Origin of the sequence: Lacrimispora sp. (genome assembly GCF_046972725.1) — a bacterium.
In the GTDB taxonomy this organism is placed as follows: domain Bacteria; phylum Bacillota; class Clostridia; order Lachnospirales; family Lachnospiraceae; genus Lacrimispora.
The window spans coordinates 1-57,671 of the sequence record NZ_JBKVXF010000003.1 but is presented as its reverse complement, the minus strand read 5'-3'; the positions used below and the strand labels follow the sequence as shown (position 1 = coordinate 57,671).

59 protein-coding genes and 1 riboswitch are annotated in these 57,671 nt (G+C 44.6%); of the genes, 7 read left to right on the top strand and 52 right to left on the bottom strand.

Annotated elements, in window-relative coordinates:
• Positions 1-104 precede the first annotated feature (104 nt).
• Entirely contained in the window at positions 105-839 is a 735-nt protein-coding gene (locus ACLTWA_RS12710) for an AAA family ATPase (protein WP_412328215.1), read from the top strand.
• A gap of 176 nt (positions 840-1,015) precedes the next feature.
• On the opposite strand, the gene ACLTWA_RS12705 is transcribed toward ACLTWA_RS12710, so the two are convergent.
• The 4 genes from ACLTWA_RS12705 to ACLTWA_RS12690 all read right to left on the bottom strand — a co-directional run bounded on the left by ACLTWA_RS12705 (position 1,016) and on the right by ACLTWA_RS12690 (position 5,179).
• Positions 1,016-2,656 (bottom strand): hypothetical protein, encoded by a 1,641-nt coding sequence (locus ACLTWA_RS12705; protein ID WP_412328213.1) that lies wholly within the window; start codon positions 2,654-2,656, stop codon positions 1,016-1,018.
• Between the two features lie 11 nt (positions 2,657-2,667).
• Complete coding sequence (locus ACLTWA_RS12700; protein ID WP_412328211.1) at positions 2,668-3,621, bottom strand: ROK family protein; 954 nt, start codon at positions 3,619-3,621, stop codon at positions 2,668-2,670.
• Entirely contained in the window at positions 3,618-4,355 is a 738-nt protein-coding gene (locus ACLTWA_RS12695; protein ID WP_412328209.1) for a phosphatase, read from the bottom strand. The genes ACLTWA_RS12700 and ACLTWA_RS12695 overlap by 4 nt, the downstream gene beginning before the upstream one ends.
• Before the next feature lie 131 nt (positions 4,356-4,486).
• Positions 4,487-5,179 carry an MgtC/SapB family protein gene (locus tag ACLTWA_RS12690; RefSeq protein WP_412328207.1) on the bottom strand — a complete coding sequence of 231 codons (693 nt, stop codon included), beginning with the start codon at positions 5,177-5,179 and terminating at the stop codon, positions 4,487-4,489.
• Between the two features lie 290 nt (positions 5,180-5,469).
• Between ACLTWA_RS12690 and ACLTWA_RS12685 the strand changes: the two genes are divergently transcribed.
• The 3 genes from ACLTWA_RS12685 to ACLTWA_RS12675 are packed head-to-tail and all read left to right on the top strand — an operon-like array spanning position 5,470 to position 6,980.
• Positions 5,470-5,619, top strand: coding sequence for a hypothetical protein (locus ACLTWA_RS12685; RefSeq protein WP_412328205.1), 150 nt, complete (start codon positions 5,470-5,472; stop codon positions 5,617-5,619).
• The gene (locus ACLTWA_RS12680) at positions 5,616-6,113 is read left to right on the top strand and encodes a hypothetical protein (RefSeq protein ID WP_412328204.1); all 498 of its coding nucleotides are present in this window, start codon (positions 5,616-5,618) and stop codon (positions 6,111-6,113) included. The genes ACLTWA_RS12685 and ACLTWA_RS12680 overlap by 4 nt, the downstream gene beginning before the upstream one ends.
• Complete coding sequence (locus ACLTWA_RS12675) at positions 6,114-6,980, top strand: glycosyltransferase family 4 protein (protein WP_412328202.1); 867 nt, start codon at positions 6,114-6,116, stop codon at positions 6,978-6,980. It abuts the gene before it with no gap.
• A 355-nt stretch (positions 6,981-7,335) separates the two neighbouring features.
• Here the strand turns inward: ACLTWA_RS12675 and ACLTWA_RS12670 are convergent, their stop codons facing one another.
• Together ACLTWA_RS12670 and ACLTWA_RS12665 are read right to left on the bottom strand one after the other, a co-directional pair.
• A complete protein-coding gene (locus ACLTWA_RS12670) occupies positions 7,336-8,655 on the bottom strand; it encodes a glycoside hydrolase family 28 protein (protein ID WP_412328201.1) in 1,320 nt (439 codons plus the stop codon).
• Between the two features lie 155 nt (positions 8,656-8,810).
• A complete protein-coding gene (locus tag ACLTWA_RS12665) occupies positions 8,811-8,957 on the bottom strand; it encodes a hypothetical protein (protein ID WP_412328199.1) in 147 nt (48 codons plus the stop codon).
• A gap of 90 nt (positions 8,958-9,047) precedes the next feature.
• Here ACLTWA_RS12665 and ACLTWA_RS12660 point away from each other — a divergent pair, with 90 nt between their 5' ends.
• The gene (locus ACLTWA_RS12660) at positions 9,048-9,809 is read left to right on the top strand and encodes a DeoR/GlpR family DNA-binding transcription regulator (RefSeq protein ID WP_412328197.1); all 762 of its coding nucleotides are present in this window, start codon (positions 9,048-9,050) and stop codon (positions 9,807-9,809) included.
• Positions 9,810-10,096: 287 nt separating this feature from the next.
• Here the strand turns inward: ACLTWA_RS12660 and ACLTWA_RS12655 are convergent, their stop codons facing one another.
• The 4 genes from ACLTWA_RS12655 to ACLTWA_RS12640 form a co-directional block, all read right to left on the bottom strand.
• Complete coding sequence (locus tag ACLTWA_RS12655; protein ID WP_412328195.1) at positions 10,097-11,494, bottom strand: PTS transporter subunit EIIC; 1,398 nt, start codon at positions 11,492-11,494, stop codon at positions 10,097-10,099.
• A 502-nt stretch (positions 11,495-11,996) separates the two neighbouring features.
• Positions 11,997-12,845: a sugar phosphate isomerase/epimerase family protein gene (locus tag ACLTWA_RS12650; protein ID WP_412328193.1), complete on the bottom strand. Its 849-nt coding sequence runs from the start codon at positions 12,843-12,845 to the stop codon at positions 11,997-11,999.
• A gap of 22 nt (positions 12,846-12,867) precedes the next feature.
• Positions 12,868-14,022 carry a Gfo/Idh/MocA family protein gene (locus tag ACLTWA_RS12645; RefSeq protein WP_412328192.1) on the bottom strand — a complete coding sequence of 385 codons (1,155 nt, stop codon included), beginning with the start codon at positions 14,020-14,022 and terminating at the stop codon, positions 12,868-12,870.
• A 2-nt stretch (positions 14,023-14,024) separates the two neighbouring features.
• Positions 14,025-15,044 (bottom strand): Gfo/Idh/MocA family protein, encoded by a 1,020-nt coding sequence (locus ACLTWA_RS12640; protein WP_412328191.1) that lies wholly within the window; start codon positions 15,042-15,044, stop codon positions 14,025-14,027.
• Positions 15,045-15,167: 123 nt separating this feature from the next.
• On the opposite strand from ACLTWA_RS12640, the gene ACLTWA_RS12635 reads away from it, so the two are divergent.
• The gene (locus ACLTWA_RS12635; protein WP_412328189.1) at positions 15,168-16,013 is read left to right on the top strand and encodes a helix-turn-helix domain-containing protein; all 846 of its coding nucleotides are present in this window, start codon (positions 15,168-15,170) and stop codon (positions 16,011-16,013) included.
• 4 nt (positions 16,014-16,017) lie between these two features.
• On the opposite strand, the gene ACLTWA_RS12630 is transcribed toward ACLTWA_RS12635, so the two are convergent.
• From ACLTWA_RS12630 to ACLTWA_RS12460, 35 genes are all read right to left on the bottom strand, one after another.
• Entirely contained in the window at positions 16,018-16,776 is a 759-nt protein-coding gene (locus tag ACLTWA_RS12630) for a DUF6062 family protein (protein ID WP_412328187.1), read from the bottom strand.
• Positions 16,777-16,842: 66 nt separating this feature from the next.
• Positions 16,843-17,532, bottom strand: a complete 690-nt coding sequence (locus ACLTWA_RS12625) for a response regulator transcription factor (RefSeq protein WP_412328186.1) — start codon at positions 17,530-17,532, stop codon at positions 16,843-16,845.
• On the bottom strand, positions 17,529-18,986 hold the full coding sequence (locus ACLTWA_RS12620; RefSeq protein WP_412328533.1) for a sensor histidine kinase: 1,458 nt from the start codon (positions 18,984-18,986) through the stop codon (positions 17,529-17,531). Before ACLTWA_RS12620 ends, ACLTWA_RS12625 begins: the two co-directional genes overlap by 4 nt.
• Positions 18,987-19,201: 215 nt before the next feature.
• Entirely contained in the window at positions 19,202-20,389 is a 1,188-nt protein-coding gene (gene metK, locus ACLTWA_RS12615; protein ID WP_412328184.1) for a methionine adenosyltransferase, read from the bottom strand.
• A gap of 87 nt (positions 20,390-20,476) precedes the next feature.
• Positions 20,477-20,603, bottom strand: a riboswitch (SAM riboswitch).
• Positions 20,604-20,706: 103 nt separating this feature from the next.
• Positions 20,707-21,639, bottom strand: coding sequence for a sugar phosphate nucleotidyltransferase (locus ACLTWA_RS12610; protein ID WP_412328183.1), 933 nt, complete (start codon positions 21,637-21,639; stop codon positions 20,707-20,709).
• A 146-nt stretch (positions 21,640-21,785) separates the two neighbouring features.
• A complete protein-coding gene (locus ACLTWA_RS12605; RefSeq protein ID WP_412328182.1) occupies positions 21,786-23,078 on the bottom strand; it encodes a UDP-N-acetylglucosamine 1-carboxyvinyltransferase in 1,293 nt (430 codons plus the stop codon).
• Positions 23,079-23,186: 108 nt separating this feature from the next.
• Positions 23,187-25,664, bottom strand: coding sequence for a hypothetical protein (locus ACLTWA_RS12600; protein WP_412328180.1), 2,478 nt, complete (start codon positions 25,662-25,664; stop codon positions 23,187-23,189).
• Positions 25,665-25,847: 183 nt separating this feature from the next.
• Positions 25,848-26,588: a hypothetical protein gene (locus tag ACLTWA_RS12595; RefSeq protein WP_412328178.1), complete on the bottom strand. Its 741-nt coding sequence runs from the start codon at positions 26,586-26,588 to the stop codon at positions 25,848-25,850.
• Between the two features lie 149 nt (positions 26,589-26,737).
• Positions 26,738-27,670, bottom strand: a complete 933-nt coding sequence (locus ACLTWA_RS12590; protein WP_412328177.1) for a nucleotidyltransferase family protein — start codon at positions 27,668-27,670, stop codon at positions 26,738-26,740.
• Positions 27,671-27,773: 103 nt separating this feature from the next.
• The gene (locus ACLTWA_RS12585) at positions 27,774-28,163 is read right to left on the bottom strand and encodes an ATP synthase subunit I (protein ID WP_412328176.1); all 390 of its coding nucleotides are present in this window, start codon (positions 28,161-28,163) and stop codon (positions 27,774-27,776) included.
• Between the two features lie 243 nt (positions 28,164-28,406).
• Entirely contained in the window at positions 28,407-28,691 is a 285-nt protein-coding gene (gene eutM / locus ACLTWA_RS12580) for an ethanolamine utilization microcompartment protein EutM (RefSeq protein ID WP_412328175.1), read from the bottom strand.
• Between the two features lie 42 nt (positions 28,692-28,733).
• The gene (locus ACLTWA_RS12575; RefSeq protein ID WP_412328174.1) at positions 28,734-29,369 is read right to left on the bottom strand and encodes a phosphate propanoyltransferase; all 636 of its coding nucleotides are present in this window, start codon (positions 29,367-29,369) and stop codon (positions 28,734-28,736) included.
• Positions 29,370-29,394: 25 nt separating this feature from the next.
• Positions 29,395-30,942, bottom strand: coding sequence for an acetaldehyde dehydrogenase (acetylating) (locus tag ACLTWA_RS12570; protein ID WP_412328173.1), 1,548 nt, complete (start codon positions 30,940-30,942; stop codon positions 29,395-29,397).
• 26 nt (positions 30,943-30,968) lie between these two features.
• Entirely contained in the window at positions 30,969-31,550 is a 582-nt protein-coding gene (locus tag ACLTWA_RS12565) for a BMC domain-containing protein (protein WP_412328171.1), read from the bottom strand.
• A gap of 11 nt (positions 31,551-31,561) precedes the next feature.
• Positions 31,562-32,191, bottom strand: coding sequence for a cupin domain-containing protein (locus tag ACLTWA_RS12560; protein WP_412328169.1), 630 nt, complete (start codon positions 32,189-32,191; stop codon positions 31,562-31,564).
• A 15-nt stretch (positions 32,192-32,206) separates the two neighbouring features.
• The gene (locus tag ACLTWA_RS12555) at positions 32,207-32,470 is read right to left on the bottom strand and encodes a EutN/CcmL family microcompartment protein (RefSeq protein ID WP_412328167.1); all 264 of its coding nucleotides are present in this window, start codon (positions 32,468-32,470) and stop codon (positions 32,207-32,209) included.
• Positions 32,464-32,769 (bottom strand): BMC domain-containing protein, encoded by a 306-nt coding sequence (locus ACLTWA_RS12550; protein WP_412328166.1) that lies wholly within the window; start codon positions 32,767-32,769, stop codon positions 32,464-32,466. The genes ACLTWA_RS12555 and ACLTWA_RS12550 overlap by 7 nt, the downstream gene beginning before the upstream one ends.
• A 15-nt stretch (positions 32,770-32,784) precedes the next feature.
• Positions 32,785-33,630 (bottom strand): ethanolamine utilization protein EutJ, encoded by an 846-nt coding sequence (eutJ, locus tag ACLTWA_RS12545; protein ID WP_412328164.1) that lies wholly within the window; start codon positions 33,628-33,630, stop codon positions 32,785-32,787.
• Positions 33,615-34,226 (bottom strand): hypothetical protein, encoded by a 612-nt coding sequence (locus tag ACLTWA_RS12540; protein WP_412328162.1) that lies wholly within the window; start codon positions 34,224-34,226, stop codon positions 33,615-33,617. The genes eutJ and ACLTWA_RS12540 overlap by 16 nt, the downstream gene beginning before the upstream one ends.
• Complete coding sequence (locus ACLTWA_RS12535; protein ID WP_412328160.1) at positions 34,223-35,362, bottom strand: iron-containing alcohol dehydrogenase; 1,140 nt, start codon at positions 35,360-35,362, stop codon at positions 34,223-34,225. The genes ACLTWA_RS12540 and ACLTWA_RS12535 overlap by 4 nt, the downstream gene beginning before the upstream one ends.
• Before the next feature lie 71 nt (positions 35,363-35,433).
• Complete coding sequence (locus ACLTWA_RS12530) at positions 35,434-35,871, bottom strand: EutP/PduV family microcompartment system protein (protein WP_412328159.1); 438 nt, start codon at positions 35,869-35,871, stop codon at positions 35,434-35,436.
• Positions 35,868-36,200 carry a BMC domain-containing protein gene (locus tag ACLTWA_RS12525; RefSeq protein ID WP_412328532.1) on the bottom strand — a complete coding sequence of 111 codons (333 nt, stop codon included), beginning with the start codon at positions 36,198-36,200 and terminating at the stop codon, positions 35,868-35,870. Before ACLTWA_RS12525 ends, ACLTWA_RS12530 begins: the two co-directional genes overlap by 4 nt.
• Before the next feature lie 63 nt (positions 36,201-36,263).
• Positions 36,264-37,217: a choline TMA-lyase-activating enzyme gene (cutD, locus tag ACLTWA_RS12520; protein ID WP_412328158.1), complete on the bottom strand. Its 954-nt coding sequence runs from the start codon at positions 37,215-37,217 to the stop codon at positions 36,264-36,266.
• A gap of 23 nt (positions 37,218-37,240) precedes the next feature.
• Positions 37,241-39,787, bottom strand: coding sequence for a choline trimethylamine-lyase (cutC, locus tag ACLTWA_RS12515; protein ID WP_412328156.1), 2,547 nt, complete (start codon positions 39,785-39,787; stop codon positions 37,241-37,243).
• Positions 39,788-39,808: 21 nt separating this feature from the next.
• The gene (locus ACLTWA_RS12510) at positions 39,809-41,302 is read right to left on the bottom strand and encodes an aldehyde dehydrogenase family protein (RefSeq protein WP_412328155.1); all 1,494 of its coding nucleotides are present in this window, start codon (positions 41,300-41,302) and stop codon (positions 39,809-39,811) included.
• Between the two features lie 31 nt (positions 41,303-41,333).
• Entirely contained in the window at positions 41,334-41,642 is a 309-nt protein-coding gene (locus ACLTWA_RS12505; protein ID WP_412328154.1) for a BMC domain-containing protein, read from the bottom strand.
• 17 nt (positions 41,643-41,659) lie between these two features.
• Positions 41,660-41,956: a BMC domain-containing protein gene (locus ACLTWA_RS12500; protein WP_412328153.1), complete on the bottom strand. Its 297-nt coding sequence runs from the start codon at positions 41,954-41,956 to the stop codon at positions 41,660-41,662.
• Between the two features lie 21 nt (positions 41,957-41,977).
• Complete coding sequence (locus ACLTWA_RS12495; RefSeq protein WP_412328151.1) at positions 41,978-42,262, bottom strand: hypothetical protein; 285 nt, start codon at positions 42,260-42,262, stop codon at positions 41,978-41,980.
• Between the two features lie 4 nt (positions 42,263-42,266).
• Entirely contained in the window at positions 42,267-43,265 is a 999-nt protein-coding gene (locus ACLTWA_RS12490) for a DMT family transporter (RefSeq protein WP_412328150.1), read from the bottom strand.
• Positions 43,265-43,555 carry an ethanolamine utilization microcompartment protein EutM gene (eutM, locus tag ACLTWA_RS12485; RefSeq protein WP_412328149.1) on the bottom strand — a complete coding sequence of 97 codons (291 nt, stop codon included), beginning with the start codon at positions 43,553-43,555 and terminating at the stop codon, positions 43,265-43,267. Before eutM (ACLTWA_RS12485) ends, ACLTWA_RS12490 begins: the two co-directional genes overlap by 1 nt.
• Positions 43,556-43,558: 3 nt before the next feature.
• Positions 43,559-44,539, bottom strand: a complete 981-nt coding sequence (locus tag ACLTWA_RS12480) for a DMT family transporter (RefSeq protein ID WP_412328148.1) — start codon at positions 44,537-44,539, stop codon at positions 43,559-43,561.
• Positions 44,540-44,884: 345 nt separating this feature from the next.
• Complete coding sequence (locus ACLTWA_RS12475; RefSeq protein ID WP_412328147.1) at positions 44,885-45,715, bottom strand: MerR family transcriptional regulator; 831 nt, start codon at positions 45,713-45,715, stop codon at positions 44,885-44,887.
• Between the two features lie 216 nt (positions 45,716-45,931).
• A complete protein-coding gene (gene trxA, locus ACLTWA_RS12470; protein ID WP_412328146.1) occupies positions 45,932-46,252 on the bottom strand; it encodes a thioredoxin in 321 nt (106 codons plus the stop codon).
• A gap of 194 nt (positions 46,253-46,446) precedes the next feature.
• Positions 46,447-47,637: a hypothetical protein gene (locus tag ACLTWA_RS12465; RefSeq protein ID WP_412328145.1), complete on the bottom strand. Its 1,191-nt coding sequence runs from the start codon at positions 47,635-47,637 to the stop codon at positions 46,447-46,449.
• Positions 47,594-49,789: a YhgE/Pip family protein gene (locus ACLTWA_RS12460; protein WP_412328144.1), complete on the bottom strand. Its 2,196-nt coding sequence runs from the start codon at positions 49,787-49,789 to the stop codon at positions 47,594-47,596. Before ACLTWA_RS12460 ends, ACLTWA_RS12465 begins: the two co-directional genes overlap by 44 nt.
• A gap of 156 nt (positions 49,790-49,945) precedes the next feature.
• Here ACLTWA_RS12460 and ACLTWA_RS12455 point away from each other — a divergent pair, with 156 nt between their 5' ends.
• Positions 49,946-50,155, top strand: coding sequence for a hypothetical protein (locus ACLTWA_RS12455; protein WP_412328143.1), 210 nt, complete (start codon positions 49,946-49,948; stop codon positions 50,153-50,155).
• A gap of 99 nt (positions 50,156-50,254) precedes the next feature.
• On the opposite strand, the gene ACLTWA_RS12450 is transcribed toward ACLTWA_RS12455, so the two are convergent.
• From ACLTWA_RS12450 to ACLTWA_RS12420, 7 genes are all read right to left on the bottom strand, one after another.
• The gene (locus tag ACLTWA_RS12450) at positions 50,255-50,914 is read right to left on the bottom strand and encodes a cupin domain-containing protein (RefSeq protein WP_412328142.1); all 660 of its coding nucleotides are present in this window, start codon (positions 50,912-50,914) and stop codon (positions 50,255-50,257) included.
• A gap of 11 nt (positions 50,915-50,925) precedes the next feature.
• The gene (locus ACLTWA_RS12445; protein WP_412328141.1) at positions 50,926-51,768 is read right to left on the bottom strand and encodes a Rossmann-like domain-containing protein; all 843 of its coding nucleotides are present in this window, start codon (positions 51,766-51,768) and stop codon (positions 50,926-50,928) included.
• Complete coding sequence (locus ACLTWA_RS12440; protein ID WP_412328140.1) at positions 51,765-52,574, bottom strand: ABC transporter ATP-binding protein; 810 nt, start codon at positions 52,572-52,574, stop codon at positions 51,765-51,767. Before ACLTWA_RS12440 ends, ACLTWA_RS12445 begins: the two co-directional genes overlap by 4 nt.
• Entirely contained in the window at positions 52,571-53,596 is a 1,026-nt protein-coding gene (locus ACLTWA_RS12435; protein WP_412328139.1) for a FecCD family ABC transporter permease, read from the bottom strand. Before ACLTWA_RS12435 ends, ACLTWA_RS12440 begins: the two co-directional genes overlap by 4 nt.
• Complete coding sequence (locus ACLTWA_RS12430; RefSeq protein WP_412328138.1) at positions 53,593-54,792, bottom strand: ABC transporter substrate-binding protein; 1,200 nt, start codon at positions 54,790-54,792, stop codon at positions 53,593-53,595. The genes ACLTWA_RS12435 and ACLTWA_RS12430 overlap by 4 nt, the downstream gene beginning before the upstream one ends.
• Before the next feature lie 95 nt (positions 54,793-54,887).
• The gene (locus tag ACLTWA_RS12425; protein ID WP_412328137.1) at positions 54,888-55,550 is read right to left on the bottom strand and encodes a Crp/Fnr family transcriptional regulator; all 663 of its coding nucleotides are present in this window, start codon (positions 55,548-55,550) and stop codon (positions 54,888-54,890) included.
• A gap of 592 nt (positions 55,551-56,142) precedes the next feature.
• A complete protein-coding gene (locus ACLTWA_RS12420; RefSeq protein WP_412328136.1) occupies positions 56,143-57,117 on the bottom strand; it encodes a serine hydrolase domain-containing protein in 975 nt (324 codons plus the stop codon).
• Between the last annotated feature and the right edge of the window lie 554 nt (positions 57,118-57,671).

Sequence of the window (57,671 nt, the reverse complement as noted above, 5' to 3'; positions counted from 1 at the left end):
ATAATAAAAGCTATTAATTGTTTTTCGGACATAAGTTTTTTGTATCACAGTATTTCCCATAAGTGAAAACCCATAAAAACCTCAAGCCCATACAGGTGAACATAATGATATATATTAAATCCGTTTATTTTAATAAAAGAATGCCCCATGACCCATCAATGTATGAATTTAATATACCTGCAATAAAATATTTAATGGAACAAAATGAATTATCATTTCCCAGTGATGTTACCTTTTTTGTGGGTGAGAACGGAGTGGGCAAATCTACTCTTCTGGAAAGTTTAGCCATTGCATATGGCTTTAATCCGGAAGGTGGGACAAAAAATTTTAAGTTTTCTACTAAAGATACTCATTCTCAGCTGTCAGAGCATTTGATATTATCAAAAAGCCACGTTAAGGCAAGGGACGGATTTTTCTACCGTGCTGAGAGTTTTTATAATGTTTCAACCAATATTGATGAACTTGATGATGATTTTCCATTATTGTGCAACTATGGAGGTGTTTCCTTGCACAAACAATCACATGGAGAAGGTTTTCTCTCTTTAATAGAGAACCGGTTTGGTGGAAATGGACTTTATATTTTAGACGAACCAGAAGCTGCACTGTCACCTTCCAGGCAGATGAGTTTGATTTGCATGATTAAGCAATTGATTGAGGAAAACTCACAGTTTATAATCGCAACACATTCTCCAATTTTAATGGCATTCCCCAACGCTGTAATCTACCAATTTGATGAGAATGGTATTAAACCTGTGAAACTGGAAGAAACAGATCATTTCATTGTTACAAAGGCATTTACAGATAACCATAAAAAAATGATCCATAACTTACTTGAATAAAGAACGCTTATTAAACACATTGAGAAGGAGCGTATGTTTTTTGAGATTATCGAATCACCAATCCAAAAAACATACGCCCCTTCTGCCCTATCCTGATGGTAAATCTGTTAGCTTTAACCTTAATTTATAATAGGAAAGATTAATTGCATAACGTTTTGAAATGCGCCAAATTATTTTCATGCCTTACGGATGGAAAAAGTCCTGTCATAAGGCGTATAGTCATTAAAATAAATGGTATATCCGGTATCATTTACCTCTTCCCCGGAATAATGTCCCCCAAATTCATGGGTTCCATAACCCGGACCGATCAACAGCTTCTGGTTTCCATGGGTCAAGGTGACAAATCCGCTGCGAAGAACCATTTCTTCCCCTTTTCCTGCCTTTAAGCGGAAATGTTCATTTTCCAAGATGCTTCCTGCAGGTACGCAGATCTCCACCCGAAGCGGTACATGATCGAGTCCTTCTGCTTTCACGTTCACTTCCATTCCGTCTGCAAGCTCTTTTAATGTAACGGTCATGCGGATTTCACTGCTGTTTAGGATCTCCCGCTTTTTATGATCCATCTTCCACCAGTCTGACGTGTCCTGCTTCTCCTTAAATGGAAGATAATACCAGCCCTTTGCCACGGAAGTAAGCACACAGACACCGTCTTTTTCCTCAATGGTCTGGGGAATAAAGTTGCGGATATCGCCGTAGCTCTCCCCGATTTTTAAATATATCAGGGTTTCCTGGAACTTAAGAAATAAAAATGCACTTTTCCCCTTTAATATGCTGTAGCCGTATTCCGGCGTCTTTGCCCGGATCACCCCTGCTTCCTTAAAATATTTATGATAGGTATCCAGAAATCCATAGCCCTTAAATTCATACTCCGTCATAAAATCATGGAGCATGAGAATATGCAGACACTCCGGTGCCATGTCTCCCCGTTCCATATTGTCCTTAATGATCTTGTGGGCTGCCCGGTCAAAGACCGGCTCTCCGGTTTTGGCCGCCATATAGAGGTACTGGTAAAAATACTTGTCCGGGTGTTCCGCTTTCCCCTGATCCTGTCTTGTGGAATTCTGGGTAAAAATCGTATCATCGGGGTCAAAGTAATAAAGCATCATTTTCAAATTCCGTTCCACATAGCCCAGATAAGCTTCATCGCCGGACTCTTCATACATGGAGATCATGGCATTGTTGACGACTGCATTGTAATTACCGGTGGAACGTTCGGCATATTCCCCTTCCGCATTGCCGTCGATGCCCTCTGCCAGATACTGCTGCGCCCGCTTGGTAAGCGTTTTTGCAAGCTCCGGCCGCTCCTCCCTTACCAGATTGGCTCCCTGCATAAGAGCGGCCGTGATGCCCCACCGGTGGTTGGGAGTATGAAAACCGCCGGTATAAAGTTCCTCCAGGGCTTTTTCAAGGACCGAACGATAACCTTTCTTTAGCTTCTCAAGTTCCCCTTCCTCTGTATATTTTAAAAATAACCGGTAGGTCGCAATCAAACGTTTAAAGCAGAAGGAAGTATCCGGTGCGGATTTAAAATTGCAGGTGGGATAATCAAAACTTCCGTCTTCCCTCTGGCAGTTCATAATAAAAACAAGAGCCGCTTCCATGACTTTTTTAAGAGCCTCACTTTTATAATACCGGCTGTTTTCATTCAAATAGACAGAAGCCGCATCTGCCATAGCATAGACAGTCGGCTTAACATCTAAAACCGGCTGTTTCATTCCCCCGTAAAAGGCATCTTTTTCATCTCTTACCTGTATGTTCAAAAAATGATCTACTCTTTTTTCTGCAGAGCGTATCATATGTTCCATATACCGCTTCATATCTATCCTCCTTACTCTTTTAAAAGCGCCGCGCCGATCAGGCCGGCATCATTATCCAGTTCAGCCACAGCAAGTCTTGTCCTGACCCGGGAAGTCCTGGCATAATCTTCCCGGTCCACGATTTCCTTAAGGGGCTTTAAAAGCAGATCTCCGGCTTTGCTGATCCCTCCTCCGATGCAGATCAGTTCCGGCTGAAAGATATTGATCAAATTCACCAGCCCGGCGGAAAGATACTCAATATACCGGTCCAGAACTCTTTTTGCCGTCTTATCCTGCTTTCTGACTCCATCAAACAGAGTCTTGCCCTCTACAAGCCCCGGATCCCCCCCGCAGAGCTCCCAAAGCAGGGAATCCGGGTTCTCCTTCATCGCTTCCTTTGTCTGGGCAATGAGAGCCGTTGCAGAGGCATACGCCTCAAAGCATCCCTTTCTCCCGCAGTTGCATTCCAAGCCGTTCCGGTCTATGACAAAATGTCCGAATTCTCCTGCGGCGTAATTGACTCCCTGAAAAATCTTGCCGTCAAGAATGATTCCTCCTCCGATACCGGTTCCCAGAGTGACCGCAAGCATGGATTTACTTCCCTTCCCGCTGCCGGCCAGATATTCTCCCCAGGCGGCGGCATTGGCATCGTTGTCAAACCGGATGGGTTTTCCGGGAAGTTCCTCTTCCAGCATGGGAACAATGGGTTCCTTATAAAATCCCAGGTTGTTGGCATACTCCACCATTCCCGTATCCCGGTTGGCTGTTCCCGGAACTCCGATTCCCACCGCTTCAATGTCTTTCCAGTCAATCCCATAAAGAGCTGCTGCCTTCCTTGCAAGACCTGCCATATCCCTTACGATTTCACAGGCGCTCCTGCCGCTTTTCGTAGGAATGGACAGATGGTTTTTTAAAGAGGCATCCTCTCCTACCAGCCCAGCGGCAATGTTTGTCCCTCCAAGATCAATTCCAATATAATACTTCATAAACCCTTCTCCCTTTCTGATTTTCTCTTTTGCATCCACCGTTCCAGTCTTTCCCCGTCCGCATTTATAATCAGTTCCCGGGGGAAGTTTATGCTTTGAAGCATGGCAAGGGCCTGATTGAAAATTCCTACCAGCCTGCAGAAATGTGCGTCAGAATTTACGATCACAGGGACCTCATATGCCATACACAGCTTAGCGATTCTCTTGCAGTTATCCACTGATGACTTACGCACATGAAAGGTGGCTTCATTGATTTCCACCAGTTTTCCATGCCTTTTAAATTCCGGTATGACACGTTCATAATCATAGGAATATCCTGCTGTGCCGCTGTGGCCGATGATATCCACCAGAGGGCTGGCCGCAGCAGCCAGATAGGCGTTGGTGTGGTCGGCCCGGGTCCCCGGAGATATCACATCTTCATGAAAAGAGGCTATGGTATAATCCAGCCGGTTTTTTATCGTATCCTCACTTAAATCCAGGCTGCCATGAAAGTCTGTAATATTAAGCTCTGCGCCCCGGTAAACCCGGATTCCCTCCACCATCTCCGGTATCACCCTTAAATTCCGGAAATGGTCCTCCGGGGCACCATCCTCAAGCGCGGGCCCGTGATTGCTGATTCCCACATAGGAAAGCCCTGCTGCCTTAGCCCCCATAATATTTTCATAAACCGTACTGTAACCATGTCTGCTCACATCCGTATGGGTATGTAAATCTGCTGTCAGACTCATCTTCATATTGATCCCGCTTTTCTAATGTTTTATTATGACTGCATCGTTGCTTAATCCTATTATATAATCCTGCCGGAAAGGCTTCAACCGGTTCTTACGCTTTCCGGCAAAAATTCATCTGGTTTTCTTGTGCTTTTCTATCCGTTGATGGAATCCACCCGCTTATCATTGGACCATTTGATGATCAGTTCATTCTTTTCATATCCCGGCGGATAGAGAAGGTCCAGCTCCATCTTTGTGCCGTCCTTGGATTTTCCGATCTTTACATTTAAAACTTTGATCTTTTCTGCGTTAAAGGTATCGAATAACTCGGTTATGACAGCATCATAATGGGACGTGGTGATTTTTAAGACGCCCCGGTAAGGCTCCTTTGCCAAAAACGGTACATCATGAAGAATGATCTGGGTGAAAATCAACAGAAGGCTTGCACCTCCCCCTACATAGTAAGAACCGGCACCGATTGCCATGCCCACTCCCGCAGTGGCCCAGATTCCTGCGGCAGTCGTCAGTCCGCTGACGGAATTATTGCGAATGAAAATAACTCCTGCCCCCAGAAAACCGATTCCGGATACGATCTGGGAGGCTATTCTTGACGGGTCAAAATCAGGGATATCACGAAAACCGTATTTTGATACCACCATCATAAGGGCGGCTCCCATAGCCACAATGGCATGGGTTCTCATTCCGGCCCCCTTGTAGCGGCTCTTTCTTTCATAGCCGATCAGATATCCGAAGACTCCTGCAACAACAATCCGAATAAATAAGCCGGTCTGGTAAGCGAGATCGTACCTCTGTGCAAACCCAGCCAGCGCTATTTGAACATGATTCATTTTAAACTCCTTTTCTAAACGATCTGATACCTTATTTATATGCTACTAATTTAACATGTTTGGTCAGAAACGTCAGCCCGGAATTTGCGATTATTCTTTTATTTTCTATGCACTTTTTGTAATCTTTTCTTGCGCATAGACTTTTTTAATTGTATGATAACTTTGTATTAACAAAAAAATGATCTATATATCTAAATCCACAACATTAAATACAAAATTATCACCAAATTCATTGTATCAAATAATATTTATTTATAATGAAGTTATTATATAACAAAGGAGATATGATTATGAACACAGGCAGCTTTGCACGCCACTATGCAACAGATACCGGCTTCAAAGACAGTGGAAAAAACGACAATAACAGCACAAAATTTAAGGTCCTGGAAAGAACAAAAAGGTCATTATCAAAAAGCTACAGCTTAGGAGACGGAAAGTGAAAGAGTCTGTGACTGAATTTATCTGCAATTTTTTTAAGGAAACTGACATGTATATAGAGGAACTCGATGCGTTGTCAAAACAAAATGCCATTGAACTCTATGAAATGTATGGAATTATATCCAGGCACGCAACATTAAATATTGCCGAAATTGATCCTGAATTACGGGTTATACTTTGTGCCAGACAAGATATGATTTTAGAACGAATAATTGATATGGATTTTGCAACGCCGCAAATTGATATAAAAGGGATCTACACCCCCGCTGTACAAGGTTACAGAAGATGGGGAAATGTTGAACTACTAAAGGATAAATGTTTGGCTGGCTATATGCTTGCAAAAGAACTTAAAACGCATCCTGTAATGATGTTTGGTACATCTCCTGAGAATTATCCATACGCGGATCTCTTACCTGAACTTGAAATATTGTATTCAAATGTTGAACCGGGTAACCCCAATATTTATTTTGAGCACCTAAGTAAGAATTATCATTAGATGGATATAATGATTCTACATGGTATGTATAACGAAACAGTTACTTACCTTGATGCTTATCGTAAATTTCGTCCGGAAGGAAAAGTGTTCTGCGGTCTTGATATGAATAGTTACTGGATGAGTAATATTAATTGGAATTCTCCAGGAGTCAGAATTTTTTCCCAACAGTGTAATGTCATAGCCACCTCCTGCCTTGAGCTGCGAGATGCACTTAATCGTAATCCCAATGTCCACTTCTCTTGCCGATGGATTCCAAATGGGTTCTTAAACTCAACGAATATAACAATTACTGCTGATGCAAAGAAAAAGAAAAATATTATACTTACAGTTGGAAGAATTGGCAGCGCACAAAAGAATAATCAAGAATTACTTTTAGCTTTTGCTAAAGTACATAAAATTTTAAAAGAGTGGGAGTTACATCTTGTTGGAACTATAGACACTGAGTTCAAGCCATTTATTGATCAGTATTTTAAAGCCTTTCCAGACTTAAAGGGGAAAGTGATTTTTACTGGTGCAATTACGGATAAATCTAAATTATATAAAGAATATTCAGAAGCAAAGTTGTTTGTTCTTACATCAAGATTAGAGGGGGGTACTCCAAATGTGTATGCTGAGGCATTAAACCACGGCTGCATGTTTATCACGTCAAACATTGATGCGGCTAATGAAATAACAAATTATGGTGATCTTGGTCAAGTATATAAAAGCGGAGATATTGATGACCTTGCAGATTCACTTGTGAAAATGACCTCAAACGCTGATTGTGATGCTTTTCAAAAACACATACCAAAAGCGCTTCGTTATGCACGCAAGTATTATGATTGGAACCGCAACGCAAAAAAAATTGCATATATGCTATATAATTAACTTCTTCGTATTTTATGCCTTACTTAAACTTGAAAAACAGGAAGTATGAGGAAGAAATCAATACATCATGATATTTCAAAGAGGGATACTACCTCACTGGTTGGAATCTTCTGTGTGGGATATTTAGTAGACTTCAAGATTGTCTCAGTATTCATGACATGTTCCGGTATCTTCATTCAGGCTGGAATCTGCAATGTCCTCACAGAAGAAAACAACACAAAAAAAACAACCAGCAAAAAAGCCAGAAGCATTATCTTCCGGCTGATCTCTCAATGTTTGGACGTGCATCTCCGATACCCTTTGAAGATGCACGTCAGTATGATTCAATTTTAACCGGCACCATGCCGGAGTGTAATTAAAATTCTATATTTTCCGTATTCAAAAGTGTAACATCTTCTTTGTAGTAAGGTCTCATGGTATCTTCCACATTGATCTTTACGTGCTTAAACCGGATATCCCTTGCATAATCTGCATAGATGCCGGAAATCTTCGTACGAATCGCTCCATCCCCCTGGTACGGACGGATATCATACCCTTCGATTTCCCAGCGGGAGGTCTTTTGAAGGGTCAGGTGGATGTTTTCAAAGCTCACATCTTCAATGTAATTGTCTTCACTTCCCCGGAGAAATATTCCGTTTTCCCCTTTGCAGGTAATATTCTGGAAATGAACGTTGCGGACCTTTCCGGCCTTTACTCCCGGCTTCCGGTCATGGACCGTGATACAGACAGGTTCTGCCCTTCCCCACCATTCATGGGAGAACCGGCGGGTTTCAATGGTTATATTTGAAAACACGGCATTTTCCACATTTCCCCCGTCCCTAATCTGCAGGGAGATTCCCCGGTTGCTCCGGCTGATGGTACAGTTTTCCACCAGGACATTGCGAAAGCTGCATTCCCCTTCTGTTCCGAACTTAATGGCAGCGCTGGTGGAGATTAAAGTACAGTTGGAGATCACAATGTTCTCACAAGGCCCGTACTGGTTATAATCACCGGAATTCTTAAGGACAATGGCATCGTCTCCGCACTCAATATGACAGCCGATAATGCGGACATTGGTACAGTGATCCGGGTCGATTCCGTCGGAATTGGCCATCTGCAGGTTGTTGATCAAGCGGATTCCCTCAATGAGAACGTCGTTGCACCCAACCAGATGAACCGTCCAGAATGCACAGTTGACCAGCTTCACATCACGAATGGTCAGATGTTCAAATTTTTCCAGCAGCATCAGGGGGATTCTCGGATAATAGGTTCCCTCAATATGATAACCGGAGTCTGATCCGTAAAAGATCCTTTCATTGGCATCAATGGTTCCAAAGCCGGTGATCGCTACATTTTCCTGGTCATACCCGTAGATAAATGCATGAAACGGCCTGCCGTTGTATTCACTGTTTAAGAAGGAAGGAAGGCCGGATTCGTGTGCCACGATCTTTCCTCCGTTTGCCAGAGGATAATAATCGTTCAGGTCATCACTGGCTTTTAAGACAGCCCCCATCTCCAGATGAAATTCTACGTTGGATTTTAACAGTATGGACCCGCTGTTATAAATATGTCCCCCCGGCAAAACCACACGGCCGCCGCCTGCACTGCTGCATGTATCAATGGCTTTTTGGATGGCCTTCGCATCATTTACCGCTCCATCGCCTTTTGCTCCGAATTCCAATACATTGTAAGTCATAATTTCCTCCTGTCTCCGAATCGTATATTAAGTTTTTATCCATATTATCATGTGCCAAAATACACATATAAATCGGCCCAATTATACCAATTCTCTCCGTAGAATGGAAGATAAATTATGAAATAAACGGCGAAGGCCCCAAAAAAAGCTGTTTTTTATAAGCCTGCCGCCATTTTTTTAACCCTGGTAACCACAAACAGCGGATATAAACGGATAAATTGATCTATGTTAACTGGCATTAGTGCAGCGATTCCCGTACAATAATGAAGGATTTTCTCCTCATTTTTCTTTATAATCTCCATACTCTCAAGCTTCTCCATATCTAAAAATATTTGTTCTTTCTCTTGTAATATGTTATAATAATCCTAACACAGATAAAAAGAGGGTTAGCTATGAATGCAATTGCGCGTAAGCAATATATTATTCAAAAACTCCAATTAGAAGGCTACGTAGACACAAACCTGTTGGCATCAGAACTATCCGTTTCTTCCATGACGATCCGAAGAGACTTAAATGCTTTATCTGATGATGGTCTGATTTCCCTTCAGCATGGCGGTGCTGTTTTAAATAACGGATCTTTGTTCGAATTTAACATGACCATGAAAAAAGCCGATCATATGAATGAGAAAATGACCATCGCAAAAAAATGCATGGACTATATTCACGAGGGCGATTCCATTTATCTGGATGCCGGTACTACTGTCAGCTGTCTTGCATTGCTTTTGAAAGAGACGAGGAACATTATAGTAATGACACATTCTCTTCTTGTCATGAATCAACTACTTGATTGTAAAAATCTCCGGGTGATCATGTGTCCGGGAGAATATCGTTTTGACTCTCAAGCTGTCATGGGTCCACTTACTGATAATTTTATTTCACAGTTTAAAATCGATACTCTCTTTTTAGGAACAGAAGGCATTGATTTAAAGCATGGTCTTACTGTTCCCCATATAATTGACGGCACTACAAAACGCGCTACGATTAAAGCCTCAAAAAAAATAATTTGCATGGCAGACAATTCAAAGCTGGATACATCTTATTATTTCAGCATCTGTCCTTTGTCTGATATCAATCTGATCGTCACAGATCACGAAGCTGACCCAACCAAGCTGGATACATATATGAAAGCCAATATTCCAATTATTACCGCTTAAGTCTCTTTGATTTAGAAGTTCTTTTTTCACCGGTCCGCAGACTCCCATACCAGTGCCTGGTCCTTCTGACCCCCTCCTGCGACAGCCCCAAGCAACGAATTTTAGTTCCTTTTACAGTTACTGTCACGCATCATCCAAATACTACCATCATTGTGGAACCCGTGGTTCCGGAACCGAACGATATCCCCCTTACTTTTTACGATAACAGCCAGTTCTGACGATGCACTCATTGCGTCATACGTGTTTCTCTTCCAACCTCAGTCGGGAAGCCTCATGATTAGAATCAATTATCTGGACTTTTTCTCATCTCTGGACATTAAGATCTTTGTACTTGTAAATGAAACTACAATTGTCACAACTGCCACAATTGCACCAATGACTACGTAATACAAACTTCCGGTATCATCAATATACATAATAAAAGTCATCAGACCGGGACAACCTATCTGCACATATTTTTTTAAACCAAAGATCCCGGCAAGCAGGCCCCCGGCTAAGGCGCCACATGCAGTCCCCATCAAAGCCTTTGGCCTGGAAATCAAAGCGCCATAAAATGCGGGTTCAGTCACACCGCAAAGCGCTGTTATGCCAAATGAACTGTAAAGTCCCCTCATCGCTTTGCTTTCCTTTCCCTTTAACTGGGTTGTGGCAGCCAGTGTAGCGGCTCCTACTGCAATATTGGAAACAAATCCCATATTACCAAAAATAACGTCATATCCCTGTTCTGCAATCATTGCGATGCTGATGGGTGTAATTCCCTTATCAATACCAAACATAACCATATAAGGATAGGCTGCTGCCAGAAGAGGCTGAGTAATAAAGCCCAGAGTATTGGATAACCACATGCAGACCTCTGCAACTCCATTGCTTAAGTAGGTTCCCAGTGGCCCTAACACAATCAGCTCAATCGGTATGACAATTATCATTGTAAGAAGAGGGGTACCAAAAAATGTAAACATTTCAGGCATGATTTTCTTTACAAACTTATATACATAGTACATAAAGAATACACCAAGCATGACCGGAAATACGGTAGAAGCATATGAAACCTGGGGAATTGGAATCCCCAGGAAGCTTAATCCTTCCACACCATTGATTCGGTCACAAACCAAAACTGCTCCCAGAAAAGCGCCATATATTTCAGGCATCTTCAGCTGCTTTGCCATGGTATAGCCAATGTAAATGGGAAAATATGTAAAACCTGCCTGAAACAGAGCCATGCAGATATTCACAGTACCAGTACTGGTATCCAGACCAAAATAATTGATACCCACGCGGGCAAGTGCAAGTATCATTCCGCCTACAATCATGGCCGGAACTATCGGCATGAAAACAGGTGCCATAAATCCGGCCACTTTATCCAATGCCCACTTTGCATTATGAGGTTGATTTGCACCCAAATCTTCTACCTCTGCATTTGCATTCATCCCCGGTTTCCAGCCAGATAATGCAAGGAAATCATTGTAGGCATCATTAACCTTGGGGCCAATGATAATCTGAACCTGACGTCCCTTATCCACAATACCGGCTGAATTCGGCACTGTCTTCAAAGCTTCCAAATTGACATTACTTTTCTTTGCAACTTCAATTCTAAGTCTTGTTGCACAATGAGTAACATTGGTAACATTCTCAGAGCCTCCGATACTTTCCAGAATATACCGGGACATTTCATCATAATTTCCCATACTAAATTCCTCCTAATTGTTTTTATTAAAAATTGATGATCCACCATCATTCTTAATAGCATATAATGTTTAAAAATGTTGTTTTTTGTTTTTTATTATTTAACGTTCTATCATGTGGTTTTGTTTTTGTCAAACATAATGTTGCAATTTGATATTATTTGTAATTATATTTATTAAATCTTTTCATTTATCAACATTATTTCTTTTGTAAAATAATATTCTTAAACATATTCCTTAGTTTCAATGTTTGCCAGATTGTACTAGGCTGCCAGTACAACAGCTAGTTTCAATCAGGATATTTCCTGCTATTTTTTTAACTTTTAAAAAAAATAGCGGTATTTGCTTTTATGTTTTATTGTTGACTCTCCATAAGACAACTAAAAAACATTTCACAAATACCGCTGCTATGTATGATTCCACTAATGAATTGGACCCCTTACACGGATGAAAGCAACAGCCATTTACACAAGGGCAAATTGTGTAAATGGCTGTTACCAGAAATCTAAATATTTTTAAGTATTTTCATAAGCGCATCATAAGCCATGGTAAAAGCCTCTTCTCCGCTTAATTTCTTCTTTTCTCCCCCATTCTGTTCTAACGTGCGGAATCCTGCAAAGTCTGCCAGATGGGGTTCCAGGGATAAAAAGCCCTCATATCCGCTGCCTTTTTGCAGCTTCAAAATCTCTTTTACATTCCCGTCCCCATGTCCTGCCGGAACCACGCTTGCATCCTGATGCAACGCGTCCTTAACATGAATGTAGGCGATATACGGCTTTAACATCTCATAAGCGCTCAATGTGTCCTGCCCGCACTGGACAAAGTTTGCAAAGTCAAAAACCGCTTTAAAATTCTCCCCGTAAAACTCCTTCATAAGCTCCAGACACCGGTCCGCCACGTCTCCGTAGATATCCTTTTCATTTTCATGAAGAAGGGTGATCTGGCTGGCCCTGGCGTAATCCACAAACTGACCTACCTGACTCAGGACTTTTCCACGGTAGGGAGCATAGTCTTCGCCCTGTGGCATGAAAAAGCTGAACATCCGGATATAAGGAGCCTCCATCTCATGGGCAATCTCCACCGTATGCTTATATAGCTCCATATGAGGAAGAAAATCATCAGTAATTTTGATTTTCCCAATGGGAGAGCCTACGGAAGATAACCGGATTCCGGCATCAAAAAGCTGCTTTTTCAACTCTTTTACTTCCTCAAGGGTATATTCCACCAGTCCCTTTCCATTGACACCACGCATCTCTACATAAGCAATATCCAGCTTTTTCAGTACTGCAATCTGCTTGCTTAAATCCATATCGATTTCATCCGCAAACCCGGACAGTTTGATTCCATCCCACATCATCATCTCTCCTTTTTATCTGTTAATAGCTTCCTTCCGTATCAAAAACAACACCGGTTCCTTCTTTTTTCCGGGATGACAGACGGCGTTTATTCAGTTCTTCTAAGAACAGTTCTTCATCAAACGGAATCTGAATGTCTTTTTCCAGCCAGCTGGACAAATGCATGGCGTTTGACAGGGTCAGTCCATGGATTCCCTCCACACCTTCTGCCACCAGCATCGTCCCATGAAGGATCTTTCCGGCAAATGCCTTTAAAACCCCTATATGCTGCTCATTGAGTCCATCCGTCTCAACCTCTGTGACTTCACATTCCGGCGTTTCAAATCCGCCTTTTGCACGTTTGCAGAAGGTCCGTTCATTTTCTGCCAGTTTATAAAGCGTCAGCCTGTCATTTTCGCAGACCAGCTTCCCCATCTCCAGAGTGACCTCAAACCGGTTGGTTCCCGGTGCATCTGCGGTGGAGGTGACAAATACGCCGGTGGCCCCATTTGGATATTCCAGATATGCGGTGACGTCGTCCTCCACCTCAATGTCATGCCATTTCCCATTGTGGCAGAAGGCGCGGACCTTTTCCGGCATTCCGCAGATCCACTGAAGAAGATCCATGTTGTGAGGACACTGGTTTAACAGCACACCGCCACCTTCTCCGTCCCAGGTGGCCCTCCAGCTTCCGGAGTCGTAGTAGGACTGCGTCCGGTACCAGTCTGTCACGATCCAGTTGACTCTTTTTATGGCCCCCAGTTCCCCGCCGGTCACCAGCTCATGCATCTTCCGGTAGATGCAGTTGGTCCTCTGATTGAACATCATGGCAAAGACCCGGTCGCTTTTTTCAGCCGCTTCGTTCATTTCCCTTACCTGCTTCGTATATACTCCGGCGGGCTTTTCACACAGGACATGAAGCCCATGTTCCAATGCGCAGATGGCAAGCTCCGGATGCTGGTAATGGGGAACTGCAATAAGGACCGCATCACAGACCCCTGCTGTGATCAAAGCCTTCCCCTCTTCATAAATACCTGCTGTTTCCGGCAAATTTTCTTTTGCCCATGCTCTCCTGGCTTCACTCCGGTCCGCAATTGCAGCAATCACAAGCCCAGGGACCTTTCCCTCTAAGATGCTTTTGCAATGCCCGGTCCCCATATTTCCGATTCCAATGATACCAAGTCTCACCTGATCCATGTTTATCTCTCCTTATTTCTTGCAGAATCATAAATATCCATCATAGTATAAAATGTATTCTCAACCGAGGGCAGATCATTTCTATAAGCCGTTTTGTCTGCCAGGCACTTATAAAAGTCCCGAATGCAGGCTTCATGTCCGCAGCCCCAATAGGTTTTTCCAGGAACCGTCGTCCCCGCCGCCTTCCAGCAGATAAAATCCTCCTGCTCCCAGGTCCTGTAAAAAACAGAATTTCCTTCCAGACGTACAACGCCCTTTTCACAGACAAGCTCCAGAAGGACAGGCGCGTCATAGCCATACGCGGTGGTGGCATAAAAACTGGCTCTTACCGGATCTTCCCCTTCCGTAAATTCCATATAAGCCTCCACCGTATCCTCCACTCCTATTACTCCTTTCAAGTGGTGATTGCTCATAGCAGCTTCTGTTCTTACAGGTTTTCCAAGCCAGTGAAGCAGAAGGTCCAGGGTATGGATGGACTGATTGATGAGTACGCCGCCCCCCTCGGTATGAAGACCGCCTCTCCAGCCGCTTTCCGTGTAGTAAGCCGGGCACCGGTTCCAGGTAACAAAAGCCCGTCCCCCTTTTACCCTTCCTAAAGTCCCTTCCTTAAGAATCTGGCTGACCTTTTTCGTAGTCTCGTTATACCGGTTCTGAAAACAGATTCCAAGCCTTCCCCTGCTTTCCTTTTCCGCCGCCAAAAGCTCCTCAAACTGAGCCCTTGTTATGGCAGGAGGCTTTTCCATAAATACGGAAATCCCCTTCTTTAAGCCCATGACCGCCATGGGCACATGGCAGTTATGGGGCGTACAGATGTGGATCACATCAAGTTCTTCCATTTCAAGCATGTCTTTTAAAGCCCCGTAGACAGCCGCTTTTCCCCCGGTAAAGCAATCCGAGAACTCTTTTGCCCGCTCCCTTTTGATATCTGCCACCGCACAAAGGCATACGCCTTCCACCCCCGTTACGCTCATGGCATGAACCCTTCCAATATTTCCGCAGCCAATCACCCCGACCCGAACCATGATTCCATCCCCTTTTCTTTTTACTGTTTCTATGATAGATTAATTATATACTGCTTTTCACGCAATTTGTTTGCGTAGATTGACTGAAAACATGCATCAATTGCTTTTTATCAGGAGGATTTGATGAAAAAAGAAAGTTTATACAGTTACAGTGAAATTTCCGAACCCTTCAGCTGTGATTTTACCACCAGCCGGGCCGCAGGAAATGTGGATTTTCATATGCATAACAGCCACGAGATTTACCTTCTTTTAGACGGTCACATCCAGTACTTTGTGGAAAATGTCCGCTATGAAATGAATGCCGGCAACCTGATTCTTTTTTCCAATCACGAAATACACAAAGCGATTAATGTGAAAAATGAACCCTTTACCCGGCTGGTCATTCACGTAAATCCTGCTTTTATCCGTCCTTACTGCACACCAGGCACAAACCTTCTGGACTGCTTCCACAGAGATCCTGGCGCAAACAATCTGGTTCTGCTTTCCAAGCCAGAATATGAACGTCTTCTTGTCATGGCCAAAGACCTGAATCAGGCACAAAAAAATCACTGCTCCTACGGCAGTGATCTAACAGCAATTACAAATTTGATTCAAATTCTTATACTGATTAACAAAGCCTGGAAAAAGACCGGTTCCAAAAAGACTTCTCCAAGACCCCATAAAGCCCAGGCCATTATGCGATACATTGACAAAAACTTAACGGAACCCATGACCCTGGACTCTATCTCAAAGGCTCTATCTATAGATAAATACTATATCAGTCATTTATTCAAATCCGAAACAGAAAGCAGTATCTTTCAGTACATCGTGGTAAAGCGGGTGGCTCTGGCAAAAGAATTGCTGATAAAGGGCCATACGGTTTCAGAAGCCTGCCATCTATCAGGATTTCATGACTATTCCAACTTTATCCGTACCTTCCGCCAGATTACCGGCTATACGCCCGGCCGGTTTAAAAAGCTGAATCAATAACCGGCTATTTCATCTTATACACGGGATCTGCAGGATATCCCCCGCGGATCTTCTGCATTCCCCGCTGAACGGCATCCTTTGATTGCTTCCAGTCCGCGTCCTTGTTCGTATAATCAAACTTTTCAATGAACCAGTCCACATCTTCTGACACCCGTTCCATATTTTCCTCCATGATCTGAAAGAGAAGAGGGTAGAATTCCTTCCGTTCCCCGTCACTTAAATACCGGTCGGCCCCGCTGCATAAATCCCCGAAGTGGTGAAGGCAGAATCCCTTGCTGCTGCTTAACTTGGTACGGAATCCGGAATCATTTTTATACAAGTGGAAAAAGGTTGCCACAAAACGTTCATAGCGTTTGGAAAAACGGTCACAGATATAGCAGGTCTTTTCCTTTGCGGAGACCCATTCCGTGATGGGATTACTATTACCGGATTTTTTCGTAAGCCGGTCCTTTAAGGAGGTCTTTTGAGGAACAAAGCCTTTAAATTCTTCCTTCATCTCCTTGATCAGCTTTTTATAATAAGTCTTTAAAATCCAGCCGTTGCCCAGCGCATTGCCGTAATCAAACATTTTTTTTTGATGGGAGCGGCAAAATCCCTCCTTATCCGTACTGTCTCTGGTATCGCTTTCCATGTAGGAAGCACAGGAACCTAAAACAAAATCCATAAGCTCCTGTTCCACCTTCCGTTCCAGATAGCAGAAAGGACATTCCTCATCCGCATCCATGGCATCATTTAAGGGTATTTCATATAATTTTTCCTTCATTCCTGCTCCTTCCTTCCGGGTCAAAAACGGCTGTGTAAGGAAATCTTCCTTCACACAGCCAGACATTTAAACCTTAAACCGGTATCCCACGCCCCAGATCGTTTCGATATACTGAGGTTTCGCCGTATTAAATTCTATCTTTTCCCTGATCTTCTTAATATGGACGGTGACTGTGGCAATATCCCCGATAGACTCCATATCCCATATTTTATTAAACAATTCTTCCTTTGTAAATACATGATTGGGATTCTGGGCAAGAAATGTCAAAAGGTCAAACTCTTTGGTGGTAAAATTCTTCTCTTCTCCGTTGATCCATACTCTTCTTGCAGTCTTATCGATCTTAAGTCCCCGGATCTCAATGATCTCGTTATCCGGCGTTCCGCTGCCGATCAGCCGTTCATAGCGGGCCAGATGGGCTTTTACACGAGCCACCATCTCACTGGGGCTGAAAGGCTTTGTAATGTAGTCATCGGCTCCAAGGCCAAGACCGCGGATCTTATCGATATCTTCCTTTTTGGCAGAAACCATAATGATAGGGGTATTCTTGACTTCCCGCACCTTCCTGCAGATCTCAAAGCCATCCACTCCCGGAAGCATCAAATCCAGAATGAGCAGATCGAAATCCTCATGAAGGGCAAGGGTAAGGCCTTCCCTTCCGTCATTTTCAATCTCCACTTCAAATCCGCTGAGTTCCAGATAATCCTTTTCCAGCTCCGCGATGCTTACCTCATCTTCCACAATCAGTATTCTGCTCATTCCTGTATAACCTCCTGATATTTTCTTAACACAAAATGAATCTCGGTTCCAATGCCTTCTTTACTGGTGGCCCAGATTCTGCCTCCGTGGTCTTCCACAATCTTTTTCACAATGGACAATCCGATTCCGCTTCCGCCCTGAGAAGAATTCCTGGAGGAATCCGTGCGGTAGAACCGGTCAAAAATATTGGGCAGGTCTTTAGCCGGAATTCCCTTGCCATTGTCCTCAATGCCTACCTGGATAAAATCTCCCACATCCTTGATCCGGATGTTGATGATCCCGCTCTTCTTATCCATATACTTTACAGAATTGCTGATAATATTATTAATGACACGCCGAAGCTGTTCTGCATCCGCAATAATCACCACATCTTCATCCACGTAATTAAAATACCCAAGCTCGATGTTTCGGGCTTCCATCTCCAGTCCCACCTCATCCACACAGTCCCTGAAATAGTTGGAAACACTGAGTTTTGAAAATGTATAGGGAATCTTGTTGGTATCGATTTTAGAATAAAACGTCAGTTCATCGATCAGCTTATCCATATCATTGGCTTTGTTATAAATGGTCCGGATATAGCGGTCCAGCTTCTCCGGAGAAGAAGCCACACCGTCCATAATTCCCTCCACATATCCCTTGATGGCAGTAATGGGCGTCTTCAAATCGTGGGAAATATTACTGATCAGCTCCTTATTCTCTTTGTCATACTGGACTTTTTCTTCTGCAGATTCTTTTAAACGCATCCGCATCTCTTCAAAATCCTGGCAAAGCTGTCCGATCTCATCATCCTCCTCGATCTCCAGCGCAAAATCCAGATTGCCATCCCTGATGTTCTTCGTAGCGACTTTAAGACGTCCCAAAGGACTGATGACCGACCGGTATACCCACATCATAAGGATGGCATCGGTGAATACGATGATCATAATGCCTGCAAGAAGCATCTCCCACATCATGATCTTAATCTCCGGAAGAAGTCCATCCACATTGGAAATGATAAATACACTTCCTTCTCCTCCGTCAGGAAAAAGAAAATCGATCTGCTTTACCAGATGCTGTGTCTCTCCGTCCAGATACATGGCTCCATCCTGCCTGCTGTCGATCTCCTCATATTTGGGAAGCTGCTCATATAATCCCTGGGTCACGTGACTGTTCCCGTCAAATATGACCGTATCCCCCTTACGGACCAGCACATAGGCATACTTGGCTGACAGGGACGCATTGAGCTTTTCTAAATATTCTTTATCATTAAACTTACCGGGATCATTTTGCAGTACCTGGCTGACTTCCTTTAATTCCTGGCTGGTCAGGCGGCTGAAGATCTGAATGTTGTTGCCGGAAACAAGGTCTACCTGATCCGTCAGATTATAAGCTTTCCGAAAGGCATTCCGCTGATAACTGATAAGTCCTGTAACCACGCCGAATATGAGGACCAGCGGAATCACTGTAATAATCATAAACGCAACCACCAGACGGGTTTTTAGTCGAAATCTCACTTCTCTCGCCTCTCTCTATTGCAAACTGGAATGCATAACAAAAAAATTATATAATGTAATGGTATTATAACACACAACGTCAGGAGAATTTATAAAACAATTCTAAAATTTAAAAAGCTGCTGCAAATGGAAAAAGTTCCATTTTGCAGCAGCCTCTTATGATGCTACGACTGATTTTATAAATATTTCTTTAAAAGCTCTGTCTTATCAAGCTTTTCCCAGGGCAGATCCAGATCATTTCTTCCGAAATGTCCGTAAGCAGCCGTCTGTTTGTAGATGGGACGGCGTAAATCCAGCATCTTGATGATTCCTGCAGGACGCAGATCAAAGTTTTCACGAATGATCTCCACCAGCTTTTCGTTGCTTAACTTACCGGTACCGAAGGTATCCACCATAACAGAAGTGGGATGAGCAACACCGATGGCATAGGAAAGCTGGATCTCGCACTTGTCAGCCAGACCTGCCGCTACGATGTTCTTAGCCACGTAACGGGCTGCATAAGCCGCTGAACGGTCAACCTTTGTGCAGTCCTTTCCCGAGAAAGCACCGCCGCCGTGACGGGCATAGCCGCCGTAGGTATCAACGATGATCTTACGTCCAGTCAATCCGCTGTCACCCTGAGGTCCGCCGATTACAAAACGTCCGGTTGGGTTTATAAAGAATTTTGTATTTTTGTCTACCAGCTCTACTGGCAGAATTTCATCAAAAACATATTTTTTAATATCCTTGTGGATCTGTTCCTGACTTACGTCTTCATCATGCTGAGTGGATAAAACAACTGCATCAAGACGAATCGGCTTTCCGTCCTCGTTATATTCCACTGTAACCTGAGTCTTACCGTCCGGACGAAGGTACTTCAAGGTTCCGTTCTTACGGACCGTTGTAAGCTGACGGGCCAGCTTGTGAGCCAGTGCGATAGGATATGGCATATATTCTTCGGTCTCATTGCTTGCAAAACCGAACATCATTCCCTGATCTCCTGCACCGATGGCATCGATCTCCTCGTCAGACATTTTATTTTCTTTTGCTTCCAGCGCACGGTCAACACCTAATGCGATATCCTTGGACTGCTCGTCAAGGACTACCATAACGCCGCAGGTCTCGCTGTCAAATCCGCTTTTTGCACTGTCATAACCAATTTCCTTTACGGTCTGGCGTACAATCTTCTGAATATCCACATAGGCGTGGGTCGTGATCTCTCCCATAACCATGACAATTCCTGTGGTCGTACAGGTCTCACATGCCACACGGCTCATGGGATCCTGCTTTAACAGTTCGTCAAGAATGGCGTCTGAAATCTGGTCGCACATTTTATCCGGATGTCCTTCTGTTACAGACTCAGATGTAAATAATAATTTTTCCATGTTGTAATTCCTCCTTTTTTTACATGGGGGAATAACAAAAAGAAAAGTCCGCAGCAACGCGGACTTGATTCAACACTGTATCAAATCCTCTTATTGCTCGATTACTCGCTCAGGTTAGCACCTTCCAGTCTCATCTGACAGCGGGACGCCATCATATGACAGGGGTTGCCGTGACTTCATAGATCCTCTGTATCTCCATCACTCTGAATAAGGGATATTACGTACTTTTCATTTGTTATTCAATTGTAAGGTACTTGAATTGCACCTATATTCTAACCCATTCAGAAGCGGCTGTCAAGTATCTTTCCAATGCAAAACTACCGTTCTCCCCACAAGGTCTCCGGATAAAGACCGGACCGTTTCAACGCTTTGACCGCTTCCACTACGGCAGCTTTATCTTCCTTATAGGTAACTCCGTACCACCGGTCCGGACTCTTTAAAACAGTGACCTCCGCCTTTCCTTCTTTCAGCAGTTCATCCACCACAAACGGAAGGAAATATTCGCATTTCAAAGGATTTTTTTGTACTTCATTCTCCAAAAATGCCGTAAAACGGCTGGAAAGCTCCCTTAAGATGCTGCCGGTAAAGCCCCATAGGTTCATGGAAACAATGGTTTCCTTTCCAAGTTCTGTCCAGCTTTTTCCATCATCCTCCGTATATTCAGCGGTTTCTCCATGCTTTTCGATTCTGGTGCGCTCGTGAATATCCAACAGTCTGCCGTTTTTATCCATGGTACATATCCCTCTGGCTACGTGTCCATGTTCCGTCAGAGTATTGTAAAGCTCATATCCAATCATGGCATAATGATAAATATCATCATCTTCAGCCTTTGCCAGCCGGTTATATATGGTTTCAAAGGCAGCTCTTCCGTAGTAGTCATCCGCATTGATTACCGCAAAGGGTCCGTCGATCACGTCCTTGCAGCAAAGAACCGCATGACCAGTTCCCCAAGGCTTTATACGTCCTTTTGGCACTTCATAGCCCTCAGGAATCTTCGTAAGCTCCTGGTATACATACTCGACCTTTACATAAGCCGCCAGTCTGTCTCCGATGTTTTCCCTAAACTCTTTCTCAATGTCTTTCTTAATGATAAAAATAACCTTTTCAAATCCGGCTTTCACCGCATCATAGATTGAAAAATCAATGATCTTATTTCCATAGGCATCCACAGGATCGATCTGCTTCAATCCTCCGTAACGGCTTCCCATACCTGCTGCCATGATCACCAGAACCGGTTTTTTATTCCTCATTGTTACCTCCGCTCATTTACCGCCTGACACGCCTGTATACCGGCCTGTGGCAGCTCTCTTCTACAACAGCCATTTTAGCACGGAACAGGCTGTGCTGTCCATAGAGTGGCTGGGGCAAAACATGAAAAAGGCGGGAAAACTCCCGCCTAACCTACTTTTAATTTAAATTTTTTCGCTTCCTTTTCAGAATCCACTTTCTCAATCATGGCTCCAAGGCCCTGAAGCTTTTCTTCAAAGCATTCATAACCTCTTTGAATATAACCGATCTCATCCACTACGGTATATCCATCGGCTGCCAGTCCTGCAATCACCAGAGCTGCACCTGCACGAAGGTCAGGAGCATTGACATATGCACCGGTAAAGGAGTTTACTCCATCGATAACAGCTACATTGCCTTCTACCTTAACGTTGGCTCCCATGCGGGAAAGCTCATCCACATAGCGGAAGCGGTTCTCGAAAATACTCTCCGTTACCACACTGGTGCCACTGGCCAAGGCCAGTGTAACTGCAATCTGAGGCTGCATATCCGTAGGGAATCCCGGATAGGGAAGTGTCTTGATATCCGTGTGCTTCTGATTGCTCTTTCCAACCACACGTACCGCATCATCAAATTCCACCACTTCACAGCCCATCTCCAGAAGCTTTGCAGTAATTGCCTCCAAATGCTTGGGAATAACATTCTTTACCATTACATCTCCGCGGGTAATGGCTGCGGCACACATGAAGGTACCAGCCTCGATCTGATCAGGAATGATGGAATATTCCGTTCCGTGAAGTTTCCTTACGCCGCGGATTTTGATGGTATCCGTACCGGCGCCTTTGATGTTGGCTCCCATGCTGTTCAAAAAGTTGGCTACATCCACCACATGAGGCTCCTTGGCCACATTCTCAAGGATAGTCTGTCCCTCTGCAAGGGTCGCTGCCATCATCACGTTAATGGTCGCTCCAACACTTACCACGTCGAGATAGATATGGCTTGCAACCAGATCAATGGCATGAGCAATGACTGCACCGCGCTCAATCTTAACTTCTGCACCAAGAGCACGGAACCCTTTTAAATGCTGGTCAATAGGTCTGCTCCCGATGTTACAGCCTCCCGGAAGAGGGACCTGGGCACTTTTATATTTGCCGAGCATGGCTCCGATAAAGTAATAGGATGCCCTGATCTTACGGATATACTCATCATCCACGGAAACCTCCCGAATGGTTCCTCCATTGATCCGGACCGTATGTCTGTCGATCCGTTCAACCTTTGCTCCGATCTCCTCGATTGCCTCCAGTAAAACATTTATATCCCGGACATCGGGTAAATTATCGATAAGAACATCGTCATCTGTCATGATAGCTGCTGCCAGAATTCCCAAAGCGGCATTCTTTGCGCCCCCGATAGTCACTTCACCGGCCAGGGGATTTCCGCCCTTCATAATATACTGCTCCATTTCACACCTCTGATTGTCATGTTATCTATTAAATAATTCTTACATTTCTTTCATTAACCTTTAATGATTATAACATATCTTGCGGATTTGTAAAGAGAACAGACCTTCTTATTCCGTGAATAACCCGCAGACAAAGTCATTCCCCTGTCCCGTGAAGTAAGCAGAAGCATCATTGATGCCCATTTTCTGGCTGTCTCCGGTTTCCGGATTGAACAGCGTGACATTATACTGGTCATACCCGGAAACGAGAAGGTAGCCTCCCTCTCCGGTATAGGCTGCCACCGGACAGCCCTTTCCTACGAAATACAGGATCTGGTTTAAGTTACAGCCTCTGGCATCAATCATCAATACCCCCTCCCGGACCGTTCTTGTTCCATGAAAGTCAGCCAGATTGCGCAAAAAGACAGCTCCTGTTTTTAACGGATCCTTTATATTGCGGATAGGCGGCCGGTTTACCCGGGTCCATAGAATCTCCTGATTCTGGTCGGTTACGACTCCCATTTTGTCATAGGCGAGGGCAAGGGCATCGGTAAAATCCCTTCTGCTTCCGAGAAAACGTCCGCCGCCATAAGCATAATACCGGTTCTCCCGGGGCTTTTGATTGCCCTTTAGCTCTACCACCTCTGTGGCTTCATAGGCAACTTTTTTCGGAACCGTAATCTTTACCTCTTTGCTTTCCGTCTCTTTGTCCAGCTGGACATAATAAAGCTTTTTCCGGTCGTCGGAAGCATAAGAGCCCACCCCGGCAAGCTCTGCGTCGGAAAGCTCCTGGTTGCAGACAATGGTGTCCCGTCTGGACACTGCATAGGACTTATCCCCGCTCTTAATAGTCTGGGTCAAGTGAATGCGGCTGTCGTCAACGGAAACGTCTGAGATATAAACATTCTCCTGTTCATATTCCTTAACGATGGTACCCCTCTGATCCATGATCTCGATACGGTGCATAGGCACATCCATGATTCTTCCGTTCTGCACCCACACATCGTTATCACCGGCGATGCCGTAGATAAAGTCATCCCCTACAAATCCCAGGGGCCTGTATAAATCCTTTTCCCCGCCGCCGATCTCTCTTTTTATTCCCGTATCCAGATCCATAAGATGGATGGCACTGGCCCCATAGGCGTCACTGCCTTCATGCCATGCAAAATGGCGTTCCGTGCCGCTGACCGCATAACCGCCCTCCATCAGGGAATCTGCAAGGACCATATATTCATTGCTGTTTAAATCAATGCCGTATACCGACCGGTCAGCCATCAGATAAAGCATCCCATTGGTTCCCAGGTGAGCGAGCTGTTCCACATCTTCCTTTAACATTTCAAAGGACAAGGTGACCGGGGTAAAAAAATGTTCCTTGATCGCATTATCCTGACTGCTGTACTCATACATGGCAATTCCCATGGTTCCCTCATGAATTCCACGGTTCATATACCCGTATACCAGAAAATCCACGTCTCCGTTGTCGCTGACCGAAAGGATTTTAATGTCATGCTGGTCATAGCCGCTTCGCAGTCCGTCATCAACTTTGCTCCGGAAGGAAAATACCTTTACGCCATGCTTCCCTTTCTGGTCAAAGGTCCATAGATCCCTGTTGATCACATAGGCCACCTGGCTGCCGGACGGGCTTTTTGCTGTACGGATCTCATCCGGATTGGTAATTCCAAGCAGAATCCTTTTTCCGGAAAACAAATCCTTTTGTCCTGAGAATATCTGGTTGGTATCCCGCTCAAAATCCATTAAATAAATTCTTCTGCTGTCCCATTTCATGGTGAAATTTTCTTCCACCTCATAAAGCTCCTTTGTATCCCCTTCCCCTCCGCGGGACACCTGGTACTCCAGCTGAACACTGCACATGATTCCATTTAAATCCTTAAGGGTGACCCTGATATCTCCAACAGGAGTAACCGGAAGCCCGCCCCAGGTCAACTGGGAAAAACTTGACCGGATGGTAACATGACTAAGAGAACTGTTATCCTCGGTATCACTGGTTTCCAGATAGGTGGTAAGCTCCTTTGCCTGATCGTAATCAAAGGTCTTATTGGTGAAATCCACGGCAAAATCAATCATTTCTTTTGCGTTGGTGCTGTCCGTCCACATAATTCTTGTATAATAAAAAAGCTGCCCCTTATCTGAGGTGTCCAAAGTAAGCACCAGCAGATATTCTTCATCCTTTTTCAAAAGATTCTGGATGGGAAGTGTGGCGGTGATTCTGTTTTCTTCCTGATTCCACTGATCAATGGTTGTCCGTTCCACCAGGCGCTCCATGTCAAGACTGCGGACTTCATAGCTGATACCATTGATGCTGCCGTTGTAATCCCCAATCTCAATATTCATGGAACGGTCAGCAGGAAGGAGTGTCAACGCTTCTCTTGCTACAGTCTGCTTCATATCCTGGGTATAGCCGTGGAGCAGGTTCATCCTGCGCCCGAACATTTCCGTAGACACAACCGGCAGGGAAGCCTCATCCATGGAGGTATACACCATGACCTCTTTTTTTTCTGTACTTTTCTGGTTCCACATAAAATAAACTGCGATTGCTGCAACAAAAACCGCAGATAAAATTCCAATTTTCTTCAATAATCGACTCATATCAGACTTCCTTTATTTTTCCATTCTATCTTCTTATTGTATACAATTATGGACAAAACTACAATGAAAACTTTCTTAAACATTCGTTAATCCAGGGGGATAAAAGGTCAGTCCTTTCTTTGAAAAAAATGGAGCCGCGGCTCTATAGGCAATCAATTCCCACAGAGCAGCGGCTCTATTTTTTTATCTGCAGCGTCCCGAACCACATCTGCGGCGGTGCATTTCATTTAGCAGAAGTACGGAGATTATGTCATTTAACCAGCCTTTGTTATTCGGCGGCCTTTTGCCTGGTGGCCCCCATGGTTTATTGGGTCCCCAGGGCCGGTTAGGTCCCCACGGGCGGTTGGGTCCCCACGGTTTATTAGGTCCTGGCGGCGGGCCCCACGGCGGACCCCATGGCTGATTGGGTCCCCACGGGCGGTTGGGTCCTGGCGGCGGCCCCCACGGAGGACCCCACGGCTGGTTGGGCCCCCACGGTTTATTAGGTCCCCATGAAGATTTATTCTGCTTTGTAATCAGATTTCCGTCTTCCGTCACCTCTTCATCCCATTCTGCGCTCTCCGCTTCTTCACTGCCTGTATCATAGGTTCCGCTGCCGCTTATTCCTGTGATATCATCCTCCGTGATGATTCCTTCACTTTGAATCTGGCTGCATATGGAATCGCAGATCTGATTGATCAGGATACGGTCCGGATATTCATCGTACATAGGACTGTTCTTATAATCCAGATGATCACATGCAGAAATCACATATTCCTGCAGGCGTTTCATATGTCCAGGGTACATCCCCTGCAAATATTCCAAATCCTGAACCATAAAATTTTTCTCCAGGGGATTTCCTGACTGGCTCCTGTCGCCGTACAGCATATACGGCTCCTTCTGCCCCAGGTCATTGCCATAAGTATAATCCGGGTTATTTGGCACGTCTGTTTTCACTCCCTGCTATAAACTTATACAACACTATAGTATGCGTTCTCAGGTGTATAGGTGCAGATTTGACAGACACCGGCTGAGACAAAAAGAAAGGACATTCCTCTGATATCCGCAGAATCAGAAAAATATCCTATCCTAAATCAATGGTCTCCGTCAAATAGCGGAGTCTTATAAACACCTTCTGAAATCAGTTTTTGAATTGCAGCAGCAACTGCCGGCTTATCCTCTTTATAGGTTACTCCAAACCACTTATCCTTTGTCTCAAGGACTCTGACCCTTGCCTGGCCTGACTGTACCAGCCTGTCAATGATTTTGGGAAGAAGATATTCCGATTTCATATCTCCGGGCTTCAAGGTTTTTAAAAACTCCGGAAATCCTTTTTCCAGTTCCATCAAAAATTCCGGCGACAGCCCCCACATGTTCATGGAAACATTCTGTGCTAACGGCACTGTAACCGGCTCTCCGGCTTCGTTACGTCCCTCAGCCTCACCGGCATGTCTTTTGATCTCGTATGTCTCGGTCACTTCTTTCAGGATTCCGTTTTCATCAACCTGACATACCCCTCTGGTCACTCCGCCGTTCTCGCTTAAGGTATTGCCCAGAATAAATCCTCCCATGCAGATATCATAAGGCTTTGCAGCGCCGTCCATCTCATGGACCAGATACTCATGAATCTTGACAAAGCCCTCTTTCCCGTAGTAATCGTCTGCATTGATTACCACAAAAGGCTCTCCTATCACATCCCTGGCACATAAAATGGCCTGACCGGTTCCCCATGGCTTTGTTCTGCCTTCCGGCTTGCAAAACCCGTCCGGCAGATCATCAAGCTCCTGGTATGCGTATGCTACCGGTGCAATTTTCTCAATCCTTTTCCCAATGATTTCTTTAAAGTCTTCTTCCAGATCCTTTCGGATAATAAACACGATCTTGTTAAATCCGGCTTCCAGCGCATCATGGATGGAATAGTCCATGATGATCTCTCCACTTGGTCCTACTGGCTCCAGCTGCTTAATCCCGCCGCCGAACCGGCTTCCGATACCGGCTGCCATAATGACTAATGACGTTTCTTTCATGAATATTTACTCCCTATTTAGTTTTATCTGTTCTATAGTATATCATAAAAAATTACATTCTTCTACCGTCAATGGCCAATCCTTAGAATCTGGTAAGAAAAATCTACTTCTTTTTAAAGATATGGTGGATCACCGGCTGTAAAAATGTGCCTGCTTTCACACCGAAGATACCAATAATCAATGCAACCGGGTGGAACCAGCCGGAGTACTTTTTTACTATTACTGCAACCACCGCAAGAAGGATCAGATAGCGGGTCATGGAGCTTGTTATGCTGAAAACCGCTGCAAACTTCTGGTTCCCTGCTTTTATACAAAGCTTAAGAACTGCTGCCATGGATAAAAACATTGCCAGTGACAGACCCATCCCCAACAGTAATCCTGCAAAAACAGAAGGTCTGGGAGAAACAAACCATGCGGCCAGCATGGCTGCTCCTGCGAAAACCCCGATTCCAGCCACAATCTCAAGCGTCAGTTTTTTATCTTCATTTATCATTCGGTCCCTCCTGTTTTCTACTCATCACTGGGAATGCCTGATTCCGTCCCAGTGGCAGTTCTTGATTCTGTCACTTATATTATACCTGATAATCTTCCTTTGTCCATGATTAATCAAACGGATATATTGTGGTTTTATACACTAAAAAAAGAAAATCCAGCTTACAGGACGAACGTTCCTATACGAAAAAAAGCCTGGTTTCTTCCCCTAAAAAGGAAAAAACCAGACTTTTTTTTAATCAGATTATAATTCTTTTACTGCAGGAAGAATTGTTTCAACTTCTGCATGGGGACGAGGAATCACATGTACGGAAACCAGTTCGCCTACCCGCTGTGCTGCTGCTGCACCTGCGTCTGTTGCTGCCTTAACTGCACCCACATCGCCTCTTACCATAACGGTCACAAGACCGCCGCCTACGAATTCCTTACCGATCAAGGTTACGTTTGCTGCCTTTACCATAGCATCTGCTGCTTCGATGGATCCAATTAAACCTTTTGTTTCGATCATTCCTAATGCATCGTATTTCATATTTTTAATCCTCCTGATTATATAATAATTTTATTGATTCACTTATTTAACAATAGTAACACTTGCCGATCCGCCAAGCCCCATGGCATTGGCTTCCTCTGTATCTAAATGGCATTCCAGGCTGGAAGTATCGGTTACCCGAATGGCAACATGATCAAAGGTGCCTCCGCGGATTCCTTCTGTCCTTATGCTTACAGTCTGTCCGTCATGAACGCGGAATTTCAGCGCATCCGACGGGCTCATATGAATGTGTCTCTGGGCAATGATGAGGCCCTCTTTTGTCTCTACGGAGCCTTTTGGTCCTACCAGAGTGATTCCCGGCGTTCCGGCTAAATCGCCGGACATCTTAGGCTCTGCTTTTTTACCAAGCTTAAAGCTGTCTGCTGCCAGAATCTCAACCTGAGTCTGCTTTCTGACCGGTCCCAGAATACGGACCTTTTCAATGGCTCCCTTTGGGCCGCACACGGTCACTGTTTCCTTGCAGGCATACTGTCCAGGCTGGGATAACTCTTTCATATTGGTAAGTTCATAACCCTTGCCAAAAAGAGAATCCAGATCTTCCTGAGACAAATGCACGTGGCGGTTGGAAACACCTACTGGTATTTTGGACTCACCGTTACCGGAGCCTGATTTTACGGCTTCCATCAAAAGCTGGATTACTGCTTCATATTTATCCATGTCTGTTTCCTTTCCCAGTTGTGAATTACTGACTTTTCATAGCCAGCACGATTTCTTTTACAAGAGCTGCCAGCTTCTCGTTGTCATCACAGCCGGTCTGGCCAAAGGATACCGGGGCAGTTTCCTTTTTCTCAAAGGAAGCAACAAAATCAGCCGGGCTGCATGCAGCTTTTGCACCGTTATCCTTCCATGTAAAGGTAGGGTCGTCATCTACGATGGTTGCGCAATCCTTTAAGCCAAATGCAACGGTCTTAATATTGATTAAGTGCTTTGGACTTACATTCTCGGAAACAGAGCTTCCGCCGCAGGTTCCGCAGCCTAATGTGAAGGCGATTGGAAGACCTGTGCTGATTCCTGTTCCGCCCTGGCTTCCGCCTGTGTTTACAAGAATTCTGGACGCAGGTTTTGCAGCAAACTTAAGTACCTTATCACGATCCTGGGTATGGATGCTCATGGTATGTCCGATTCCGTTCTGTAACAGACGAATGCTGAGTCCGCAGGCTTCTTCCCAATCCTTCACGGTGTAGAACCCAAGTACGGTTGTCAGTTTCTCGTAGGATAAAGGATAGCCTTCACCAACGCCTTCCTGTCTGCCGATCAAAACCCTGGTTCCTTCCGGAATCTGGATTCCTGCTGCTGCTGCAATCACCTGCGGAGAACGTCCCACAAATTTTGCATTCATGCTATGGCCGTTCTTAAATAACAGCTTGCATACTTTGTCAGTCTCTTCTTTTGACATGAAGTAACCGCCCTGGCTCTTTAACTCGGAAACCACTTCTGCTTCATTGCATTCCTCGCAGATAATGGACTGCTCCGATGCACAGATAGTACCGTAATCAAAGGTCTTGCTGGCTAAAATAGTCTTTACCGCTTCTTTTACATTGGCTGTCTTTTCGATGTAGGCCGGAGAGTTTCCTGCACCTACGCCGATGGCCGGTTTTCCTGCACTGTAGGCCGCCTTTACCATACCTGGGCCACCGGTTGCGATGATGATGTTTACTTCCTTTCCCTTCATCAGCTCATTGGTGGAACCCATGGAAGGCATGGATACACAGCCGATGATTCCCTCTGGAGCACCAGCCGCGATTGCAGCATCACGCATCACCTCTGCTGCCTTTAAGGTACACTTTGCAGCAGATGGATGAGGGGAGAATACGATCGAATTTCCTGATTTAATGGCGATCATAGACTTAAAAAACACAGTGGAAGTAGGGTTTGTGGAAGGTACGATCCCCATGATAAGGCCTACCGGCTCCGCTACTTCAATGGTCTTATTTACAGGGTCTTCGGAAAGGATTCCGGTTGTCTTAAGCCCTTTGATCTGCTCATATAAAAGGGTGGAGGCCGCATGATTTTTATATGCCTTATCCATCACCTTACCAAATCCTGTTTCTTCAACTGCCATTTCAGCCAGACAGAGGGAATGCTCTTCTCCTGCCTTTGCCATACTTCTTAAAATTGCATCGATCTGTTCCTCGGAAAATCTGGCAATTGCTTTTGCTGCCGCTTCTCCGCTTCTTGCTAAATCCCTTGCTTCCTGGATGGAACGTAAATCATAATCAAAATTTTCCATGTTCCGGTTCTCCTTTTTTAAAAATCTCAATCATTTTGTCCATAATACTTCCCGAATTCTTCCAGCAGCAGGGTTTTATTTGCCTTGGAAATCTCTCTTCCAGCTATGCTGAATTCCGGATATTCGCGGGCAAGGGTCCTAAGCTCTGTTACCTTCATATCTTCAAGTATCTTCATTGTTTCTTCCGCCCCATTCTGCTTTATCCACACATCGACGGTTTCTCTTTTTATGATATCCACCGTTTCTGTCTCACAGGCAGGCGCTTCTTCTGTCACTGGTACAGATGGCTTTTCCTGGCTTTCCGGTACTGGTCCGTCCTCCGGCTCATCAGGAGTTCCTTCGCCTATGACAGCCGCAAGTTCCTCATGGGGCCTTGGAATAACATGGCGTGTGATAAGGGTGGCTCCAGCAATGCGTTCCACCGCTGCGGCTCCAGCATCTACAGCTGCCTGTACCGCTGCCACATCACCAGTCACCGTTACAGAGATAAGCCCGCCGCCCACTTTGGTTTTTTCCACCAGAGACACATCTGCTGCCTTTAACATGGCATCGGCCGCTTCAATCGCCGCCAACACACCTTTTGTTTCTATAAAGCCAAGTGCCTGCATCCTTTACCTCCTTAAACCAGATCTGCCCAGTTTGCCGGATAAGTTGCGTAGAATACCCTCGCTTTATCCGGGGAACCCCAGATCACCTTAGACCCTGACGGTACGAAAAGAACATCCCCGGCTTTTGCCGTATAGGTCTTTCCGTCAATCGTCACAGTAAGCGTTCCTTCGATGACATAATCGATTTCCTCATATGTCAGCTCCCATTCAAACTCTGAATGGTCGATCACAAGAAATCCTGCACTGATATGGGATTCCTCTTTGCTTACCAGTTCCTGATAGTAAGCCTTTACCGAAGGGTCCCCGGTATCGAAAACATCCATTTTTACAGAACTTCCGCGAACCACCTTTAAACCGTTTCCATGGCTTTCTGACTCATAAGGCTTTAAAATGTCATTTAACATTCCCTTTTCCATCAGTGCCTTCAGCACAATATAAATTTTCTCGCTGTCAATCTCCATGCCTGCAACGGGTGCCGGAGCCTGGGGCTTTTCTTCTGCCTTATGGCAGAATGTGATCCCGTAAGAATCCGCTGCATCCTTTGCAGATGGAGTGATAATGCATCCGCTTTCCATGTAGAATACTTTTTTGCCTTCTGCATGAAGTGTTTCCACATCCTTTGCGCAAATCAACTGCTTCAAATGATCACTTCCCTTCTATATAAATTGGCAATCTTCATCAATGATTCCGATCACGACTGCATCAATGGGAATATCATCGCTTCCCAGCATACGTCTGGCAGAGGAGCCGGTAGAAACGATCACACGGTCTCCGATTCCCGCACTGATAATATCCGCTACGATCATCCGTTCCCCCTCCCGGGAGCCTCCGATGACCTCTGCAAGCATGAATTTATATCCGTTTAAGGATTCGGCCTTTCTGGTTGCCCAAATGTTGTCGATGAGTCTTGCTGCTACCATTCCATCGCCCCCTGCTTCTCTTTTTGCCGTATCTCTTGAAGCGCTGCCTCTACCGATGCCGTATCTCCGATTATCGCCAGCATAATCATGTTCTGTGGGCAGCTTCCTCTGATATCCTCCACCGTTACACCAACTGCCTTTTCTGCTACATCAGCGGCACAGACCATCTCAATAATCCTGCCCTGAATGAGTCCTATAGCGTCTGCCGGCCCGATCGGCGTCGAGGTTCCGGAGCCTTTTCTCCGGTTTAAAATATCAAGGGTTCCTTTTGACGGTGATTTAATAATCCGGTATTCCATTTGTCCACTTCCTTTTTATGCCATTTCCTCCTGTGTACAGGAGAATGCGATTCCAAGAGGAGTTACAAACATTGGGTTCGCAGGCTTTCTTGTCCTGATTCCCGTCTGCTTTTCTATGATTCCTTCGATACCGGTCAGACAGCAGGTTCCGCCTACTAAGTAGATTTCATCTACGTCATGACCGATGATGTGGCGGCTGATGATGGAGGCCACTTTTTCTACCACCGGTTTTAACACCGGAAGAAGTTCCTTATGGTTTTCTTCCTTGCGCTTATAAACTTCTGCTTCCGGAAATGACATATTATATGCACCGGAAACTACCAGGGAAAAATGGGTTCCTCCTGTGGGCTCGTCAGCCACATACACCACTTTTCCATCCTTTAAGATGGAAATGCCGGTGGTTCCGCCGCCGATATCCACGACCGCTCCGTTTTCAATCTTTAATACCGCATTTGCTGCCGTCGGTTCATCAAGAAGGGCCGTGATCTCAAATCCTGCCCCCTGCACCACATTCTTAATGGCTCCTCCATCCAGAGCATCGGTGCCTGGAGGAATGGCCGCAGCCGCGTATATAAGCTCCGTATCCAGTTTTTCCTCAAGCTCTGCCTTTAGCTCACGAACGATACGGATGGCGCCGATGTAATCGACCACCATTCCGTCACGGACCACATCCGCATACCGGTAGGCGCCGGCCACAGGCTTGTAGTTTTCGTCAAGCACTGCCAGTACTACACAAGCCGTACCCAGATCGACTCCGGTATAGTACACTGAGGATGTCCCTTTTACAGGATGTTTTACCACTGCTTCAAACTGGCTGACCAGTTCATTGCAGCTATCAAATGTAATTACTTTCTTTGACATGCTTTTCCTCCATATGCCAGACAAATCATCTGTGATAAACGGTTAATGACCGGGTTAAAATTTTCGTCTTCTGCTTCTGCCGCCAGCTCTCTTACGCTGCAGCGGAGACGGTGCAGCAAAACGATCTCTCTTCCTTTTTCCGACTGGGCGTGAAAGCCTGTAATTTCAAAACAGTCAGAGAAAGGTTTGTGAAAATCTTCTTTATCAAATCCGGTACAGGACTCAAAGGCATTTTCTTCATCCGGACTTTCTTTCCCCACGAATGAAAGTCTCCGTTCCAAATCAAATACCTGTTCTGCCAGCAGCACATCCCGCTCCATGAATGAAAGCCCGGCTTCCAGAAATTGTGCCTGAAGGGTTTTTTTCTTCAACAGAAACCGCTGGTCCTTCATCTCCTGCTTCGTTTCTTCTTTTTTTACTTCCGGTTTTACAGTCTTTCGTTTTACCGCCATGGGATCATCAAGAAAGGAAATCTTTTTATCCACCAGAAACTGTCTTGCCCCCGGTGTCAATCTGGTTCCTTCCAAAAGATCATAAGAGGTAAAGGGTTCTTTGCGAAATAAAATCCTTAAATCGTCTTCTGTAATGAATTTCAATAAAAGCCCCCCTTACACAATTTACGGTAAATATCAGCAATATCTTTTGCCGTCGGCACTCTTGGGTTGGTCAATGTGCAGTTATCATGAAGTGCTTTTTCTGCCATTTCCTCTACAGCCTGTAAATATTCGTCCCGATCCACATTTAAATCTGTGATCTGCTGCGGTATCTTAATCTTATTCATCAGATTCCTGATATGACGCACCAGGCCGTGTACCGTGGCTTTTTCTGTTCCTGCTGCGATTCCAAGCATGTTTGCAATCTCCATATAACGGCCGCAGGCTTCGTATTCTCCTGCTTCTTCCAAACCTGCATTATAACTGATGACATGAGGAAGCAAAATCCCATTGCTTCTTCCGTGCGGAATGTGAAATCTTGCTCCCAGAGCATGTGCCATGCTGTGGCAAAGCCCTAAGGACGCTCCGTTAAAGGCAACGCCTGCCAGACAGGATGCATTGTGCATGTGGGTTCTGGCTTCCATGTCGCTTCCTTCGGCTACGGTGCGTGCCAGATAGTTCCAGACCAGTCTGACTGCTTTTTCCGCACAGGCATCGGTGAAATCACCTGCATTGGTTGAAACGTAAGCTTCCAGGGCATGGGTGAGAACATCCATTCCTGTATCCGCTGTAATATGAGGCGGAACCGACACCGTAAAGCGCGGGTCCAAAAATGCTGCATCCGGCACCATACTGTCAGAACGAAGCGGATATTTGGCCTGTGCCTCAGGATCAGAAATAACGGAAAAATTAGTCACTTCGCTTCCCGTACCGCTGGTGGTCGGAACTGCGATCAAATACAGCTTTTCATTTCCCATATGAGTGTAAATGTTGCTTGCCGCCTTTGCCGTATCGATGGCAGATCCGCCGCCAAGAGCGATCACCGCATCTGGTCCAAAGCACTTCATTTTTCCGATGGCCTTAGAAACCACTTCGATGGTCGGATCAGGCACTACCTCGGAAAACACTTCAAAGCTGCTTCCCTTTTCTGTTAAAAGATCTGTAATCATGCTTACCTTTCCTGACTGAGCCATAAAAGGGTCACAGATGATATAGGCCCTTTCTACCGGAAGTTCCTTAATCTTATCAAGACAGGAGGATCCCATATAAACCTTTGTGTTCATTACAAATTGCTCCACGTTACATTTCCCTCCTTTCCTTAAATTTGCCCTGTTTTATCGGGCATACAGGTATACCTTTCGGTGTTTCCTTATATTTCTTTTAAAACCTCCATCAGATCATCAAGGCCAGTCCCATCCCCCAGATTGACATGGTAACAGGGTTCTGACACTCCGGTCTTTTTTAACTGACGGGTACACCAGCCGTCATGATCCGGCCTGTCTCCGCTTCCGGTTATGACTCCGATGACCGGAACCCGGAACGCTTTCGCAAATCCCGGCGGATAGCATTCCCGGCACGAAGACTGGTTTACCAGCATCAGTACATGGGAGGCGTCCTGGGCTGCCCCAATGATATGCTTGTGCATCCATGGACTTTCCAGATAAACCCCCGGAACATCCAGGGTCCTTTTCCCATATACCATGTTCTGGGTCCGCCTCGCAGGGCCGCTGATGCCGTTTATGACATTGGCCAGTGAAGTTTTACCGCTGCCGGCCGGTCCGATGAGCATGATTCTCTTCTTTCTCATGTCTTTGTAACCGGAGGCACCGTATAACCAAGTACGCGTTTTAAGACATCGCATACCGCGGTTAAAGCAGTTTCCACACTATCCACGTCGCCTGCAATGATGACAGACCCGGTAAACCGGTCTAAGAAGCCCACTTCCACATCCGCCGCTTTTGCAGCAATATCTGCTGCAATGATGGCGGTTTCAAAGGGAGACAGTGTAAGAATCCCAATAGCACCAAGCTGGTCTATGCCCAGGCACTCGTATACTTCCCCAATGGGGGACGCAATGACGTGAGCGATGGTCACCTGTTTTCCCGGAACCGATTCCTCTATGACACGCTGCTGCATCTCTACCACGACGTTTTCCCCTTTCTTTGAGTATGTTTGAAACAAGCAGTTTCCAAACACACTCTAGTGTTTTACCACATTAACCGGAAACTGATATTCTTTCATCCATCCTTCGATCCGGTCTAAATCCTCTGCGCTTAAGCTTGGGTCTCCGCTGATGGGGTACTCCATATCCAGCTGGTTGTATTTGTTGACGCCCAGCTTGTGATAAGGAAGTAAATCAATTCCCTTAAAATTCTTATAATCACGGAACGGCATCAAAAATCTGATTACCGCATCAATCTCTTCTTTACTGTCATTGATTCCTTTGAGCATAGGCATACGCACCTTGACATTGTAACGGCGGTGGAGCAGTTCCCTGATATTGGTAAGGATCTGTTCGTTATTGACCCCCACCAGCTCGTTATGTCTCACCGGGTCCATATGCTTTAAGTCAAAGAGAAACAAGTCTACATACTCTGCTATCTTTAATATGGTTTCTGTCTTTGTATAACCGCAGGTCTCAATTGCCGTATTGATTCCCTCCCGCTTACAGGCCATCAAAAGGTTTAAGGCTGCTTCCGGCTGGGACGTCACTTCTCCGCCGCCAAGGGTTACCCCTCCGCCGGAAAGATCATAAAACGCTTCATCCTCTTCCACGATCTTCAGCAGTTCTGAAATGGTTTTCACCTCTCCGGCAATGCTAAGCGCCGCATTGGGGCAGACATTCTTGCATTTCATGCAGCCAATGCAGTCCTTTTCCCGCAAAATTTCATGTTTACCGGTCTCGTTGGATATCACATGGATTCCCACGGGGCATACTTTGGTGCACGCCCCGCAGCTTACACAGGAATTTCTTTTATACATCACCTGGAATTTCCGTTCCAGCCCTTCGGGATTGGCACACCATTTGCACCGGAGCGGACAGCCTTTGAAGAATACCAGGGTTCTGATCCCCGGCCCGTCATACATATTGTACTTCTGCACATTAAAGATTAGCGCCTTACGTTCAATCTCTCCTGTATTTCCGTGGTCCATTGTGATTTATCTCCGTTTCCTGATTAGAAATGTGTCAGCATGGTTCTGCTGATGATTTCATCCTGAACATCTTTACATAACTCGACGAAGAATGCACTGTAGCCTGCAACACGTACGATCAGGTCACGATACTGCTCCGGGTGCTTCTGCGCTTCGATCAGCGTATTGTTATCTAAGTAGTTGAACTGCATCTCACCGTTTCCGAACATGCAGGCGGTACGGAGAAGGGTAATTAAGCTTTCTTCACCTTCCGGTGTGTCAAGAAGTCCGGCCATAATCTTAAAGTTGTGAACCATTCCGATATTCATGGTATCGTTTGCCATCTTGGAAATGGACTTGATGATAGCTGTCGGCCCCTTGTAATCGGCTCCCTGGGTCGGGCTGATACCGTCAGAAAGGGGAAGCCATGCATGACGGCCGTTGGCAGAAGCTCCGGTCAGCTGTCCAAATGGGGTGTTGTTGGAAATAGATAATGTACCATGGCTTAAAACAGAATACAATGTTTTGTATTTTCTGTGCTCACGCTCGGTAAAGTCGATCAAATCGGCTGCGATTAAATCTGCATAATCATCGTCATTCCCGTATTTCGGAGCGTTAAGACAATCGGTACGGATCTGGTCATAACCAACGAAGTCCGCCTTTAATGCTTCATTTAACTGCTCTAAGGTATATTTCTTTTCATCGAATACAAGTTTCTTGATTGCCGCCATGGAATCTGCATATGTAGCAAGACCTGACCATACCACACCAGGTCCGAAGTTGTACATGGCTCCGCCGGAAGATACGTCTCTGGCTTTTTCCATGCAGCCTTCATACATGATGGACATCAGCGGCTTTGGAGCAAGCTCTCTATGAACCCGCTGGGAGATTACAGTTGCTACGTCGGTCCATTTTGTGATGAACTTGATTTCTTCTTTTACCGCTTCTTCAAATTCTTCATAAGTCTTGAACCTGCTCAAATCACCCATATCCGGGCATACCTGCTTGCCATACCATAAGGGAACCCCGTGGTTTAATGCAAGTTCAATACAGATCGGCCACTGGGTATAGGCCGTTGAAGTCCACTGATACAGACGGCCGGACTTCTGAGGCTCTACACAGCCCATAAGACAGTAATCACGGGCATCTTCGATGGAAACGCCCTTTGCAAGCATCATCTTGATGTGGGCATCGTCAAAATGGCAGGCAGGGAAGCCCATACCGGAACGAACCACATCTACGATCTTCTTCATGTACTTCTTCGGGGACTTGTTGTGGATACGGCATGCCAGGGATGGCTGGTAAATCTTTACGTGACGGACAGCATCCATTAAAAGATAGGTCAATTCATTGGTCGCGTCATGTCCGCTTCTAGTTACACCGCCGACACACATATTCACGAACGGCTGGTATCCTGCAAAGAATTTGGAACCGCCTTCGCTGGTGATCCACATCATCTCAGACATCTTGATGAGCATACAGCCTGCAAGCTCAAATGCCTGGAAGTCATTCATACGGCCGGATTCGATATCTGCTTTGTAAAAGGGGTACATATACTGGTCAACACGTCCGATGGACATACCGGTCTGGTTCTCTTCCACTACAAGAAGGGATTCGATGGTCCATACGGCCTGGATGGCTTCCCAGAAAGTTCTTGGCTTGTGAGCCGGAACGTGTGCGTTCACTTCCGCGATCTTATAAAGCTCTTCCTTACGCCTTGGATTGGTTTCCTTATCAGCAAGTTCTTTTGCGTAATCGGAAAGTCTCTTGGCGTAGATCATAACACCTTCAGTTGTATCAATGATCGATTTATAGAAGTAAATCTTTTCGATATCATCCGGATTCTCATAATCCAGTTCCTTTAAATGGTCCTTTGCTTCCTGCTGGATATCAAGCATACCTTTTTTCATAAGGATCACATCGTAACCCGGATTGGAATCTCCGCCGCCGTTGATGGCATGGTAGGAACAGTCCGATACGAACGATTCTCCTGACAATTCCCATACGCCTGCTTCCCGGTACTGATTTTCACAATACTCATCCACAGATTTGCCTTCCCAGAATGGAAAAAGCTCTTCTTTCATGATTTTCTTGTCTTCTTCGGAAATATAAAACGGGTCCTGTGGACGTGTTCCGATGGTGTCGATTTCATCAACCATCCATCTCCAGGCAATATCCGGGGAGAATGCACCTGCACGGGGAGCGCCGCAGGGAGCGCCTACGATCAGCTCGTTGTCCTGAATCACAAGGGGAGCCGTCTCGCAGCAGTAGCGGAAGCATTTTGCACGAAGCATGATCTTTGGCATACCAGGGTTCTCTTTGGCGATCTTAGTGATTGCACGGGCACGGTATGTTGTGATCGATGGCTTGTGGGTCAGGTAATTGTCTTTTAATCTCTTAAGTCTTGGCGTGATATCTTCTGGTATCTCAGTACCTTCCTCAAAGCTCACACCAGAAGTCTGGGGAGCAGATTCTTTTTTATTGATTTCGTCCGAAACGGTTTCAAACATCTTCATCAGGGAAGCTCTTTCTTCTGGTGACATGTTCTTCGTAGCTTCTACAAATTTATTAGTAAATTCACGAATATCCAATACGATTTCCCTCTCTTTCTATTATTTCTCGTCCAGTTCTTCAGACAGCGCCTTTAAGATCTGTTTTAACAGAGTCCTGGCGTCATCCGTACCGCCTGTTTCTTCCGGAACTGCTGCATGCCCCTGATCTGCTTTGTTTGTCAGCTTTAAGAACTCCTCAGCTTTGCGAACTCCATATCCCACTTTCCGGGTGTATATAAAGTTCATGGGAGAAACATTGTCTGCAGTCATTCCCGCACCTGATGTTATGCTTCCCAGGGTCATTGCCGGGAACAGATTTGTGGTCGCTCCCATGCTTCCTAAGGTGGCCGGAGTGTTCACAAGAACCCTTCCGACAGGCTTTTTTAATGCGAACTGGCGAATTACGTCCTCGTCCCTGGAATGAATCACCAGGGTGTGCCCATGGCTTTCGTTGACCAAAAGGCTCATACATTTCTCGCAGGCATGCATCCAGTCATGCTCGATGTAATAGGCAAGCACAGGACAGAGCAGCTCTTTGGCAAACGGATTTCTGTCAGAAATATATTTCTGTTCCGAAACCAGAACCGTAGTGGCCGGTGATACTAAAAATCCTGCCCTTCTGGCAAGCTCAAAGGCCGGCCGGCCCATAACCTCTGTATCCGCCTTTCCGCTTTCCAGGCAAAGAAGATCAATCAGTTTCTTTTCTTCCTCTCCGTTCATGAAATAGGCGCCGTTCTTTAACATCTCCGCTTTTACATCTGCTGCGATCACGCTGTCAACGACCATATACTGCTCTGCGGCCGACACGATTCCGTAATCAAAGGTGCGGCTGGCAATAATATCTTCCACCGCCTGTCTTACATCTGCAGACCGTTCAATAAACACCGGCCCGTTGCCCGTTCCGCCGTAGATATAAGGTTTTCCGCTCTCTGCTGCCCTGCGGCACAATTCCGGGACTCCGGTATTGACAATCATGGCAGCTGCCGGATGATGAATCAGTTCCAGGGCACCTGCTCCTGTCACTGTCTTTATATAACCGATGGCTCCTTCCGGCAGTCCACAGCATTTTCCCGCTTCCTGCATACGGTCAAGCAGCTTCCCGGTCACTTTCTTTGCTCTTTCATGGGGGGCAATCACGATAGGATTACCGGATTTTACAGCGGTGAGCACATTGGAAATCGCTGTGGAAACCGGACTTGTTGCCGGAGTCAATGCAGCAATCACACCGATGGGAACACCGATGTCCATGGTTTTAAGTACAGCGTCTTCCTGTAAGATTCCGACGCATTTCATATGTTTCAGCTGGTCCGGAAGAGTTTCACAGACAAATTTGTTCTTCACAAACTTGTCCTGCCAGCGTCCATATCCGGTTTCTTCTGCGGACATGACCGCCAGCTCCTCTGCCATTTCTTTTGCAGCGGCAGCAAGGACACCAACGATATGATCAAGCTTTTCCTGGGGGAAGGTCAGCATGCTTTCTCTGGCTTCTCGTGCGCTTTCCATTAAAATCCTGGCCTCCTGTATGGAGAGCAGGTCTTTATCTATAAAACTCATTTCCTTAAACTCCCTTCGTTCGGGATGCCTGTTATTCCTCTGCAGGAGCAGTCGGGATTGCGTATCTCCTTACGATCTTGGCAAGATCCGGATGAGGTCTTGGGATAACCACAGAGCTGTATACCTCGGCTCCCATGTTGTTCACAGCCTTGATTCCTGCTTCTACTGCAGTCTTGCAGGCTCCTACATCGCCCTGAACCAAAACGGAGATATAGCCGGAAGCTACGTTCTCATATCCAACCAGTTCCACTTCCGCTGCCTTACACATCGCATCAGCCGCTTCCAGTACGAATACCAGACCAAATGTTTCAATTGCGCCTATGGCTTCATATCTTTCCATATACTGTTTTCCTCTCTTTATGCATCAATATCATGCACGGATACAATGTCACCGACTTCTTTGATCGGTCTTGGCATAACATTTTTTGCCGTCAGCTTGCCGACCGCTGCGGCGGCTTCTGCTCCTGCATCTACCGCGGAACGAACAGCTGCTACATCACCCTTTACCATAATGGTAACTAACGTGGAGCCTACATTTTCATAAGAAATCAATTCAACATCCGCTGCTTTTAACATCTTATCCGCAGCTTCCAGTGCCGGAACCAGTCCGACGGTTTCCACAAGCCCTAACGCTTCATCTCCGTAATATCTCACCTTACGCAAACCTCCTCAAAATTATTTGTGACGGTACTTTTTGTCTACGTATTTATCAACAGCACTTCTTCCCTCGTCGTTGATTTCATAGCACATGCGCAGTTCTCCGCTCTTATCCAGATCATAGCTGCTTAAGTTTACCATTCCATTGGCTTCCAAAGACATCACATGATCCATATAGCGTTCTTTTGTGAACTGGCGCTCTCCGCCGTATTCTGGTCTCAATGCCTCCATGATCTGGTCAACATCTGCATTTTTCACTCCGTACAAATAGTTCAATACCGCTGTTCTTGCTGGTAATAACATACCTTTATTCCCCTTTCTTAAAGAAATCAAGTGGATTCATGGTTACCAGAATCGCACCCATTACGATCACGACGGAACCGATTACGATCGTAGGGGTAACTGCCTGTCCCAGAAAAAGGATACAGAAGAAAACGCCCCAGAACGCATAGGTAACATTTAAGGACATGCCGACTGCACAGCCTACGGTAGAATTGCTCTTATACCAGCAAAGGAAAGATACCGCTGCACTTAAACCTGCAACCGCAAGCCAGATTACAGGCATTCCTGCAATTAAAGTTCCTCCCAAAAGTCCAAGACCTCCAACGATTGGAAGTATCACAAATAAATCAATGATACCGGAAATCAACTGGCGCAGATTAACCGCTACATCCGTATCGATCATAGCTCCGCCGTAAGTGGAGCATACGCCTTCCAGCGCCCAGCTGATGGCTGCGATAAAGGCACAGATGATTCCCAATGTAAAGTTGGGACTGCCCTCCGGCTTTGCCCAGTTAATGATGACCGCTCCTGCCACACATACCAGCATTCCCACCATAACCCGTTTTGTGATCTTCTGTTTTAAGAAGATTCTTGCAAAAATCGCACCGAACAGGCTGCATAATGCAGAAATCGGGATCGCATAGGCACCTGCCATGGCAAGACCTACAAGATAAGCACCATTGGCGACCGGACCGCCAAGAAGAGAACCAAGTACAATCATTTTACCAGGGAATGTATTAAGACTTCTTCCCATCTCACGGATGCGGCCGCCTTTCGCATTATAAGCGGTAAGCCAGATTCCTGCAAAAAGGTCATTTAAACCGGAGCACACATACGGCCCTGCCAGAAGTCCTGCTGCACTCACAAGAGGCTCATAATACCCTGCGATAAGCACAAGAACGGTATAAATGCCATAAGTAAGTCCGGATACCGCACCGGTAGTCAAACCGGTCACTCTAAACCTTTTGTTGATCGCTGCCATTTTTTCATCCGCGGATGCGGCTGTCATTCCTTGGTTGCTCATTACTTAATCTCCTTCTTGTCTTTCGGAAGAATTGTCTCAACCTCTGCATGAGGACGCGGAATCACATGTACGGAAACCAGCTCTCCGACTCTCTGAGCTGCAGCTGCACCGGCATCCGTTGCCGCTTTCACAGCACCTACATCTCCTCTTACCATAACCGTAACGAGTCCGCCGCCTACAAATTCCTTGCCAATCAGTGTAACGTTTGCAGCCTTCACCATAGCATCTGCAGCTTCAATGGAGCCGACCAGTCCTTTTGTTTCGATCATTCCTAATGCATCATATTTCATTTTTTATTCCTCCTTTTTCCCTAACAATTCCAATGGGTTCACGGAAACTAAAATTGCGCCTAAAATAATAATAACAGAACCTGCAACAATGGTTGGTGTTACAGGCTGCTTTACGAACAGGATACAGAAAAGCACGCCCCAGAACGCATAGGTAATATTCAGAGACATTCCCACGGCACAGCCTACCGTACTATTTGATTTATACCAGCACAGATAAGAAACCGCAGCACAGAGGCCGGAAAGAAGGAGCCATGCAACCGGTGGTACAGACTGCATCGTATCTCCCAAAAGACCCATACCGCCTATAAGAGGCAAAATAATAAACAGGTCTACAATACCGGATAAAAGCTGGCGGATATTGATGAGCACATCAGAATCCAGCATGGCACTTCCGTAGGCAGCGAATACGCCTTCCAGTGCCCAGCCAACAGCCGCAACAAATGCAAAAATAATCCCAAGTGTAAAATTCGAGCTTCCTTCCGGTTTTACCCAGTTGATAACAATGGCTCCGATCACACAGATCAGCATACCCGCGCCTACTCTCGGTACGATCTTCTGCTTTAAGATGATTCTTGAAAAGAACGCTCCAAAAAGAATATACATGGCTGAGATGGGAATTGCATAGGCTCCTGCCATGTTAAGCCCCAAGATGTACGCGCCTGATGCAATCGGTCCGCCTACGAAAGAACCAACAAGTGAAATCTTACCGGGAAACAGCTTCAGGCTTCTGCCCAGTTCCCTGATACGGCCCGTTTTGATGTTGTAGGCAGTGAGCCATAAACCTGCAAACAGGTCGTTAAGCCCTGAGGTTACATATGCAAGGATAAGCGCTCCTGCAAGTCCTGGGATAATTTCTCCTGCTCCCGCCAGTGGTTTGTAATTACCCGCAATCAATACGAAGGTTGTATATAAGCCATACGTAAGTCCGGATATGATACCCGTTGTAATGCCAATCTTTTTAAATCTCTTTCGCGTTTCTGTCATTTTTTAATTTCCTCCCCCATTGGAAGCGTGCATGTTCATGCACTTCTCCTGTTTTTCTCTTCACGTTCAGCTGAAAACGCTTAGAAAACACTTTGCGCCAGTTAATGTTACTAATTTTTATTTACCGGCATGTGTTTTTCTATGCATTTAGTATAAGACTTACCCATATGGGGAATGTCAACCGGTTTTTATTTTTTTAAAGTCCGGCAGATGAAGCGTATAAATATCCACTCATATGCGTCTTACATATATGTAAATCGGATTTATGATTTTCATAAACCTTCGGAACTTAAAAACGCCTCCGCCACAAAATCCTTTTATTGAATTCTGTGTCAGAGGCAATTACTATCTGTAGATCGGTACATTAACCTCGGTAACAAATTCGTCCGGATCTCTGGTGGTCCAGTAGTCCACGACATACCGTTCATAACTTTCTGTTCCACATTTATAACCTTTCTTTGCGGCCCATTCCAATATCTTTTCATATTCCTTATCAATGGTCTCCAGTTTGCCGATGTGATAAACCGATGCCGCCATAAAACCGCCGTAAACCTGGCGGTTCATACAGTCCTTGCAGGGATGGATGGCCTCTTGCATGATGGTCGCACGCTTACAGTCCCCTTTCATCTTTTCTTCAAAAGACTGGAACTTTAAGATCACAGCTCCTGTAATCTCATTCTCTGCACTCTCTAAGTGGTTGGTCCATTCGATATTAATAATGGATTCCATGTAATTATAATCAAACGCCTGCTGCATGGAGCAGTAGGTGGCAGCCGGTATATACTTTACGGCAACATCGTGAACATTGTTCTCTCGTACCATATGGGCTTCCTGGATCAGTTCGTACCAATCCCTGACTGCAATATAACTGTTGTGAATCTGCTGCTCCTGCTCCCGGAGCTGCTCAATCTTGTTTCGGAAATTCTGTTCCAGATAATAATAGGTATTTCCCTCCACAAGCCCCTGCATTTCTTCCAGCTTGAATCCCATCTGTTTATAATATTTGACAATCGGGACGGTTAAAAGCGTTTCTTTGTTATAATACCGATAGCTGTTCTCCTTACAGATCATATCAGGCGAAATGATCCCGATCTTATCATAGAAACGCAAGGCTTTGGTTGAAATATTGCAGATTTTACTGACTTCTCCGATGGAGAATACTTTTTTTTCTTCCATATAACCCCCATTATGTTTACATCATCCAGCCCTTTTACCTTTTCCTACACGCCCTTATTGCATATAATACAAGTATAATCCTTCCTCTATAGGGGAAGGTCAACCCTGCTATGTAACTATTCTAATATAGATTGTCGAATTTGAAAAGTATAAATCACGTAAAAAAAAGCCCCGGGCAATTCTTCACACCGAATTGCCTGGGGCCATTGCAATTTATTACTTTAAATTGTTTATCAGTTCCATAATTTCCTTTTTTGATTTCACTCCGACAGACGTAGCAGCAAGCTTTCCGTCTTTGAAGATACCGACCGTTGGAATGCTCATTACTTTGTACTTTCCTGCAAGGTCCTGATTCTCATCCACATCGACTTTTCCGACCTTTAGATCCGGAATGTTATCCGCTGCTATCTCATCCATAACGGGAGCAAACATCTTACAGGGTCCGCACCAGGTAGCCCAGAAGTCCACCAGTACAATCCCTTTGTTATTCAATACTTCCGACTCAAAATTCTGTTGTGTTAATGTTACGATTGCCATATATATTCCTCCTTTTTCGCTTCAAATGATATTACATCACATGTAATTTGCTCATTTTATTAGTTTTATCATTATTGTATGGATTATCCGGTTTTTTACGATTAAATATATAAATATAAAAAACTGTAACTTTTGTAATCCCAGCCTTCTTACTGTTATTATAAAAGTTACAGTTCCATTTGTCAACCAATATTTTATTCTTTGAGATCAAAACCAAGAATCCGGATTTTCTTTATAAACAAGTCCCTGGCTTCCTTAAGGCTGTCATGCTCCGGCTGGCCTTCTGCGGAAACAAGCTTATCAGGCTCCATGGCACCGGAGGAAATCCTTCCGCCCTGGTAACCTCCGCTCAGTTCCAATATGAGATCGAAACTTCCGTTGTTATATGTAACATCCAACTGTGTAATCTGAAAAGAGCGTTTCCCCTCCGCTCCGTTTCCAAAATAGAGCTTTGTGTCAACGGAAAGGACCTTGCCGCCTAAAGAAACACTGCCCGCAAATGTAAGCCCTCCGTTCCCTTCAAGCCCAAGGGAAAGATCTCCAAGCCCCTCCACATGAACCTCAGAAACATTCATGCTTTTATCAATGACAAACGTGACCTTCTGGGTTTCTCCCTGAGTCTTTCTGTCCTTAAGCATTTGGCCCCAGTCTTTCATATCCTTTAGAGGTCCCTCCAGAACATAATCCCCGATCTTTGCCAGATAAGAATCGAACTCAGCGGCCGGAATCTCAGCTTCTATCACTACGCCGGCACTGTTTCGTTTGGAAAAACGGATCTGGCTTTTGCCCATCATATGAATGGTATCCTTTTCCAGCGTCCTGATCCGGTCAACCGCTTCCCTCTTCTTTTTCGGTGTCACCATAATTCCCAGAGTGTCTTTCAGCGTATTCTGTGAGGTCTCTGCCGTAATCTGGGTAATTCCAGGTATATGGAACACAACTTTGTCCTGATTTGCCCAGTAGCTGATTCCCTCCCGGATAGCTCCCAGGAAATAGACATTTAAGGTGCCCTGGGCAAACGTTTCATCCTGATTGCGCTGTTCCGTAAAAGATATCCCAAGACCTCCCGGAAGAAGAAGTACCGAATGACCGTTCCACTTTACTTCATCAGCCACCAGCTTTAGATAATCCTCGTAGGCATCGCCTTCCCCTTCGTTCTGATCCCACAATTTTCTAAGATGTTCTCTCGTCTGAAGTGCAGACCGGGTCAGGTAATACTTCGCATGATACACGGGCAGCACATACCAGACAATAGAAAAAATCACTGCAGCTGCCAGAACAGCAGAAACTGCCTTTAACACCCAGGGGTTCACACCAGGTATGTGAAATCCCTTTTTCTTTTTAAAAGATTCCCGTTTCACTAAGCTTTTCTTCAAAAAATTCATTCAGTTCCAGCACCTTCTTCCGTAATACAATTCCAACCAGCAACGAGATAGGAATAAAAATCACCACATTTCCCAGGTATCTCCAATAATCATTCTGATACATTCCGGCAACACATTCTCTCATCGCATTGATTAAATGGGTAAACGGGAGCAGAGGATTCACCATCTGGAAAAACCGCGGTGTTACCTGAATGGGGAACGTTCCGCCGGAACCCGCTACCTGAATGACCATAAATACAATGGCAATTGCTTTTCCCACATCTCCAAAGGAGATCGTCATGGAATAGATAATGCTGTTGAAAATAATGCTGGCAAAAATAGCTGCCAGAATAAATTTGCCCGGATGCAGACACTGGATCTTTAACAGGTAAAGATCTCCTAGCGCGACTACCAGTGCCTGCAGAATTCCAAACAGTAAAAACGTCATATATCTTCCCAGGTAAGTCTCATACAGCTTAAGACCCACTGCCCGTTTTTCCTCTACCTTGCACTTTAAGAGAGCTACCAAAAGCATACCGCCTACCCAGATTGCCAGAACAGAATAAAAGGGCGCCATGGCAGATCCATAGGTTTCCACGGGATAAATCTTATTCGTCACCATATCTGTAGGTGTTTTCATAAATTCACTGAACTGTTCCGGATCATTCTTCATAATATCCATGATTTTATTCAGCTGCTTGCTGTCAGCCACCTTATTGACACTTTCAATCATGTCATCGATCCGTTCCTGGCTTCTTCCGATCAGGCTCCTGGCACTGTCCAAAGACTCAATAAGGCTCTGGGAAGAGGCGGTGACGCTTGAGAGGGTTCCGTCTACCTGGCCTACTAAACCGCCGATGCTGTCTAAAGCTCCTGAAGTAACGCCTAATGCATCATAGGTTTTATCCAGACTATCCTTAAGGGGAACTTCCACTCTGCCATTATAAAAATTCAGGACTTCCGAAATCGTGTTATAGAGTCCGTCAAGAGAATTACCGATGTCCTCTTCCACATCATCCGGAAGATGCTTGGTTTGCCGTACGGTTTTTTCTGCGGAAGCAAGCTTGTTTATGACTTCCTGCTGCTGTTTTGCAAGCGCAGTCAGCTGCTGTTGGAGAACCGAAGCATCTGAAATCGGAACAGGGAGCGACTGATTCAGCGTTCCAAGAACCTTTATCACCCCATTGATCTGGTCTAAACCAGCCTGAAGCAGGCCCTGCATATTCTTTAAAGAATCCGCAACAGTATCGGCTGATGCATCCGTAAGCTTATTAACCGCCTGAAAGGTTTCATATACGGTTTCTTCTATCTTCATAATATTATCCAGGGTATCCTTAAGACCATCCGTCATGATCCCGGAAAAGCCTCTGGAGGCATCGATCAAATCCTTTGCACTGTCGGCCGTCTGTCCGCCGGAGGTGATCATCTTGTTCACATCCGGAAGTGTTCCCTTCACTCCGTCATTTAAGGTGTTGACCGTCTGCAGGGTGGACTGGAGCATGGTGATGGTGTCCACCACCTGATTTAGGTCCTTCTTTGCATCCGTAAGGGAACTGATAACATCGTTCCTGCCCGTTTCCTTATCCGTACTCCAATCCTCTGAGTAATTATTTAACACCTTGCTAAACACCTTGGAGGTGGAATTGATAAATGTTTCATTGATCTGCTGCTGGACCGTCTCCACACCCTTATCAGTGATCTTTGTGGCAATGGCATTCTTTTTTTCATTTACATAATACTGCAAAACAGGGCGCTCAATGTCGGTGGTAAGAACGCTGGATATCTTCTGGCTGAAATCCTCAGGAACAACAACGGCTGCATAATACTTTCCGGATTCCACTCCGTCAATGGCATCGCTGCTGTCTACGAACTGCCATCCGATCTGATCATTCTTCCGCAGTTCATCGAGGATCATCTCACCGATATTAATCAGGGAGTCATCGATATCTGTATCAAATATACTGTCTATGGACGCTCCTTTATCCTCATTGACAACCGCTACCTTGAGCCCTTTCGTATTGGAATAAGGATCCCAGCTTGCCGCAATGTTGAACCAGGCGTAAAGAGAGGGGATAATGATCAGTCCCAGGGCAATGATGATCGCAACAGGATTTAATACAATATGCTTCAGATCGTCAATAAAAATTTTCCATATATTCTTAACATGTATCATAACAGCCTCCTTGGTAATAATTTTAAAATTTGCAATTCCGTATTATATTATTTCTCATTCTTAAATGCAATGCCTGAATCCGTTAAAATAAAAGAAAGAGTCCGATTTTGGACTCCTGCACCGGAGTTTTTTTATCCTTAGGAGGAACGTTCCTGTATGATAAAAAAAGGATTCCCAGAATCTGGAAACCCGATATCACTCCAAAACAAAGAGCGCGAGGCGGGACTCGAACCCTATTATTCTAAAAAGCATGGTAACTCAGGGGGATTCAGAAATATTCTTCTGTACCCTACCCTACATTTTAACTTCTATAAGGATAGCTGTCAAGGATTACGTGGAATAGCACTGAAACCTGTCTGCCCATAAGCATTGGAAAAAACCATATATAAACATAGAAATAACTGGACAAGGTTTCTTTCCTTGTCCAGTTGAATGTTAAAACTTAATATAATGAGGTTCACCGTATTATTCCAAACTAAGCAATAATGCCATTTTGAATTTTCCCTCCGCCTTCACACTATGAAGTCCGTTTTTTTCAAAACGGAAGTTTTCACCCTCTTTTATATTATAACTTTTTCCTTCATAGTTAAGAATTGCCTTTCCTTCCAGTGCAAAAAACAGTGCATCACCAGGCGCTTTGTGTTCCGAAAGCATACAGCCGTCATCAAACGCCAGTATCATAAATTTCATATCTTTTCCGGACGCAAGGTCAATATTGACGATGCTGCCCTCCTCATAGTCTATCAGCTTCTTTAGATCAAATACCTCATTGGCTTTTAATATTTCGTTCATCTTATTTCCCTTCTCTAATAGTACTTCTGTGTATATGAGACCCTCTTCTCCTTCGGATTTGATTCCGCAAAATGTTCCCGCATGTAAAAAAATAACATTTTGCGATTTCATCACGAGCCTGCAATCACCGCCGCTGCCGATATGAAACAGCCCCCTTCCACTGGCTCCGATGTAAAGAACCGGATTCTCATAAGCTTCTGAACTTATATCCGTACCGCTGCCCAGTGAAAAGTGGTGTACCATAGACCTTTTACCTATTTCCGCATTTGTTGATATTGTCGTTCCCTGTTTTGGCATGTGCTTTTTTGAAATGGAATATACTCCTGTCTGCAAAATACTGCCTCCTATGCTTTTTTGCTGAGCTCATAGCAATCCATATAGGATAAATCCATTCCTTCCGGAATTGCAGCGAACGTAGATTTATAGTATGCTTCTTTATCTCTTACGGAAGCACTGAATATATAATTATATCCCAGATCAAACAGATATTCCGGACATAGTTCGGCGCTTGGACCATATATGCCTCTTATTTCTGCATTTTTACACGTGTGAAGAATATCTTTATAGGTATTATTCACGATTGTACAGCCAGTCATTACTACGATATCCAGACCTTCAAGTACCTCCTTATGTTCCAGCGCATTATCTCCAAGATGCCAGTGGATATGTTCCGGATACACCTTCGTTTCATTTCCAATTCTGTAATTTAAAATTCCCTTGGGATCCCGAAAATCAAACGCATGAAATTCCTTACACTTTCCAAGAAAAACCTCATTATACAGACCATACCCTATGATCCCAACCTTTTTATCCTTTACCTCATAGTCAAATACCCGCCCTTCTGTACGGATGATCCCTCTGTCTTTCAGCCTGTCTGCCGTGTTAAATGGCTTACTTAAGAGATTGCATAAACAAGCCGCTATGGTTCTAAGCTCAGGATCAGAACGTTTTATTATCTCATACACACAGTCATCTGCCGGTCTGCCAATGAAGGATTTCAATATTTTCTCATATTCTTCAAAACTTTTTTCCTGTCCCACCCGAAGGGACATGGATAATCTGTCATTGGTATCGGCAACCATAAACCACCGGTATCCCATGACAAATTCTTTTATGATTGGCACAGGTTCCTTATATCTTTCATAGTTTTTCTGTATCATTTCCAGTGCTGTACTTAAATCTGTCATAATCTTCCTCCTTTATGGTCCGTAATCGAAATTGGAACAATGCTCTTTACGATACGGTTGTCATATGAAAATTCATTGACTGCAACCTTTACATGGAATGCTTTTGATATATTTTCTTCATTAAGGATCTCTTTCGTCTGCCCAAATACATATTCACCGGTACTGCTCAGCATAAGGGTTTCATCAGAAACGGAAATGGCGTTGGTTGGATAATGGGTATTCATAACTGCACAGATTCCCTCCTCATGAGCCATACGTTCAATCAGGTCAAGCACCAGTATCTGATTGTGGAAATCAAGTCCTGTTTCCGGTTCATCAAGAATAATGAGATCAGGGCTGTTTATCAGCGCCTTTGCGATCAGCACCATCTGCAGCTCTCCCCCGCTCATATGGTTGCAGTCTTTGCCTGCCAGTCTTTCTATTCCTATCCGCTTCATTACTTCCTCAGCCATCTGAATGTCCCTGATGCCTGGCTGTTCAAAGACTCCAAGGTGTGCACTGCGCCCAAGAACAACCATCTCAAGACCTGTGATGGAAAATGCAAATGCGTGAGACTGGGGGATATAGGAAACCTTTGACCACAGCTTCCTTGCATTGATTTTTTTTATATCCTCTCCATATAGAAAGCTTTTCCCCTCCACCCAGTCCAAAAGCCCGACCATACATTTTAAAAGCGTTGTTTTTCCTGCTCCATTGGGACCAAGCACGGCCAGAATCCTGCCCTTATTCAATTTAAAGTTCATGTTCTTCAAAATCTTTTGCTGACCCGGATAGCCGAAGCTTCCATTCTGTACTTCAAGTATCAATGTAAGCCCCCCCTGTTTCTTTTTAACAATGAAATGAATACCGGTGCCCCAAGAATTGCGGTAAGAATGGACAGCGGAAGTTCAATGACGCTGATGCTTCTTGAAAATGTATCAATTATAATCATAAAACTGGCGCCAATGCTGATTCCTGCAGGAACCACATAGCGATTGTTGCTTCCTACAAGCATTCTGGAACAGTGAGGAATCAGAAGACCAATCCAGCCCACCTGCCCGCACATGGAAACACAGGAAGCGGTTATGACGGTAGCCGCCAGCACGAAGACCAGACGGGTTCTCTTTAAATCCATTCCGCTCGCTCTTGCCTCATCACTGCTCAGGGATAATATATTTAATTTCCATCTCATCAGATATATCACTGCAATGCCTGCAAGTATGAGGGGCGAACCTACCATAATCTTTTTATAGGAGGCACTTGTAAAGCTTCCCATCAGCCAATAGGTAATCGCCGGAAGTTTGTCCAAAGGGTCCGCCGTGTATTTCAATAAAGACCCCACTGCATTAAACAGGGCTGATATAATCACTCCAGCCAGTACAAGGAATATTACGGACTGTCCATTTCGATCTCCTGCCAGAACCATAGTGATCCATACAGCAAAAAGTCCAAACGCCAAAGCAAGCAGCTGAGTCTCCATAATTCCCATGGACATAATAATGGCTATGATCGCACCCACACAGGTTCCGCTTGTAACACCTAATACATCCGGTGTTGCAAGGGGATTGGAAAAAAGTGACTGAAAGGCATTGCCTGCACAGGTAAGGCCAGCTCCCACAATCACTGCCATGATGATTCTCGGTGCTCTTAAATTAATTACAATGGAATAGTTCTGGCTTTGTCTGTTGCCTTTTGCTGCATCAGATAAGGTGGTAAGAACCTCTATAACAGAAAGATTCATTCTTCCGATACACAAACTTATAAGCGCAGTAGCAATTGGTAATAGAATCATTGCCAGTATTGCGGCAACCGTGAATTTGTTATGTCTGACCCAAACTGTATTTTTCATCGCAATTGAAGCATTCCCTCCATTTCCTCCTCCGTAATTTCATATCCGTAAAAGTCCTGGTAATAATCACGTATTACCGTTTCCAGAGGATAGTCCGAAAATTCTTCCGGATAAGTATTATATGCAAGCCAGGCGAGCACAAGAGGCGCATCCGGATTAGGTGTAAACCAGTTCCACATTCCCAGGGTTGTGTTATATACACGTTTGTCTTTTACTGCCTGAATGGTTGAAAAATCCACACCCTCAACGTTATTATCTATCACATCCTGCCTGCTTAACTTTAACAGACCCGGGCCGTTAATAAATAATACCTGCGGATTCCATTGATATATCTGTTCAAAGCTAACCTGGGCAAACCCTTTTGTCTCCTCCGCGACATTCTTCACTCCCAGGTGCTGCAGCCAATAATCACCAAATACTCCCTTGCCGGAAACCTGAGGAACGCCATCCATCAGCTTAAATAAAATCATTGCACTTGGGCGCTTTTCCTCTGGAATATTACTGATTCTGGTTTCCACATCTTCAACGATCCGATTGCCTGCTTCAATGAAACCATCCATTTTCCCCTTCTCTCCAAACACCTCCTCAAGAAGTGACAGCCACTCCTTATATCTTTCGATTGGATCTGCAGGGGAATCTGCACCTACTGTTGCAAATCCTATGGCTGGGATTCCGCTGGAAGCCAATATTTGTGCATGCTCCTTATTATTTGCATTATAAAAAATCACATCCGGCTTCAGCTTAATGATTTCCTCTATGTTAAGCTCCGATTGTGCATACACGGTATCTGATGATTCCAGCAGTTCCGGTGCAATATTCTTTAAGGCGGTATCAGAAATCGTTTCCTTAAAGGAGCCGCTGTAACCTACAATATGCGGTGCCGAGCCTTCAAAGTATGCCATATATGTAGATAATATTGGAATCTGATCGATGACAATACGCTCTATTTTATCTGGAACCTCCACACGGTTTCCACCATGGTCCACTACGGTATGGGTTCCCGCAAGTCCGCTTTCCCCTTTAGAACCAGTTTCATTTTCCCCGGCAGCGGTTATTGCTTCCGACGCAGTTATTGCTTCCGATGCGGTCTCTGACGCAGACGAGGCAGCAACTTCTTTATTACTATTTGAAACACATGCAGTTAATAACAACATGGCTGCTGCTAAAAGTGAAGTCGTTTTTAGTCTTAATTTCATATTATCCTCCTTTTTGTTAGTTGTAACTAACTCATGTATAAGTCTATAAGAAAAAAAGGATTATTTCCATTGCAACGGCAACGAAAGTAATCCTTTTATTGATATTTATTTACTATAAATACATTTTTTCTATAATCGATAAGGCCTTCCTTTTTCATTCTGCTAAGTTCTCTTGACAATGCACTTCTCTCAACACCAAGATAATCTGCCATTTCCTGTCTGTTCATTTCGATCAGGCAGCGATTTCCTTCAAAAGGAGTATCCTTTAGCAGGGCCCAGATTTTATCCCGTATCGAACGCCTGCTCATAATATGAATCCTTCGATTCTGTTCCAGATTTGCAAGAGCTGTCTGCCTTAATAAATTAGCAGTTACCAGAGAGGCAAATCTGCATCTGATTGCTTCCTCACTAAAAAGCTTTGACATCTTTAAAAATAAAATTTTCGTTTTCTTACATGCAATAACTGTTACAAGGGAAGGCTGGTCTGTGATACAGGAGTGGGAGCACCCAAAAGAATCTGAGGGAACAGCCATCTTTATGCTTGAGTCATCTCCTGTCGCTCCCGGTACAATAAGCTCTGCCTTCCCCTCAAGGACGATACCGGCATTTGATATCATATCTCCATAATGATATATTATTTCCCCCTTGCCATAAAGCCTGACATGTCCCTCCAAACAGTAGAGGACATGTTTGATCGTCTCACCATCGGCCGATTGGAACAGATCAGATTTTCTTAAAATTTCATAATACTCTTCCATGTGCTCTCCTCATGCGGTTTGTTAGTCACCTCTAACTCTATATCATTTTATTTTCTTTGTCAAATAAATTAAAATGATTCCTTCAAGAGCCTTTGACCAGATCATTTAAAGTTCTTCCCGCCTTCCGTAAGGACCTGGCATATAATCTAAAATCGAAAAATCCCAAAGAGCCATCTGCAAAAAACAGCTTAAATTCAACCGTTTGAAAGTGCTGCATCCATTATGCGTTTAACGTGTATGTATGTAAAACATTTCTCGCTTCCTAATAGATGCTGTTACAACTGTATTATAAGGGGTCTGCCATATAAAGAAGCTAATTAATTGGTATGTTACCTTTGATAAATTATTAAACTGCTTTGACCATTCATCTTATACAGCTACTATAAACCTGTTATATAAGATGGTATTGAATGATTCACCATGGTTTTCACAATTCCCTTAGCCCCGTTTCTTTTAAAATCCCAGTGTATCAAATTCATTCCATTAACAAAAGAAAGGCTCTGGTTGCCCAAATCAGGATCACCGGCTTATCCAGTGATCCTGATTTAAGAAAATGAAACAGTGTATTTGCAGTAAATGAAATTCGCTACATTCAATCCTCAAGTATGGGTTCGATATATTCTCTAATAAGCTCTATTCTATCCTTAGCATCCGGTAGAAAAAGAGAAGCAATAGAAATCACTGTCTTTTTCTTTGTATTAATATAAATTACATTCCCACCATCTCCCAAGGCCGCGTAAATATGTTCTTTATCATCAATAACCCACCATAGGTAACCATAAGACAGGGAATTCCAACGGCTATGTTCCCTGGTGCTTTCAGCGACCCACTCACGTGGTACAATTTGTTTCCCCTGCCACATGCCGCCATCTAAATAAAGCTGTCCTATTTTGGCCATATCTGAAGGTGTTAGAAAGAGTCCCCAGCTTGCTGTATGAAATCCCTGTGGGTCTACCACCCAGCCAAGAGTATTCTTACCATTCATAACAGCCATATACTCTTCTTGACTATGCAAAACAATATTTTGAGGAACATTGATTTTTAACGGCAAAAACAAGTTTTCCGCAGCAAAGTCAAGTATTGATTGTCCCGTCGCTTTTGCCAGAATGCCAGATAAAATATGTGTGCCGCCAATAGCAGAATAATTGAACTCACCAATTGGTTTGTCTCCACCTAATAAATCAAGTGCATCCTGAATCGGATTTTCGCTTGTGAAGAACCTTTCATACGGTTCCGTATCATATTTATAAGGGGCGGTCATAGTCAGCATATCTTTAATTGTAATACGCTGTATCGTTTCTTCCCCCCTAACTACCATATAATCAGGGAAAAAGTCCAACACCTTCTGGCCGACACTTTTAATATTCCCCTTACAAATAGCAATGCCAAGCAGTGCAGAAAAAACGCTCTTTGTTATGGAATATACATGAGTGGCATAATTGGCTGTATACCCGTTAAAGTATTTCTCATACACCTCTTCACCATTTTTACGTATAATTATACCGGTAATATTGTTATAATCGCTGCTGATTATCTTTTCAAGCATTTCAATTTTTTTATGATTCATATACTATAATTTCCTCCTTTACGTTATGAAGGATATCCTTAAATAAAGCATAATTCCATTAAAAATTAATTGCAAGAACTTTTTTTAAATTTTTTACTTTACTGAACAATCTTATAAAAATTAAATTATTATAGACCGTGGAGGCCAATGATAATTAAATATCCTCATATCTTGGGAGCCCCGCCATAAAGAAAACCGCAGAACGCCTTTAAGCTGTGCTTGAATAAGAGAAAAATATACGAAAAAAGCTTAACAAAAAACCGCATTCATGAAAGAACCATGAAAAGAGCACCTTCCTATACAGAAACATAAAAGGTCGCATTCTTTACTTTAGGAAAAAACGGTCAGATAAAGCACTGGCAGGTATTATAGAAAATTAATAAACGTCTATCAAGGAAACATAAGAGTACTTTCAATATCTAAATATTCATAATTTGCAGTCATCCACAGCCTAAAACGCGCACAAAAAAACAGACCTCCAACTGGAAATCTGCTTCTTCTCTTCATATGAAGAGCGCGAGACGGGACTCGAACCCGCGACCCCGACCTTGGCA

Coding starts and splice junctions, on each gene's coding strand:
- ACLTWA_RS12710 (WP_412328215.1), top strand. CDS start 105: ATGATATATATTAAATCCGTTTATTTTAATAAAAGAATGCCCCATGAC.
- ACLTWA_RS12705 (WP_412328213.1), bottom strand. CDS start 2,656: ATGAAGCGGTATATGGAACATATGATACGCTCTGCAGAAAAAAGAGTA.
- ACLTWA_RS12700 (WP_412328211.1), bottom strand. CDS start 3,621: ATGAAGTATTATATTGGAATTGATCTTGGAGGGACAAACATTGCCGCT.
- ACLTWA_RS12695 (WP_412328209.1), bottom strand. CDS start 4,355: ATGAAGATGAGTCTGACAGCAGATTTACATACCCATACGGATGTGAGC.
- ACLTWA_RS12690 (WP_412328207.1), bottom strand. CDS start 5,179: ATGAATCATGTTCAAATAGCGCTGGCTGGGTTTGCACAGAGGTACGAT.
- ACLTWA_RS12685 (WP_412328205.1), top strand. CDS start 5,470: ATGAACACAGGCAGCTTTGCACGCCACTATGCAACAGATACCGGCTTC.
- ACLTWA_RS12675 (WP_412328202.1), top strand. CDS start 6,114: ATGGATATAATGATTCTACATGGTATGTATAACGAAACAGTTACTTAC.
- ACLTWA_RS12670 (WP_412328201.1), bottom strand. CDS start 8,655: ATGACTTACAATGTATTGGAATTCGGAGCAAAAGGCGATGGAGCGGTA.
- ACLTWA_RS12665 (WP_412328199.1), bottom strand. CDS start 8,957: ATGGAGATTATAAAGAAAAATGAGGAGAAAATCCTTCATTATTGTACG.
- ACLTWA_RS12660 (WP_412328197.1), top strand. CDS start 9,048: ATGAATGCAATTGCGCGTAAGCAATATATTATTCAAAAACTCCAATTA.
- ACLTWA_RS12655 (WP_412328195.1), bottom strand. CDS start 11,494: ATGGGAAATTATGATGAAATGTCCCGGTATATTCTGGAAAGTATCGGA.
- ACLTWA_RS12650 (WP_412328193.1), bottom strand. CDS start 12,845: ATGTGGGATGGAATCAAACTGTCCGGGTTTGCGGATGAAATCGATATG.
- ACLTWA_RS12645 (WP_412328192.1), bottom strand. CDS start 14,022: ATGGATCAGGTGAGACTTGGTATCATTGGAATCGGAAATATGGGGACC.
- ACLTWA_RS12640 (WP_412328191.1), bottom strand. CDS start 15,044: ATGGTTCGGGTCGGGGTGATTGGCTGCGGAAATATTGGAAGGGTTCAT.
- ACLTWA_RS12635 (WP_412328189.1), top strand. CDS start 15,168: ATGAAAAAAGAAAGTTTATACAGTTACAGTGAAATTTCCGAACCCTTC.
- ACLTWA_RS12630 (WP_412328187.1), bottom strand. CDS start 16,776: ATGAAGGAAAAATTATATGAAATACCCTTAAATGATGCCATGGATGCG.
- ACLTWA_RS12625 (WP_412328186.1), bottom strand. CDS start 17,532: ATGAGCAGAATACTGATTGTGGAAGATGAGGTAAGCATCGCGGAGCTG.
- ACLTWA_RS12620 (WP_412328533.1), bottom strand. CDS start 18,986: ATGATTATTACAGTGATTCCGCTGGTCCTCATATTCGGCGTGGTTACA.
- metK (WP_412328184.1), bottom strand. CDS start 20,389: ATGGAAAAATTATTATTTACATCTGAGTCTGTAACAGAAGGACATCCG.
- ACLTWA_RS12610 (WP_412328183.1), bottom strand. CDS start 21,639: ATGAGGAATAAAAAACCGGTTCTGGTGATCATGGCAGCAGGTATGGGA.
- ACLTWA_RS12605 (WP_412328182.1), bottom strand. CDS start 23,078: ATGGAGCAGTATATTATGAAGGGCGGAAATCCCCTGGCCGGTGAAGTG.
- ACLTWA_RS12600 (WP_412328180.1), bottom strand. CDS start 25,664: ATGAGTCGATTATTGAAGAAAATTGGAATTTTATCTGCGGTTTTTGTT.
- ACLTWA_RS12590 (WP_412328177.1), bottom strand. CDS start 27,670: ATGAAAGAAACGTCATTAGTCATTATGGCAGCCGGTATCGGAAGCCGG.
- ACLTWA_RS12585 (WP_412328176.1), bottom strand. CDS start 28,163: ATGATAAATGAAGATAAAAAACTGACGCTTGAGATTGTGGCTGGAATC.
- eutM (WP_412328175.1), bottom strand. CDS start 28,691: ATGAAATACGATGCATTAGGAATGATCGAAACAAAAGGTTTAATTGGA.
- ACLTWA_RS12575 (WP_412328174.1), bottom strand. CDS start 29,369: ATGGATAAATATGAAGCAGTAATCCAGCTTTTGATGGAAGCCGTAAAA.
- ACLTWA_RS12570 (WP_412328173.1), bottom strand. CDS start 30,942: ATGGAAAATTTTGATTATGATTTACGTTCCATCCAGGAAGCAAGGGAT.
- ACLTWA_RS12565 (WP_412328171.1), bottom strand. CDS start 31,550: ATGCAGGCACTTGGCTTTATAGAAACAAAAGGTGTGTTGGCGGCGATT.
- ACLTWA_RS12555 (WP_412328167.1), bottom strand. CDS start 32,470: ATGGTAGCAGCAAGACTCATCGACAACATTTGGGCAACCAGAAAGGCC.
- ACLTWA_RS12550 (WP_412328166.1), bottom strand. CDS start 32,769: ATGGAATACCGGATTATTAAATCACCGTCAAAAGGAACCCTTGATATT.
- eutJ (WP_412328164.1), bottom strand. CDS start 33,630: ATGTCAAAGAAAGTAATTACATTTGATAGCTGCAATGAACTGGTCAGC.
- ACLTWA_RS12530 (WP_412328159.1), bottom strand. CDS start 35,871: ATGAGAAAGAAGAGAATCATGCTCATCGGACCGGCCGGCAGCGGTAAA.
- ACLTWA_RS12525 (WP_412328532.1), bottom strand. CDS start 36,200: ATGCAGCAGCGTGTCATAGAGGAATCGGTTCCGGGAAAACAGGTGACC.
- cutD (WP_412328158.1), bottom strand. CDS start 37,217: ATGGACCACGGAAATACAGGAGAGATTGAACGTAAGGCGCTAATCTTT.
- ACLTWA_RS12510 (WP_412328155.1), bottom strand. CDS start 41,302: ATGAGTTTTATAGATAAAGACCTGCTCTCCATACAGGAGGCCAGGATT.
- ACLTWA_RS12505 (WP_412328154.1), bottom strand. CDS start 41,642: ATGGAAAGATATGAAGCCATAGGCGCAATTGAAACATTTGGTCTGGTA.
- ACLTWA_RS12495 (WP_412328151.1), bottom strand. CDS start 42,262: ATGTTATTACCAGCAAGAACAGCGGTATTGAACTATTTGTACGGAGTG.
- ACLTWA_RS12490 (WP_412328150.1), bottom strand. CDS start 43,265: ATGAGCAACCAAGGAATGACAGCCGCATCCGCGGATGAAAAAATGGCA.
- eutM (WP_412328149.1), bottom strand. CDS start 43,555: ATGAAATATGATGCATTAGGAATGATCGAAACAAAAGGACTGGTCGGC.
- ACLTWA_RS12480 (WP_412328148.1), bottom strand. CDS start 44,539: ATGACAGAAACGCGAAAGAGATTTAAAAAGATTGGCATTACAACGGGT.
- ACLTWA_RS12475 (WP_412328147.1), bottom strand. CDS start 45,715: ATGGAAGAAAAAAAAGTATTCTCCATCGGAGAAGTCAGTAAAATCTGC.
- trxA (WP_412328146.1), bottom strand. CDS start 46,252: ATGGCAATCGTAACATTAACACAACAGAATTTTGAGTCGGAAGTATTG.
- ACLTWA_RS12465 (WP_412328145.1), bottom strand. CDS start 47,637: ATGAATTTTTTGAAGAAAAGCTTAGTGAAACGGGAATCTTTTAAAAAG.
- ACLTWA_RS12460 (WP_412328144.1), bottom strand. CDS start 49,789: ATGATACATGTTAAGAATATATGGAAAATTTTTATTGACGATCTGAAG.
- ACLTWA_RS12455 (WP_412328143.1), top strand. CDS start 49,946: ATGATAAAAAAAGGATTCCCAGAATCTGGAAACCCGATATCACTCCAA.
- ACLTWA_RS12445 (WP_412328141.1), bottom strand. CDS start 51,768: ATGACAGATTTAAGTACAGCACTGGAAATGATACAGAAAAACTATGAA.
- ACLTWA_RS12435 (WP_412328139.1), bottom strand. CDS start 53,596: ATGAAAAATACAGTTTGGGTCAGACATAACAAATTCACGGTTGCCGCA.
- ACLTWA_RS12430 (WP_412328138.1), bottom strand. CDS start 54,792: ATGAAATTAAGACTAAAAACGACTTCACTTTTAGCAGCAGCCATGTTG.
- ACLTWA_RS12425 (WP_412328137.1), bottom strand. CDS start 55,550: ATGGAAGAGTATTATGAAATTTTAAGAAAATCTGATCTGTTCCAATCG.
- ACLTWA_RS12420 (WP_412328136.1), bottom strand. CDS start 57,117: ATGAATCATAAAAAAATTGAAATGCTTGAAAAGATAATCAGCAGCGAT.